Below are 57,671 nucleotides of genomic sequence, written 5' to 3'. Positions count from 1 at the left end.
GCTCCTAACCACATTATTTTTGATAATTGTTATTGATAGTCGCTACTCAATAAAAGTGTTAACACGAAAAAACTGGTACAAAAACGGTGCTAGAACCTTAACCGTTTTTGTAGCTGCTGTACGCCAATAGACGCACTCAAACTGATGATGAAGTAAATCGCACCAGCGCCTAAGATATAAGGCGTGAGTAGTCCCATTAGCTCACCGCGGACATAGGCTGCGCGGAAAAAGTCCGTCAGGCCAATGGCAAATACCAGTGTCGTGTCTTGGAATAAAATAATACACTGCTGCAAAATCAATGGCAGCATTTTTCGAAACGCTTGTGGCAAAATTACCAAACGCATGGTCTGCCCATAGGTCATGCCAAGCGCTTTGGCAGCGTTGACCTGCCCGCTACCAATCGATTGAATACCCGCTCGTACCACTTCTGAGAAGTAAGCAGCTTCAAACATCATAAAGGCCACCACACAAGACGCAAAAGCAGCATCAAGTTGCAGATATTTGCCAGCTATCCAAAAATAAATCATCGGTACGGCAAAATAAAACCAGAGCAACACCAGCAGCAGCGGCACTGAACGGAAATAGTTGACGTACAATTTTGCAGGTATCTCAAGGGCTTTGATACCAGACAAACGCATCAATGCCAGTATTGTTCCTAAACTGATACCACCAATAATGGCCAACACCAGCACTTTCAAGGTGGTCATCATGCCGCCCATCAGGCCGGGATAAGCGGTTGCCAATTCGGTCATCATATTCATTTGCGACCTCCTGCAATCAGTCCAGGTACGCGCAGTTTACGTTCAATGAAACCCATAATTGCAATCAAAGACAGATTGAATACCAAATAGATAATTGTCGCGTACGTATAGATCTCAATACTATTTTGAGTATATTCACTGATGGTTTTGGTTTGACTGATCAGCTCCATGACCCCAACCAGCGACGCAACGGACGCGTTTTTAAAGCAGTTGGTCAACTCAGAGCTAAGCGGCGGCAAAATAATACGAAAGGCTTGCGGTAATAACACTTCTTTATAAACTTGTGAGACATTAAAGCCAAGTGCATAAGCGGCATTGACCTGTCCTTTCGGCAATGATTCGATACCAGTACGCACCTGTTCGACAATACGAGCAGCAGTAAATAAACCAAGACCAATACTCGCCGACAACATAGCGGATGTATTTGGCGATAAGTCTTTATACCACCAATCTTGAATCGCAGGTGTCAGCCATCCAGGGGCAATATAAAACCAAAAAAACAGTTGAACAAGCAAGGGAATATTACGAAAAAATGTCACATAAGCCGTACCGATTGCACGAGCTGTCTTGTTGGGTAAGGTGCGCATGATGCCAAAGATGGTACCCACAACCATGGCGATAGCCCATGCGATACTGCCAATCAACAACAACCAGCCAAGACCGGTAATTATCCAGTGGATATACAGCTCATTACCGATGCCAGTTTGCTCAAAGAGCACACCCCAGTTCCAGCTATAATTCATGATTGTCTCTCCGAGCAACGATTAAAAAGCTCACGTATCAGCTTGACGATGATGTCAGGCAAATACGTAAGCAACGCTATAGTGAAAGACAAAAATTATTGCGCGGTCGCAGCTTTTGGCTGAGCACCGTCATGAGGATTGGCAATCAAAGCTTTTAAGTTGTCTGACATCTCAAAGTTTAGATTGACGTTTTTTGGTGGGACTGGGTTTAAGAACCACTTATCATAGATACTATTGATCTCGCCTGAGCTAAAGACATTGTTCAGCGCTTCATCGACCACTGCTTTAAATTCAGGATCATCTTTACGCATCATACAACCATAGATCTCAAATGATTGCGGCTCACCCACGATAACCCACTGATCTGGATTTTTTGCTTTGGCTTTTTCGCCAGCCAATAGCACATCATCCATCATAAAGGCATCGGCACGGCCATTTTCTAGCATTAAGAATGCTTCGCCATGATCTTTTGCTGAGATGATATTCATATCCATTTTGTTATCATCATTGTACTGACGGATATAACGCTCTGATGTTGTACCGGCTGTGGTGACCAAAGTTTTGCCTTTTAGATCAGCAAAATCTTTAATGCCTGAATCTTTACTGGTCAGTAGACGCGTACCAATTTCGAAGAAACCATTCGAGAATGCCACCTGTTTTTGGCGCTCTTCATTGTTGGTGGTAGAACCACACTCAAAATCTACCGTGCCATTTTGTACCAATGGAATACGGGTTTGTGATGTGATTAGGTTATAGCGGATTTTTAGATCTGGCATATCAAGCTTTTGCTTAACGGCTTCGACCACTTTCATTTCTAAGTCATGCGCGTAGCCGATAGGTTGATTAGGATCATCAGCAATATAAGAAAAAGGAATAGAAGAGTCACGGTGACCAACAACGATAGTGCCTGAATCTTTGATTTTTTGGAGCGTACCGTTGGTGTTTTCTGCAGGTTCTGTTGTTGTGGCGTCATCAGCTGGCGCTGTCTCAGTAGCAGTCTGATTGCTGTTATTACAACCCACTAGGCCTAGTGCCATAAAGGCAGCCAACGTCAACGGTTTGGAGAATAAATAGCTCATGAAACACATCCTTTTATCACATTACACAATATTGAATGAGTGCTTTGACGACACAGGTCGTAGACATCGACCCTATTGCCACGCATCCCTGTGGTTGTTGCTAGTATTTATCACAATGCAACTTAATGTTACTGTACAACAAATTCACAGGTGTAGGGAAGTTTTTTTTATTGAGACTATTATTTTGTGGCTCTTGCGCTATTTATCTGCCTATCCCAAAATAAAGTGTGTCTGATAGCCTCTTATATCCTCTGTTATTTATAAGAAAATGCGCTTATTTGTGCTGTGTAAATCACTTAAAACAGTAACTCAATCTAAAAAAGCCAATTGATAAATCAGGATGAATCCCCATAAAGCTAACAACTTCCTAATACTATAATTGACCTATGACACAAGATACTCAAGTCCCTAACACAGATAGCCAAGCCACTGGCCACCATAGCGACAATGACGTACGTCAGCGCTTTTTTATCGAGGACTCGCCAGTGCGCGGTGATGTGGTGCGCCTATCACGAAGCTACGCGAGCACCATCTCTCAAAAGCCTTATCCTGAAGCCATCAAACGCTTATTAGGCGAGATGTTGACGGCAGCAAGTTTGCTTATCAGTACGGTTAAAATAAACGGCCGCTTGTCGATTCAGCTGCAATCATCAGACAGCGACAGCTTGCTCAATTGGGCGATGGCAGAATGCGATCAAGATGGCATCATTCGCGCGCTTGCCAGCTGGAAGGGCGAGACGGACGAGCAAGGGCAGGCATGGGAAAACATGACTCATGCCAAAGAAGCATTTGCAGAGCTTGGTGCTCCCGGTCAGGGCGTATTGTTTATCAATATCCAACCTGAAGGTGGCGAGCCATACCAAGGTATCGTTGAGCGCAGTCATGACAATTTGGCAGATTGCTTGGCACATTATCAGAAGCAGTCGGCGCAGATTCCAACGCTGATTAACTTAGCTTCTGACGGCTTACAAGCGGGCGGCATATTGGTACAGATGTTACCTCGTACGGCAGAAGAAACGTATGAAGTTGAGCAAAACGAAGATGCTGGTATCGATGATGATTTGTGGATACGTCTGAGTGTGTTGACACGAACGCTGAAAGCAGAAGAGCTGACCACGCTTGATGCCAACGAAATTTTGTATCGCTTGTACCACGAGGAAAGCGTTGTCGCTCCGGACCCTGTACCGTTATCCTTTGGTTGTACTTGCTCACGCGAAAAATGCGAAATGGCAATTGAGCAAATCGGCGAAGCGGAAGCGCTTGAGATCGTTGAAGAGCAAGGCGGTACGTTTGAGATGGACTGCGGATTCTGCGGTGAAGTCTATAAGTTTGATAAAGACGATGTGGCAGCGATATTTGCTGAGTAGTTTTTCATCACTATACATCAGTCTTTGTAAAAGAACCCTCAAGTGTAATGCTTGAGGGTTTTTGCTTTTGCAATTTTAAAAGGTGTATTACTGCTTTGACGTCAAACCATCTTCAGTCTTGATGCCATTTTTTCATATAATCAATCGCCATTGCATTGATTGCTTGCCAGTCTGAGAGGTTCTTTGCGTCAAAATGAATCAGGACATTATTATTGTAAACAGGGTGCAGATATTCCATTTGGCAGAGACTGTTCTGGTCTTCGTTTTCCGCTATCCAACATTGAAAAGTAGTGGGTGAATTTGGATAAACATATCCTATATAAGACAGACTAGAATCATAACTACTGCCTACATAGGCTTCTAGATTGAATTTATCCTGAGTACTGTCTCTACGATTCGACTCTTTTACAGTTTGAACTCTCATAGACATATCATTGCCTATAATCCCTGAATCTATCGCTGTCCAGTTAAATTTTATAATGTCGTCGTCATATTTCAAAACGTTTGGATCTTTATCATTATTATTAAGGCCCCGACCACTCGGCCAAAAGAAATAACCAAGTCCTGTATCTGTCTCAAAACTTGCGTAACTACCCGTATCTGGCTTGACAATATGATTTAACGGAATAACGTAGTTGTCGCCCTCTACATCTACTTTAATTTGAGCACTAGGGTCGTGTACATTTGGCTTTGCACAGCTAGTCAGTAAGAACAAACTTACCAAACACAGTGATATTTTTTTCATTATAAGTTTCTTAGATATAATAAGATTCGTCTTTTACAACGCGAGCGCCAAACTTTTTGGATAAGAGTATATTCGCGGTCTGTCCGCATAATCACTGTGACCATTGTCCAAGAGCCACTCCACTACTTGCTCACGAACCCGTCTACTGTTAATTAAGTTCATGTGACTCACGCCATAAAATACCGCTTTGTGTCCATCTGGCACAAACAACGCATGCTCGACATCATCTTCCCCAAGCGCTGATGCCACTGAGACCAAACCATCACCCAATAAGCTCGTCATCTTAGAATCATAATGCGTTTCAATCAAAGCACTGGCAGCAAAATAGGTTTTGATACCACTTGGCAAGCGTGCAGGATGGCGAAAATCTTGTGGCAGTACGCTACGACCTTCTAGTGCATTCCAGTCAGCATCTCGAATACTGCCATGACGCAGATCAATAATGCCCGCACTACGCATATCTCCAAGCTTGGCAAGTGACCCTGCAAACGGCAGCTTGGCAATGATGTCTTGCACATGATTGCCAATACGTTCAAGCACAGCACCATGATGCGGTGAGCCTAGCGTGATCAGATTACCGACGCGCATGATCCAATCTAAATGCTCTTGCTCGGCATAAAACAGCGCACTGCGCGAAACCAAACCGCCCATGCTATGACCAACCAAATCTATCTGACTGATATTGGGATTGTCATCGACCAAGTTTTGTAATAATTGCGAAAACTGACGACCGCTACGCGAGATACGCCGCCCTGTATTATAATCAAGGTATAAGACCGTCGTTTCTGGTTGACTCTTAGCGATGGCATCACCCAAGCCAATATGGTCGTCTTGTGATTGCCAGCTCAAATGACTCATACACAAGCCATGACATAAAATAGTGACACGACCTGATAGAGTATTGCTTTGCAGCTTACCCTCTCTATCGTATAGCTTCATAGGTACAGCAAGGACATTTTTATGCGTCACAAGATGGTCGCCCATGACACCATTGAGCACATGTACCAATTTTTTTAAGGCATCAGGCAGTGGCTGTGCCGTTTTTTGGCGTACGTTATTTTTGTATAAGCGCAGCACTGAGGCCAGATTATTGCCCACCAATAGTACAATATGGCGTATCGTACCGTATATACGTCCAGTGATACCGCGCTGCCAGCTATTGAGATATTTTTCATTAAAAAGGCCCAAAGGGCGTAAAATGACTTCACGGTGGATGGCTTCCACAATATCAGTAATCTCAACCACACCCATCGTCGCAAGCTGTGCTAAGCCTTCAAAAAAATCAGCCAACGTAACATATTGGGTGGTTGTCTCATCACCTTCATCTGCCAGTAACTTAAGCAGCTCATCGACATCAATGGCTTCTAACTGGTCGATTTGCTCGTACAAATCGCTGTGTAAAGGCACGCTGGTATCTGGATTTGAATGGGTTTCAAACGCCTGACTTGCATCCGTATACGCATCGATATCGAGGTTGGCATCGCTGTTACTACTATTTCGATTAGTACGGTTATCATAGAATAAATCTGGACTGCTCGTAGCATTCATGACGTTGGCACATTCAATAAAGAGAATAGTTGCCTATACTATCCTTTAAACGCATGAAATAAAAGCGAATGATTTGATCGGTAAGTGGTTTATTATCAAAGGGATAATCACAAAAAACAAAAAATCCCAGGCCTTAACTTGGGATTTTTGGTGGTTTGAGCAAAGACTACTCTTTTCGTTCGCCACTTATTTATAAGCGCTTAGATTTTTAATCGCTTAGATATTTAAGCCACATTTTCTGCTGTATCAAAGGACTCTGCCAAGATAACATCTCCATCATCACGAGTAATCATTACCGTGGCTGAGCGCGGAATCGTACCACCTGTGATGGCTCCCCAACTATTACCTGGATGCTGGATATTGATAAAGAGGGTTTTGAAGTCTGGCGTCATGGTAATACCTGTCACTTCGCAGCCTTCGGGACCGACAAAGAAACGTTTGATATTATCATTACTAGCAGGCATTCCAACTCGTGTTTGTTGTCCTGCCGACGTCGTTATGGCGGTTCCATCACTGACTTTACCAGGCAACGCTGCCAGCAACATACAGCTGGTGGTATCGGTGTAAGCGCCATCATCTGTCTGAATCCACAACACACCGCGTGGATCGAAGTACAAACCATCGGGAGATGACAAATCATTGCTATCATTTAACTGTGACAAATTTTCTGCAGCCAGATCATAAGGTGTGGCAAACAGATAAATATCCCACTCAAAACTCATCGCTGTATGATCGCCGCCTGCTTCTGCCCAGCGAATGATGTGACCATTTTCATTACCCCTGAGTTTACCATCAACGTTATAGCTGCGTGGATTAGAAGCAGAAAGTGGTTGGTCATCTTTGACGCCGCGATTGGTGTTATTGGTCAAGGTCACATATACCTCGCCTGTCATCGGACTGACTGACACCCATTCAGGTCGATCCATCTTAGTGGCACCAACCACATCAGCTGCTGCGCGGGCAAAAATCAATACCTCATCTTGTCCACTAAAAGGCAGCTCACTATTAGACGTATCTAAGCCATTTTGACCATGAATCAAGGCTTTCCATTCACCACTACCATCTTCATTGAAAATAGCCACATATAGTGTGCCGTCATTCAGATATTTATCGCCTGCTTTTAAGCCGCCACCAATGTCATTGTTCGACCACACAGCTTTTGAGACAAACTTATAGATATATTCGCCTCGGGCATCATCACCCATATAAAAAACGACGGGCTTGCCTTGTTCCACGGGCGCATAGGCACAGTTTTCATGAGCAAAACGTCCCATCGCTGTGCGCTTTTGTGGCATAGATTTTGGGTCAAAAGGATCAATCTCTGTGATATAGCCAAAAGTATTAAAGCCATTACGGTGATCTTCAGTGGCATTTGTACCAACTGCCGTCATATCCCAGCGTGAAAACTCATCTGGTATGATGGCGTCTTTTGCGTCAGGGGTATGCCATAAATATCTAGAGCCTGGAGAGTTTTCTGATGCCCCATAACGCTCACGACCATAGTTGTGTCCAGCGCTTAATTGACTGGCATCTTGCCCACGTGCGAACACACCTAAGAAGTTTTCTTCTGTGGTGAGGTATGTGCCCCAAGGTGACAACCCTGCGCCGCAATTATTGTTGATACCGCGAGTTTGATACCCTGTTGGATCGAACTTGGTCTTTACCAAATCAGATCCAGCCACGGGGCCAGCCAACTGCGAAGTCGTACTGCTGGTAATACGGCGATTGTATTTTGACGTTGGTACCATCTCATAGCCTTTGCCGTCTGCACGGCGAATCATCTCAACCACTGCTACTCCGTGACAGTTGACCTCTCGGCGGATATCACTGGCAAGACGACGGCTTTGAAATAAAGGCGCGGCATCTTTATCTTGAGTGACGTAATAACCAAATGGGCTCAACTCTTCACTGTTCACATATTCATGATTCATTACCAGCAGACCACTTTCTGCGGCCTTGGCATCATATGCGTTGCCTTTTTTGCCAAAAAACCACATACCATCATGATTGTCGCCCATGCGCCATTCAAAGGACTCAGCTGATTGCTCACGATTGTCTTTCCAATCCTCAATCCCAGGCATCAGTGGTGTGCCAAGTGGCAATATGATTTCTGCTTTATAACCGTCTGCTACCGTCATTGTCTCGGCAGTTGAGTGAGCTACTGCTTTGAACTTTAACGTTTCAGGGCGTTTTAAGTCACCTTGAGCAGGAATGGCTGCATCATTGCCATTTTCTACAATAGGACGGCTGTTATCGTCATCATCGCTACAACCCACCAAAGGTAGCGCCCCAAAAAATGCGGCTGCAGTCAATCCTGTACCGCCTTTTAAAATACTACGGCGATTCAGACGACGATTGATAATGGTCTGAAAATCAGTGTTATTGGTAGGATTTGAATCTTCAACGATTTCGTGCGCGAGTTCTAGCTCTTTATTTAACAATGTCATTATCAGTCACCTTGCAGTTGGCTGGATTGGCGTAAAAAGATAAATGCGGCTAAAATTTTTGACCGCTAAAGTACGAATTACGTCCAAGTTTACTGCTGGTTTGTGACAGTACGTTGAAATTTTATGATGATTCTATCGAAATATGCTAGATGGCTAAAATTTTGACATAAAAAAATCCTCAAGTAATCACTTGGGACTTTTATATAGTCGATTGACTTTAAAATCGAAACAGTGCAACTGGTATAAATTTTCCTTGCTTGGTGCTAACACAGAGGCTACGAAAAATTCATACCAGTCGCACGTAACCTCAACGTATCGATTGTATGTCGAACTGACTATAGGATGTATTTATACCAAAAAGATAACGCAGTTCTGATACAACCAACTTAGCGAACATTTACCTGCCATTCGTGCGCCCCAAGCGTTAATTTTAATTTATCATTCGCTTGTAAAATACCAACGCCGCTTGGCGTTCCAGTCATAATCACATCCCCTGCCTGCAAGCTAAAAGCGTGGCTAATCTCTGCCAGTAGCTCATAAACTGAAAACAGCATCATCGCACTATCGCCATCTTGCGCCAGCTTGTCATTGATAGTGAGTTGGTAATTTACTTGACTAAAATCACCAAAAGATTCTGGCTTGAGCCAATCAGCAAGCACGCACGCCCCATCAAAACACTTAGCACGCTCCCACGGATGACCTTTTTCTTTTAGCTTACTTTGCAGGTCACGTAAGGTTAAATCAAGCCCTAACGTCACTCCACCAATCGCTTGCTTTGCTTGCTCAGCAGTTGCAGCAGACAAATCCGCTGACAGTTGAATACAAAGCTCCGCTTCATAATGCGTGTCACCATATATCTCAGGATTGGGGCGAACAATATCATGACGTACACTGACGACTGAAGAGGCAGGTTTCATAAAAAATATAGGCGATTTTGGGACTTCATTACCAAGTTCGCGAGCATGCTCGGCATAGTTGCGACCAACGCAGACTACTTTGCCAATAGAGGCACGTACGTTGTCATTGACATTGGTAGTGCTCGTATCAGCATTGACGTTATCAGTAATGGCATCGACTAAAGACATATGTGGTGATTGACTCATATTAGGCGCTCACAGCAGATTATAGATAAGTGGGTCATACATACTGCACTATCTGTCACTATTTTTCTAGAGCTTGTCTTCATTTTAAAGATAGTCCTAAAAACAAAATAAGTGGCCATCCAACGAAAAAATAGCGGGTTAATATATGAATATTAACCCGCTATTTCGTGTGTTTTTTAATACTATTTTGAGCCAAACCACTAAGGTATGGTATTGGTAATTACATCTGGCGGTACATAGCTTGCATGGCGATTCATTCTTTTTTCAAACAATCTAAAACTAAATAATATGACCCACGACAATAGAAGATAAATCACGCCAGCCGCAAAGAACAACTCCATCAAGGTATAAGTACGCGCACTAATAGTACGAGCAACCCCTGTAATATCCATCAATGCAATGGTAGATGCCAGCGCGCTGCCCTTAAGCATAAAAACCACTTCGTTACTATAGGCAGGAATCACGATACCAAAGGCGCGAGGTAACGTGATGCGCGTAAGCTTCTGCCATTTTGACATACCAATAGCATCAGCAGCTTCTAGCTCACCAACAGGAATCGTCTGAATTGCACCGCGAATGATTTCGGCTAAGTACGCACTGGTATTCATGGTGAACGCAATAATGGCACACCAATACGCTTGGCTCAGCACAGGCTCCCATAAGAACGAATTACGTACGGCTTCAAACTGACCCAAACCATAGTAAATTAAAAATATCTGTACCAGTAGCGGTGTGCCACGGAAAAAGAAGATGTAAGAAAACGGTAGTATCTGTACCAACCAGTTTTTTGACAGACGCAGCTGTGCCAAAACCAAACCGAAAAACAGTCCAATCACGCCTGAAAGCACGACCAGCTGTACGGTCAAAACCGCGCCATTCAACAGCTCAGGAATATTATCGAAAATGACCTGCCAATTCCAATCCATAGTATTTCTCCTCTATCCTATGGTCGATTGACTGTGAGTTGATTGACGGCTTATTTTTTTGGCATAGCGTGCCGCTGGATTGGCGCGCCACTCAAGCCACATCATAAAACCGGTAATCAACATGGTCAAACCCAAATAAATAATCGCGGCTGCCATATAAAACGTAAATGGCTGCTGCGTTGACTGAGCGGCACGCGATGACTGATACATAATGTCTTTTAGACCCACGACCGATACCAATGCCGTATCTTTTAACAATACCAAAAACAAGTTACCCAAACCCGGTAAGGCAATCTGCCACACTTGCGGTAAAGTAATACGATAAAACGTTTGCAAAGGACGCATACCAATCGCTTGCGCCGCCTCACTCTGCCCTATCGGAATCTCTTGAATTGACATACGAAAAATTTCGGTCGCATAAGCACCAAAAGCAATAGACAACGCCATGACGCCGCCCCAGAATGCACTGATCTCGATATATTCGTTATAGCCGAATTTTTTAAGCAGTGTCATCAGCAGTATAGAGCCGCCATAATAGATAAACAGTACCAATAACAGCTCTGGAATACCGCGCATTGTCGCCGTATAGACAGTCGCAATCTTACGCAGCAGCCAAATATTTGACAGCTTAGCTGTGGCACCGAGTAGTCCCAAAACCATACCAATGACCAAACTGGTCACGGCAAGTTTGATGGTGACGGTAGCGCCGCTTAGTAATAGCGCGCCAAATCCTTGTAAATCAAACACAATTATCCACTCAGTCTCTTTATATTAGCAATTTGCAAAATATGAGTTAAAAGAATCAGCATCAATGGCTGAGCGCTGCTGACAGTCGTATTTTAAAACCCATCACATGGTGGTCTTATGCGTCATAAATTGACGTCAAATCAATACGATGACTGCTGCGAAAATTGACACGGTAGAAATGAGCGCTGATTTTATCATAATCACTACGCGCTATGTTAATACTCACGCGTAAAAGCTATGTCTAAATAGGTACTTATGCACCTAAAAGTGAGTTGAATCCGTCATATTCACAAAAATCAAGCCGTCATTACGGCAGAATCGAAGCGTTTTGATGACCCATAAAAAAAGATACTGCCTTTGAGACAATATCTTTTTTAAAACAGATATAGGTAGCAGCGTACTCATTGTCTTGGTACAAGACGGCTATTACCTATTCAGCAGGTTTTTCTGTCGCTGTATTTTCTGCTGCACTTGTTTTTGGAATCGCAAAATACTTTTGATGGATTTTATCATAGGTGCCATCAGCCTTGATATTGGCCAATGCCTGATTGAGCTTCGCTTGTAATGCATCGTTTGGACGTACAGCAATGGCAAAATTATCATTGATATCGATCTCTTCACCTTTGAGCGCATAAGCACTGCCTGATTTGGTGCCCAGCCACTCTAACGCTGGCAACTTATCAGAAACCATCGCATCGACCCGATTTGAGCCCAAATCCAAAAACGCATTACTTAGGGTATCATAAAGCTTCATTTCCGCTTTTGGGTACGCCTTTTCAAGCCATTGTGAAGAGATGGTTGAGCGCTGAGCAGCAATAGAGTGCGAATTGATGTCTTCACTCTTGCTAGGATCAAAACTACTGTCTTTTTTGGCCAAAAAAACCAGTGTGTTACTAAAATACGGTTCTGTAAAACTCACTTGTTGCGCGCGCTCAGGTGTCACTGACATGGCAGCCACAATCGCATCGTACTTACCCGCTTTTAGACCAGGAATGATACCGTCCCAATCTTGTGACGTGATATCACAAGTCATGTTCATATCAGCACATAACGCATTGGCAATATCGACATCAAAACCGCCAAGCGTGCCATCAGAATTGGTATAGTTAAAAGGTGCATACGCGCCTTCGGTAGCGATACGCAATACGTCGCCTGATGCTGCTTTATCCTGAGTCGCTGTATCAGTCGTATCATTTCGACCATTACCGCAACCTATCAAAGCGAATACCAACATCATTGTGGCTAACGACAAAGGTAAATGTCGTGCCTTTATACCTGTAGCAACGGCTGCTTTTTTGGTTACAGATTTTTTGGTCATAGAATAGTGGTCAAAATGAACGCTCATGATCATCCTTGATATTTACCAATAAAAATAACGCTTCACATTATAAAATGGCAATGCGATGTACGCATTGCCAGATCTGCTCATCATTTAAAGTTGCTTTGATAAAAAGATACTTCGATAAAAGACACTTTGTTTAAAGGCTGCGATATTAATTGGTCGCTGCTTCTGCTTGCTCTTCATTAGCGATAACAGCATTAGCATCAACATTGGTGTCGTCCCCTTCAACCACTACTGCTTTTTCTACGCCTGCCGTTGCGGCTGCCTTTTGTGCAGCGGCAGTTGAGCTGGTGCCAAAATAGCTACCTGTGATTTGATCGTAAGTCCCTTTTTCTTTTAGCTCAGCCAAAGCTTTGTTGAACTTAGCAATCAGTGGATCACCTTTACGGAACGCAATGCCCATCGCATCTTGGTCAGTAATGATTTCTTGGCCTTTTATTTCATAATCTTTACCAGCATCAGTTTTCAACCAGTCCATACCTGTGACTTTATCAGACATCATGGCACGTACACGACCTGATGTCAGATCCAGATACGCATTATCTTGGGTATCATAAAGCTTGATATCAGCATCAGCATGCTCATCTTGCAAGTATTGTGAAGCAACAGTTGAACGCTGTGAAGCGATAGGCTGACCTTTTAAATCTGCCACACTGACGTCATCACCTTTTTTACCGATCAAAATAATGCCGGTATGAAAATACGGGTCGCTGAATTCTACGACTTCTTGACGTTCAGGAGTGATGGTCATACCAGCGATAACAGCATCAAATTTCTGTGCGTTTAGTCCTGGAATCAAGCCATCCCAATCTTGAGAAATAACATCACACTTTGCCTGCATCTGCGCACACAGAGCGTCAACCAGCTCGATTTCGTAGCCAATCAATTTGCCATCAGCATCTGTATAGCTAAATGGTTTATAGCTTGATTCGGTGGCTATTTTTATATTCAACGGCGCATCAGCTTGCGTATCAGCAGCAGCACCCTCTTCTGGAGCTGAGCTGTTGTTACAGCCTGCCAGCATTAATATCGCAGCACTGAGTGGTGCCAGCCAAAACGCCTTGCTCTTTAGAGACTTATGTTTTAGAGACGATGTCATAGAGATTGTCATGTTTGCTATTCCTTCATTTTTCAATCAGAAGATTATGGACCAATAGAGAGTTATTGACCAAAGTTTGCTTGCTCAAGACGTGCCAGTTCACCATTACTACGGATTTCACTGAGCGCTTTATTAAAGTCGTCTCTGAGGGCATCACCTTTACGAACAGCAATGGCAATATTATCGTCGTTGTCGATTTCATCGCCAACAATACCGAAGCCTTCAGGGTTGTCTGCCAACCATGATTTTGCAGATACTTTTTCTGCCAATACGGCATCACTACGACCAGACTTCAGATCTAGATAAGCATTGTCATAATTGTCATACAACTGCACGGTATTACCGTTTTTGCCTTCATAGTTGTCTTGCAGATACGCACCAGGCGTGGTTGAGCGTTGACCGCCAAGCGTCAAATTACTAATCGCCATAGGATCAAATTTGCCGTCGGTACTGGTCAACCAAACCATAGTGTTGGCGAAGTAAGGTTCGGTAAAATCCACCTTTTCTTGGCGTTCAGGCGTAATCGACATGCCAGCCACAACCGCGTCATATTTTTGTGCCAGCAGACCAGGAATAATACCATCCCAATCTTGAGCAACGATTTCACACTTGGCTTGCATCTGATCACACAAAGCGTTGGCGACGTCTATATCATAACCTGCCAAGCTGCCATCAGCATTGGTATAGTTAAAAGGAGGGTAAGCGCCCTCGGTAGCAATACGAATGGTCTTGCCAGACGTGTCTGCTGCCGCTGGATCAGCGCTGGCATCCGTAGCATCATTAGCGGGTTGACTACAAGCACTCAGCATCAACGCGGCGGTAATAGTCATCGATGACCACAATAGGCGAGAATTCGACATCATATATTCCTTAAATTCTGATGGGTTTTAATACGAGGTTCTGATATTTTGTTTTCTGACGTCCCTGCCAGACAAGCAATATAGAGCGTAGAATATACCGAAGCCTACTATGACTGGCTGTCGGTAAGCTTTCTGATAATACCTGACTCAAATATCAAAAACAAACATTTTGCATACCAACTGTCATTAAAGTGTAATAAACAGTGAGTACGACTTATGAAGTATTTATTGACGGGTTCTATAAGACGTTAGGATGATAAAATCTTTATCATCCTATGTTTTTGAATACTGGTGTTTTTGAATACTGGTTCTTTGAGTATAAGACTAGTTCTGACGATGCGACGCCATAAAGTCTTTGACACGCTCAGAGGTAGGATTATCAAACACTTGCTCAGGCGTGCCAATCTCTTCAATCACGCCTTGATGTAAGAAAACGACTTTGCTGGATACTTCTCGAGCAAAACGCATCTCATGAGTGACGATGAGCATGGTACGGCCTTCTTCTGCCAACTCTCGCATGACAGCCAGCACTTCGTTGACCAGCTCAGGGTCTAGCGCCGAGGTCGGCTCATCAAACAAGAGCACTTGGGGCTGCATGGCGAGCGCTCGAGCGATGGCCACACGCTGGCGTTGACCACCAGATAGGTTCGCTGGATAAGCGTCTTTTTTATCCAATAGACCCACTTTATCGAGCAGTTTTTCTGCGTCACTAATGGCTTGGGCTTTTTTGATTTTTAGGACTTGCGTTGGCCCTTCAATGATATTTTGCAAAATCGTTTTATGCGGCCATAAGTTAAAGTTCTGAAAGACAAACCCGACCCGAGCACGCAAGCTCTCTAACTGTTTTATGTCTGCTGCTTGCAATTCGCCTGATTTGGCAGGTTTCAAAATCAGCTCGTCATTACCGATAATAATACGACCTTGATTCGGCTTTTCGAGCAAATTGATGCAGCGCAGCAAAGTGGATTTGCCTGAGCCAGATGAGCCCAAAATAGAGATAACATCACCATCGTATGCAGTGAGTGACACCCCTTTCAGCACTGCGAGTGAGCCGTAGCTTTTATGGACGTCTTGTAAATCTAAGGCGATAGGCCGAGTCGGATTTTTTGCAGTATCAAGCATGGTTTAACAGACTTCCAATAAATATGAATGAAAACGTCAATAAAAAAGAGACAGATATGTCGTATACAGATTTGTCTTATATAGTATAACTGTCAACCATAGCATTATGGCAATACCGCTATGACTGACAAGATAAAAAGTAAAATGTCATATTGTCTCTTATTCAGCGGTAAAAAGGCAAATCTTGTGTAAGCTCGGTCAGTCAACGAAACACATACGCCTCCTTAAGCAACCAAAACAAAAAAAGCCTAAACTGTATTGACAGCTTTGAGCTTCATTTTATCATTTAAATCTACTAGACGTGACGTTATCTGAGCGATGGCTTAGTAGGTCGAAACATGCTCTGAATCTTCAGTGCCATCGAGCATTTCTTTGTCATCAGCACCTACAGTGACTTCATCGTTGGCGCTTGCCACCGCCACATCATCTGTGCTGGTCTCATTGGCACTAGCGACAGCCACATCATCACTTGCTGTCGCAACGCCAGTGGCTTCATCTTCTACTGTGGTTTGAGCATCAACAGATGAGTCTGTTTCCATTGGCGCCTCGTCTTTTTTACCACAAGCGCCTAAGGTTAAGGCTGCTGCGACCAGTCCAACCGTTAACCAGCTTTTTTTGCTACTGCTATTTTTAATAACCATTTTTATTCTCCATTCGTAATCATTGATACTTATCACTGATATTTCATTGTTAATTACTTTACGAGTAGCGATTAATAGCTTTCTCTCGTTGTATTAGTTCCTAACTATACTCATGATTATTCAAGGCTACCTTAGTAGTTACACCTCAGTTCTGTTAAGGCTCGTAACGATGCAACGGATATTGCCTATATTGTGACATCATAGGGAAGTCAAAGACAAAACGGATAAGATAAGTGTAAAAAGGAGAATAATTACCTCCTATGAGAGGCGGTTGTTCACAAAACCATCTTTACTATCGTGCCAATCTCCTCTATGTTAAATAGCATAATGTCTTATAGGCATCCGAATCTTCTTTTTGTTACATTTTTGCCTTTGGGCACTTTTTTATATTCAAAATACCAATCACTATATAAGGAAAATAATTTATGAGCCAAGCGAATACCACAGACGTGACCACTTATATGCAATCTGTTGGCAAACAGGCCCGAGCTGCTTCACATGCGCTCGCTGCTGCCAATACGGGTGACAAAAACTCAGCACTAATGGCGATTCACGATGTGTTAAAAGAGGCGAAACAAGATATCTTATCTGCCAATAAAATTGATATGGATAAGGGTCAAAGTAACGATTTAGATGCCGCGTTACTTGATCGTCTTGAACTAAACGACGCGCGTTTTGATGGAATGCTCCAAGGTTTAAAGGATGTGGCGGCGTTACCAGACCCTATTGGTGAAGTTACTGACATGACTTATCAGCCATCAGGAATTCATTTGGGAAAAATGCGCGTGCCACTTGGCGTGGTTGGTATGATCTATGAGTCGCGTCCTAATGTGACGTTAGAGGCAGCATCACTGGCACTAAAATCGGGCAACGCCATTATTTTACGAGGCGGTTCAGAAGCGTTTGAATCAAACCAAGCGATTGCCAAGTGTATCTTGGAAGGCCTACAAAAAGTCGGTCTGTCTGAGCACATTGTGCAAGTCTTGCAAACGACCGACCGCGCGGCGGTTGGTGAGTTGATTACCATGACTGATTATGTCGACGTTATCGTACCACGTGGTGGTAAAGGTCTGATTGAACGTATCAGCCGTGACGCGCGTGTGCCTGTCATTAAGCATTTAGATGGTAACTGCCATACCTTTATCGATAGTGATGCAGATGCCCAAATCGCTATCAAGGTTAGCGTCAATGCAAAAACGCACCGCTATGGTACTTGTAATACCATGGAGACGCTGTTGGTTGATGAGTCAGTTGCCGATGACCTATTGCCAAAAATTGCTGAAGCGATTATTGCGGCTGATGATGTCATGCAACTGCGCCTTGACGACAAATCCCAAGCCATTTTAAATGACAATGCCGCCCTAAAAGGTCATTTATCGGCAGCGACTGCCGAAGATTGGGACACGGAATACTTAGCGCCTATCTTGGCTGTCAAAGTCGTATCAGGTATTGATGAGGCCATTGAGCACATTAATACTCATGGCAGTCATCATACGGATGTCATTATTACTGACAACTATACCAAGTCTCAGCGCTTCATTCGTGAAGTGGACTCTGCAAGCGTGATGATCAATGCTTCTAGCCGTTTCGCGGATGGTTTTGAGTACGGATTGGGTGCAGAGATTGGCATTTCAACTGACAAAATCCATGCTCGTGGCCCTGTTGGTCTTGAGGGGCTCACATCACAAAAATGGATTGTTTACGGTCATGGTGAGACGCGGGCTTAATCTATTGCCGCTGTCATTTGGCTAGTAACCTACCATATAGCGTTTAATTTACAGTATAATCGATAAAAAAACGTCAGCCCAATCGCTGGCGTTTTTTTATTAGCGCTCGATATATTTGACAGTGCTATTATTATTTTTTGCATCGTCATAGATGATTTTATAGGAAACGGGGCCCATGCAGAGTGGCAAAATTAAGCGCTGGTATCAAGAAAAAGGCTACGGATTTATCGAGGTAGACAATCAAAATGAAGACGTGTTTTTTCACGTGAGTAAAGTGCGCTTATCGCACCCTATCTCTATTGGTCAACAGGTATACTTCAATAGTGAGCGCAATGCTAAGAACCAGTTAAGGGCCACAGAAGTCACTTCCTCTTCCCTGAGTATATTAGAGGATATGGACGTTGCTCCTCCTCAGCATGCATTCAGCCCTACTGCCCGAAATCAGTACTTTCAAGGCAAGCATTACTTTCAAGACGATCTAAGCACTCGCCGCCATGAGCAACCCAAAAAGAGCGTTGTATCTACTTTATTTATTATCATGGCGGTTATCGCGGTTGCCGTGTATGTCTTTGGGGACTTAACATCATCTCTCTTTATTGATAGTGCCAAGCCTACGGTATCACACTCATTCTCCGAAACCTCGGCCCAAGCGTCTACTCTCAATGTCACAGGTGATGCGCAAGTAGACAAAACCCTTACGCTGATTCAGCAAGGCGGCCCATTTCCGTATCCGCAAAAAGACGGCACGACCTTTTATAATCGTGAAGGCAAACTGCCCGCACAGTCGCAAGGCTATTATCGGGAATACACAGTCCCTACCCCTGGCTTGTCGCATCGCGGTGCGCGGCGTATCGTCACTGGTGGCTATCCTCCAACTGTCTACTATTTAACCGTTGATCATTACGAGAGTTTCCGCAGATTACAGGTGAAATGAAATGAGCCAAGCCATTTATTATATTAGTCAAAATTTTCTTGATCAAAACCACATTAACCAAAAAGGTACAGCACTAAGTGCTAGCATTTTGGCACAGGCTGTTAACATACCTGTAAACAAGACATTAGATAAAACCACTTTATTAACAAATTTGGCTCATGCTTGTGATTTTCCTTGCTACTTTTCGCCCAATTGGGATAGCGCATGGGACTGCCTAACAGACAGCTCTGTGTCTTACCTAATGCTGAATCTAGCAACGGTAGAAACAATCAATACTGAAGATTTTAATACTTTTAAGCGCATCATTGAAGATGCTTACAGAGATTTTGGTAAGCCGCAATTGTGGGTTATTATGCCAGCCGCGGACAACGTTTAATCTGACAAAAACGGCTTAACTGCGAATCATCATATCAACCTGAATTCGAGATAAAGCCATATTTATCCCGAATGCGGGTTAATTCATTTGTATAGAAAGGATTAACATATGGAAATTACCTTAAACGGCTATTACACGCTGATACTGGCCACCTTAGTGCTACTACTTGGGCGCGTTTTAGTAAGAAGAATTAAGTTCCTAGAAGACTTCAACATTCCAGAACCGGTCGCTGGTGGTTTGGTTGCAGCCATTGTGGTTTATGTTCTCAATATCGTTTGGGGATACAGTTTTAACTTTCATCAAGGCTTACAGACAGCGACGATGCTGATGTTCTTTGCTTCTATCGGTTTGAGTGCTGATTTCAGTCGATTAAAAGCAGGTGGAACACCGTTATTGATCTTTACGATTGTGGTGTCGGTCTTCATTGTATTGCAAGACATCGTTGGTGTCGCTATGGCAAGCGTACTGGGTCTTGATCCGTTACTTGGATTGGTAACAGGTTCTATCGCTCTGACGGGTGGTCATGGTACGGCTGGTGCATGGGGCATTACTTTAGAACAAGAATATGGCGTGGTTGGTGCAACGACGCTTGGTATCGCAGTGGCCACTTATGGTCTGGTCGCTGGTGGTATTATCGGTGGACCAGTGGCAAAGCGTTTGATTCAAAACCTTGGTCTAAAACCAACCCCTGCTAATCCAAATCCTAGCGACATCGAAAAGGTTGCGAACGCGCAATCACTTTATAGTACCAAGCACGATGAAGACTCAGCACACAGTAATAAAGAGATTTTTGAAAGACCTGATAGTATGCGCTTTATTACGGCCTCTTCTACCATTGAGACATTGGCGTTGTTTGCAGGCGCGTTGGCTTTTGCTGAAGTTATGACACTTGTGGCTGAAGGCACATGGTTTGAGCTGCCTACCTTCGTTTGGGCACTGGCAGGCGGCGTGATTATTCGCAATGTCTTAACGACTGTATTTAATTTTGATATGTTTGATCGGTCTATTGATGTGTTCGGTAATGCTTCTTTGAGTCTGTTTTTGGCCATGGCGCTATTGTCTTTAAAACTGTGGCAGTTGACTGATTTGGCAGGCCCTGTATTGGTAATCTTGCTCGTACAAACAGTTATCATGATCATTTATGTCTACTTTATTACCTTCAAAGTCATGGGCAAAGATTATGATGCGGCTGTCTTGTCAGCAGGACATTGTGGGTTTGGTATGGGCGCGACACCAACGGCGATTGCCAATATGCAGGCCGTTACTGACCGTTATTTGCCCTCACCTAAAGCGTTTCTGATTGTGCCGATGGTTGGTGCTTTCTTCGTTGATATCGTTAACGCCACGGTATTGCAGATATTTACGAAGTTGCCTTTCATGTAAAATCACCTGACTTTGTATCCGCTTTCGTGATACATAATAAGCCCCAATTGTCTTATGGATGATTGGGGTTTTGTTTTGCACAAACCTTTAATTAAACCGATTAGAGATGACCCGTTCTATCGTCATTACTCAAATTATAATGACAGAAAAACGATTAAGCGTTATCAGTATTGTAGCTAAAAAATAAGGGCCAATTATGTTGATGTTTGCAATTATTGTCGTGGTCTCAGGCGCGCTTATCGTAGGAGCGCTTTGGGGTTTGTATGGTCACCTGCCAGCTTGGTTAGAAGGCAATTTATTAGCAATCGCTGGCGGTGCGCTGATGATATCGGTCGTGATAGAGCTGGTACAGCCCTCCCTTGCTGATAGTGGTATCTGGGTCACAGCGGCTTTTACTTTACTGGGCGCTTTGGTGTTTGCGGGTGTTGATTACTTGATTGATGAAAAACTAAACTCTAAAGGTGGCGCAGGCTTACTGGCTGCTATTACGCTCGACGGTGTGCCTGAAAACTTAGCGCTAGGCGTATCACTCATTAGTGGAAACGTGATGCAAGTCGCTGCTTTGGCTGGTTCTATTTTGCTGTCCAACCTTCCAGAAGCCGCAGGTGGCGCAAAAGAGATGCGTAAAGCTGGTAACAGTCATAAGAAGATATTAATGCTTTGGATTGGAGCAGCGATCTTATTATCACTTGCTGCTATCTTAGGTAAAATGCTGCTTGCGGACGTCGATAAAATAATACTAAGTGCCATCAATTGCTTTGCAGCGGGTGCTGTCATTGCCTCACTGGCGACCGAAGTCTTTCCGACGGCGTTTAAACGCGACAATCATTGGGCGGGTATTAGTGCCGCCGTTGGCCTGATTATGGCGTTAGGCTTAAGTCAGCTTGGGGGTTAGGGTTTTAATCGTATTGATGTAAAAATATCCAAAAAAACCGCCTAGCAAACGCTAAGCGGTTTTTTTTCAATCTTAAGTCACTTACTTTTCTGTCATGCTTCCCATGCTTTTAGACTAAGAATTCTCTCTTCACAACTCATTAGCGTCATCTTGCCAAGTTGTTTAGCATTGTTGAAAGCCATGCGTTGTTATCTTTAATATACTTATCACCCAACGCTACTATATCATTACCTGATTGAACAAAGTCAGGATAATCAATTATGGCATCTTGTATATAGTCCTGTCCGTGCGCCACCATATCTACCATACTGTTTTCGGTAACTTCAAAATGACATTGCCAGCCAAGCACCCATGTCCCTAACTCTTCGTGCTTGGGTGTTTGATAAATAAAACCTTGATTTGCCCAAGCATGTGACGTTGCGATTGGCGTCGCGCCCTTAGGACAATCAAAGCCATCACCATGCCAATGAAATACAGTGAATTCATCTTTTGGTAGGTCTGTTAGTAAAGGATGCTTCAAGCCTTGTTTGGTCAATTGAATGGGTAGCCAACCCACCTCTTTTATGCCTGATGGCGCAACTTTTGCTCCCAAACTGTCTGCTATCAACTGTGCCCCTAAGCAAACACCGATCACCGTTTTACCTGCGTCAATACTTTGATGAATGAAGTGTTTCTCATCAGCAAGCCACGCAAACTCTGCGTCATCATGAATGCTCATTGGGCCACCCATAATCACCAACCAATCAAAACTGTCTTGAGCTGGTATCGGATCATTTTCATAAAATCTAGTCACAGTAATGCTATGATTTTGACTGTCTGCCCACTGTTTAATATAGCTAAGTTCTTCAAAATCAACATGGTACAAAGCATGAATACGTAAGCCCATCAAATTATCCTTGTATGAATAAACTAAAAACCGCCTAGCAAACGCTAAGCGGTTTTTTATTTGATACAGTGTGAGTTAAAGCCGATTAACGCTTACTGGTTTTTTTCGTACACTGGCAACTCTTTACAGATTGCTTCTACCTTACCGCGTACTTCAGTCGCCACAGCTTCATCACCACGGCTATCTAGCACGTCACAGATCCAGCCTGCCAAATCACCCGCTTGCGCTTCGTTGAAGCCACGAGTGGTAATCGCTGGCGTACCAATACGAATACCAGAGGTCACAAATGGAGATTTTGGATCGTTTGGTACGGCGTTTTTATTGACCGTGATGTGTGCATCGCCAAGCCATTTGTCCGCTTCTTTACCCGTCATTTCTTGCTTCACTAGGCTGATCAGCATCAGATGGTTTTCAGTACCACCAGAAATGATCTCATAGCCACGATCTTGGATGACTTTTGCCATAGCTTGCGCGTTTTTAACCACTTGCTGCTGATACGTTTTGAAGTTATCTTCTAGCGCTTCTTTGAAGCAAACCGCTTTTGCAGCGATAACATGCATCAATGGGCCACCTTGGTTGCCTGGGAATACCGCTGAATTTAGCTTCTTAGCCAACACTTCATCACGAGCCAAGATCAGACCTGAACGCGGACCACGTAGGGTTTTATGCGTTGTAGTAGTCACGACATCAGCGAAAGGGACTGGGCTTGGGTATACGCCACCAGCGACCAGACCAGCAACGTGCGCCATATCTACTAGTAGGTAAGCACCGACTTCGTCAGCGATGTCACGGAAACGCTGCCAATCAACCACTTGTGAATACGCTGAAAAACCAGCAATGATCATTTTTGGCTTGTGTTCACGTGCTAGCGCATCTACTTGATCATAGTCGATAAGACCTGTGCCTTCTACCAATCCGTACTGTACTGCATTGTAGTTCAGACCTGAGAAGTTGATGTGCGCGCCATGCGTCAAGTGACCGCCTGCGTCTAGGCTCATGCCAAGTACTGTATCGTTGGCTTCAAGCAATGCTAAGAATACTGCAGAGTTTGCTTGACTACCTGAATGTGGCTGGACGTTCACGTATTCGGCACCGAACAACTCTTTTGCACGATCAATGGCCAATTGCTCAATCACGTCGACATGCTCACAACCACCGTAGTAACGCTTACCAGGATAGCCTTCAGCGTATTTGTTGGTTAGATCAGTGCCTTGTGCTTCCATCACTGCTTGTGAGCAGTAGTTTTCAGAGGCAATCAATTCGATATGATTTTCTTGACGAACGCTTTCTGCAGCCATCGCTTCAGCAAGTACGGGATCAAACGCTTTGATAGAAATATCTTTAAACATAGTAATGTCCTAAGTAGTGACTGTCGTTGGAAGTATCATTAAAAAAAGCTTATAGCCTGCCCACAATAAGACAACTACTGCGTTAACGTCGTCCGAAGTATGCTTGATACTTCTGCACACTCTGTTTTTGCATGCTGTTTATGGTATGACCATAATTGTGAATAAGTCTATCAGCAATGATTAAAATAAGAATAAACGCAGGCAATTGACCTGCCATTAACTTGACCGATCCGTCAATAAAATCGATATACATTTGCATCGACATCATCGCGAAAGCGTAAGTGTAACATGAAAATTTGTGTGAAGAGCGCAAAAAAGCTCACCTTAAGATGAGCAAATTAAATGGCGATATAATACAGATAAATAGCCAATAGAATAAAGGATTTACTCACTATACATCCCTTACCCTACAGTTTTTTATGTTTATATAGCCATAAAATTTTTTTACGTTTCACTAGATGTAAACGCAGGCAAAAATATTTCGCTAATCATTAATTTTCGACCATACCAATCATATCGCGTCTGCCGCTGCCAGCCCTCACTTGTCTGTTGGATAAAGCGTTGGTTTGGCAAAGTACGACTGCGCTTAAATAATACGTAGCCGATAGGTGTACCTTTAAGTTGTTGTAGGCGACGTGCCCGACCTGTCAGACTAGGAATGGGGAAAATACTTTGCGCTTTTACCCATGGCTGCTCATCATTGCCATACAGCTCTACTTCACGCACCCAAGCCAGCATAGGGCGACCCAGCATCGCGCCTTGTACACCTAGCTGTCGTTTTTGTATCAACGACATTGACCGATACCCTTCAAAAGTGCGCTCTACACGCAGCGGCTGCCCTGCTTTGATTTCTAGCACGGCAGTCAACGAGCCATCGACCGTTAACCATGACAATAGCTCGGTAGGTGGAGAAAGAAGATTGGAACAAGAAAAAGGCTTACTGGGCATAGTCGTTAGCTAGTTAAAAAATAGTAGAATAGAGGCAAATATAGTTCTGAGCATCAAAAACGACTGGTATCAAAGTCAGGCATATTATCAGCGTTAAATGGCAAGGCTTCAAACGCTTGTTGACGATACTGTGCCATGTGCTGTCGATCCTGCGTACAAAAATTACTAATCGCTGGGACAAAACGCGCATCATAAATGCGATGTAAGGAGTGCGTCATCGTTGGAATAAAACCACGAATCAGTTTATGCTCGCCTTGAGTACCTGGATCAAAATACGTCAGGTTTTTTTCGATGGCAAACTCAATACCTTGATAGTAGCACAACTCAAAGTGCAAGCTATCGTACTCACCAAGTGCCCCCCAATAACGGCCATATAAGGTGGGCCTATGACCAGTACTGTCACTGTTAGGATCATCATATAAGAACAAACTGCTGGCAATAATTTCGCCGTGGTCGTTTAGCGCTTGTGCTAGCATCAAATGCTCAGACATATTTTGCGCCAATGCCATAAAAAAATCTATGGTCAAATACGGCTGTTGACCGCGCACGGCATATGTCATGACATAACAATGATAAAAGGCTTTCCAATCCTCATCGCTAATCTCATCGCCGCATTTACGTTGACAGACAATACCTTGCTCAGACACCTTACGGCGCTCAGCGCGGATAGTCTTGCGCTTTTTGGCTTTTAAGGTCATCAAAAACGCATCAAAATCTGCAAAAGGCTGACTGTTTCTGAGTAAGTCTTTATTTTGCCACAAAAACTGACACCCTTGCCGCTCTAGTATCGGCATCTCGATAGGCACAGGTTCTATACCGTTTTCTTGTGCTGCGATAGCAAGCTCTATATCAAGGCCTGTCGGCATGGAAGCAGTTGCGACATCCGCCATCTCTGATGTGACAAACAAGCCATGCCAGCTTGACGCGCCCACTTGCTGCGCAATATCATCGACGCCTGCGATAGCAGTCTTAAAAATATCATGATCTAAGGTTTCCCCTTTTACCAACCAAAAACGCTGACCTGTAATCGGGGTATAAGGCACGCTTGTCACCAGCCGAGGATAATAATCCACCCCGTAGCGCGCATAGGCCTCCGCCCATGAATGATCAAACACAAACTCGCCACGGTGATGACCTTTTATGAATACGGGCAATACAGCAATCGGTGTAGTAGGACTTTGATCAACATCATGACGGTCACTCTCTACAGACTCATCTATTGCCATATCTACCAAGCTGTCTGTATCGCGATAAACCAAAATAAATATGGGCAACCAGCCAGCCTGCTCACCTATCGCCCCCGTATCGCTGAGTGCTTGCCAAAAAGCAAAAGACATAAAAGGCGTGTCTGGTGTCTGCCAATCTGCTTGGTCTTGCCAACTGGTATCGCTTATCAATGCGTATTTTAAATTCATACTTTTGCTTACTCTATGTTTGCCGATATTCTATCGATCAGTCATCTAGCCTAGCAAATTTTTGCCTATTTGCTGTCACAATTTGCAAAATTGATGACCGCTTCAACAAAAAACCACCTACAGCTATATAGGTGGTTTTTTATTATGATCATTTATTATAATGATGTGGATGCTGAATAATACTTTGTTTAGCGGTCAATAAAAAGACAATCAAGCTGCAATAAAATAGAAGGGACGCCATTAAAATCACGTTGTGCTGGGCTAACTACCCTTGCCTTTTATAAGCGTTATCGCTCAAAGACTTCAAAAAATCCTCTTAGCCATCCCGCCTTTTTCTTCAGACAAAAAGGCAGGAGTTGTATGGAAAAGATGATATTGAAGCGGATGGCTGGTAGAATAAGGTTGTTATTAGCTTAATATAATTCAAACACATAGGATATGAGCGAAAACAGTATACTTAGTTCACTATATGAGATTGACAGCAAAGATGATTTATAGTGGATTAACGGCCCAGTAGTAGCATGCAGTCTCAAAGCACAAGTTTAGTGAAAATTAAAAAGAGACGTGTTCAGCAGTTTCAAAAAATTTTGAGAAGCCAGATATGATGAACTTAATCGCGTCGTTCACCATGCATAATATTTGTTGAAATATAGTATTTGTTAAAACATATTCAACATCATATTTGCGCTTTATTTTATTTTTAACTCTAGCCTAAAGGAAGACACTACTAAAATGTCAAAAATTATTTATACAAAAACTGACGAAGCCCCAGCGCTTGCAACCTTATCATTTTTACCTATTGTTAAAGCATTCACACAAACGGCAGGCGTTTCTGTCGAAACCAGTGATATCTCTGTTGCCGCACGTGTATTGGCTGAATTCCCTGATTACTTAACGGAAGATCAACGTGTTCCGGACAACTTGGCTGAGCTTGGTCGTCTGACGCAAGATCCAAACACCAACATCATCAAGCTACCTAACATCAGTGCCTCTGTACAACAGCTACGCGCTGCTATCAAAGAACTACAAAGCAAAGGCTATGCCATTCCTGACTTCCCAGATGATCCTAAAACGGAAGAAGAACAAGAGATTCGTAAGCGTTATGGCAAAAGTTTGGGCAGTTCAGTCAACCCTGTTTTACGTGAAGGCAACTCAGACCGCCGTGCGCCAAAAGCCGTAAAGAACTACGCTCGCAAGCATCCGCATTCTATGGGTGAGTGGAAACAGTGGTCAAGCACGCACGTATCGCACATGCACAGTGGCGATTTTTATGACGGTGAGCAATCTATAACCTTAGACAAGGCACGCACTGTACGTATGGAGTTGGTGACTGACGCTGGCGAGACCAAAGTATTAAAGCCAAAAATCGCTTTGCTTGACAAAGAAGTTATCGATCTTATGTTCATGAGCAAAAAAGCGTTGCTTGATTTTTATGAGCAAGAAATGGAAGACTGCCGCGAAGCGGGTATCTTGTTTTCATTGCATGTAAAAGCCACCATGATGAAAGTATCGCATCCTATCGTGTTTGGTCATGCGGTTAGAATCTACTATAAAGACGCTTTCAAAAAGCACGCTGCATTGTTTGAAGAGTTGGGTATCAACGTCAACAACGGTATGGCCAGCTTGTACGAAAAAATCGCTGAGCTACCAGCCAGCAAACGTGAAGAAATCGAAAACGATTTACATGCTTGCCAAGAGCATCGTCCACGTCTTGCGATGGTTGATTCAGCCAAAGGCATCACCAACTTCCATTCGCCAAGTGACGTCATTGTCGACGCATCTATGCCAGCCATGATCCGTGCAGGCGGTAAAATGTGGGGCGCTGATGGCAAAATGTATGATTGTAAAGCGGTCATGCCAGAATCTACCTTTGCCCGCATTTATCAAGAAATGATCAATTTCTGTAAATGGCATGGTAACTTTGATCCAACCACCATGGGTACTGTACCGAACGTTGGTTTGATGGCTCAAAAAGCAGAAGAGTACGGCTCACATGATAAGACGTTTGAGTCTAGCGATAATGGCATCGCACGTATCGTTGATATTGATACCGACGAAGTATTGCTTGAGCAACGTGTTGAAGAGGGCGATATCTGGCGTATGTGTCAGACCAAAGACGATCCTATTCAAGATTGGGTAAAACTTGCTGTCAGCCGTGCACGCGAATCTAACACCCCGGTTATTTTTTGGTTAGACCCATACCGTCCACATGAAAACGAGCTGATCAAAAAGGTAAAAACCTACCTAAAAGAGTATGATACCGAAGGTCTACATATCGAAATCATGTCTCAGGTTCGCGCCATGCGTTATACCTTAGAGCGTGTTGCTCGTGGTCTTGACACGATTTCTGCGACCGGTAACATTTTACGCGATTACCTTACTGACTTATTCCCAATCCTAGAGCTAGGAACAAGTGCCAAAATGCTGTCTGTCGTTCCACTCATGATGGGTGGTGGTTTGTTTGAAACAGGCGCTGGTGGTTCTGCACCAAAGCATGTTCAGCAGCTTATCGAGGAAAACCACTTACGTTGGGATTCATTGGGCGAGTTTTTAGCATTGGCAGTCTCTTTGGAGCATTTGGCCAAAAATGACAACAATGCAAAAGCGCAAATCTTGGCAGACACGCTTGATAGAGCCACTGAAAAACTGTTGTTAAATGACAAGTCACCATCACGCAAAACAGGTGAGCTTGACAACCGCGGCAGTCATTTCTATTTGGCAATGTACTGGGCAGAAGAGCTGGCCGCACAAGATCAAGATGCTGAGCTAAAAGCACAATTCTCAGAGTTGGCTCAAAAGCTTGAAGCTAATGAAGCAGCGATTGTTAAAGAGTTGAATAATGCTCAAAACAAATCTGTAGATATCAAAGGCTACTACATGGCGGATGAAAAACTGGCTGAACAAATCATGCGTCCAAGCACGTTATTTAATGAAGCATTGGCTTCTTTGTAAGCATTTCTTTGTAAGCGCTTCATGATAAGAACGTTTTGATCATGTGCTGAGCTTAGGTTAAGTGATAGGTACTTAAAAGCTTTTATCCAAGCATCAGTCAGAATCAATAAAAGGCACCCCAAAGATTCTAAATCTGAGGGGTGTTTTTTTGTGCACTCTATTTTTAAACCAACCTGTCTACATAACTCCTGTCGTAAAAAAGCCATCTACCTAAGGGAAGATGGCTTTTTTAGTGGTTTGCTTAGACTGTCTAGCATTTGGTAACCGCTTGTTCAGCTCGCTGATGGATTAAGCGTCCATATGCTTAATCACCGCGTCACCAAATTCAGACGTACTGAGTAAGGTCGCCTTTGGCATTAAGCGCTCAAAATCATAAGTCACTGTCTTTTGTGCAATCGCGCCTTGGATACCACTAATAATAAGATCAGCCGCTTCCGTCCATCCCATATCGCGTAGCATCATTTCAGCAGACAGAATCAACGAGCCGGGATTGACTTTATCTTGCCCAGCATATTTAGGCGCTGTACCATGAGTCGCTTCGTAGACAGAGACAGCGTTGCCCTTATTGGCACCTGGCGCGATACCAATACCGCCCACTTGCGCCGCTAGCGCATCAGAAATATAATCGCCGTTTAAATTTAAGGTTGCCACCACAGAGTAGTCAGCAGGGCGCATCAAGATTTGCTGTAAGAACGCATCAGCGATGACATCTTTGATAACGATGTCATTACCCGTTTTCGGATTAGTTAGGGTCATCCAAGGGCCACCATCCAACAGCGCTGCACCAAAGCTCTCTGCCGCTACCTCATAACCCCACTCTTTAAATGCGCCTTCGGTGAATTTCATAATATTACCTTTGTGCACTAAGGTCACACTTGGTAGGTCATTATCGATAGCATGCTGAATGGCTTTGTGTACGAGACGCTGTGAGCCTTCTTTTGATACAGGCTTTATGCCAATACCGCAATCCTCTGAAAAACGGATTTTGGTCACACCCATCTCTTTTTCTAAGAAATTAATGACCTTTTTGGCCTCATCGCTGCCGGCTTCCCACTCAATACCTGCATAGATATCTTCTGCGTTTTCGCGGAAAATCACCATATCAGTCAGTTCGGGTTGACGAACGGGACTTGGCACTCCTTCAAACCAGCGCACCGGGCGCTGACACACATACAAGTCAAGCTCCTGACGTACTGCCACGTTTAATGAACGAAAGCCACCGCCAACTGGGGTGGTCAATGGACCTTTGATACTGATGATATAGTCTTTTAAAACCTCTAGCGTCTCACTTGGTAAATATTCACCATCATAAACCTTAGCCGCTTTTTCACCCAAATATACTTCCATCCAAATGATAGATCTTTTACCGTGATAAGCTTTGTCTACCGCCCCATTCACTACTTTTATCATGACAGGTGTGATGTCAACCCCAATGCCATCCCCTTCGATAAATGGAATGATAGGATTGTTGGGCACATTTAACGACAAATCAGCGTTTACAGTAATTTTTTCTCCGTCTCTTGGTACGATAACCTTATCATAGGCCATGGATAAATCTCCTTAGTTGTATATCAGGTATCACAAGCATATTTGGTACTTTTTTGCCAGTGCGGGCAATTGTATTGTGATGAGAACGCTCGTTCGCTAAAAATATCGATGAGTAAAACCATTGCAATATGGTATTGCCCATTATAGTCACCACGAGTTTTTCATAATTTAACTGTTTATCAAATCGATCAACTCTGGCATAAGCAATATAGAAAAAGGCACAAACTGTCTTGAATATTGTACTAAAATAGAAGGCTTAACCATCAGTTTTCTAGCGTAGCGCTTGTAGGCGGGAATGGATCATATAGATACCACTGCCATAATGATGATGCCTTATTTTTATAGGCCAATATGTAAACTATAGTAATTCAGAGCCGATCTTTTCGGCTTCATTTTTAATATCAAATACCATTTGGTCAGATGTACTCTACGCTGATTCACCCATGATTTATCTTTAGGACACACCATTTTATGTCGACTTCTAGTCTCATTTTATTCAATAAGCCTTATGGAGTACAAAGTCAGTTTCGTAATGATAGCAACAACGACCACACCACTTTGTCTCACTATTTTACGGATAAGTCTTTACGGGTCGCAGGTAGGCTGGATGCTACTTCAGAAGGCTTATTGATTTTGACCGATGATGGCCGAGTGAACAAAGCGATTACTCATCCACCAAAAGCCAATGCCGGACGTAAACAAGGTAAAACCTATTTGGTACAAGTTGAAGGCATTCCTACTACTGAGCAACTTGATATGCTTAGACGGGGCGTCATTCTTAAAGATGGCAAAACCTTGCCGGCCGACGTTAAACACGTCAGTGAAGAGACATTACCAATGCCACTTTGGCAGCGTAATCCACCGATACGTGAACGCAAAAGTGTGCCAGATTCTTGGCTGATGCTGACTATTTATGAAGGTAAAAACCGTCAAGTAAGGCGCATGACCGCACATGTTGGGCTGCCTTGCTTACGCTTGATTCGCTGGTCGGTCGCTGGATTTGAATTGGGTGATTTGGCAGTTGGTGAGTTTGTGCGTATTCATCTCAATAATGAGCGCTGTCAGCAGTTAGGGCTTATCGATTGATTCATCTTGCTCAATGACTCATGTTTAGCGACTTTTTTAACTGCTCATGCCAATCAATACGATTTATCTATCAATAAATCACTCTAATACAGTTAATTTACTTTAAAAATGAGACCGCACGACTGGGATAAATTTTTCGCAGCCTCTGTATTAACAGCACGTAAGGAAAATTTATTCCAGTCGCGCATGGCCTTCGATATTCTCAACATATCGATGTTATGTCGAAATGGCGATACTAAGTAAATATATTACGACCTGTTAAACATAGAGTCTCGAACTAGTAAGGTTCATCTGCTAGAATTTATACCCTTATGGATTGTGTGTAATCAATCTCACCCATTTGCATTGAAATTTTTATAATAGGGATATGTCATGATTGCTTCTCGTCGTTTTGTCTTGTTGGCTACCAGCTTTTCTGTTGGGCTCATACTGAGTGCCTGCCAGCCGACAACGAAAGACAATGAAGCTGCTTCTGAAGAGATCACCGCACCGCCAGTCCCTGAGGTTACAGAAACCAGTAACGAAGATGAAACGTCGATAGAAAATCAAGATGACATCAATGACACGCAAATGACCGACGTGCTGAGAGATTACACAAGAGCCATGACCAGAATGCACGATGAGATGATGATTGGCATGGGGTATAACGATCCTGATACGGCTTTTGCCAAATCAATGCTCGGCCACCATCATGGCGCGATTGACATGGCGAAAATTCAGCTGAAATATGGCAATGATGATGCCATGCGTCAACTGGCTCAAAACATTATTGACACTGAGCAAGCTGAAGTTGATATTTTAAACAAATGGCTTGCCAGCCACCCTGATGTCTCCAAACCCAAACCCAATACCGCAGCCATGCAGCAAGAGTATGCAAGAAGTATGGATATATTGAACGGCAAAATGGTATTGGGCATTGCTGACCCCGTGCCTGACGTGGCATTTGTACGCGGTATGCTGCCCCATCACATTGGTGCAGTAGAAATGGCAGAAATTCAGTTGAAATATGGTACTGATGAAGAAATGCGTCAGTTGGCACAAGATGTTATCACTGCTCAGCAACCAGAGATTGAGTTGATGCAAAAGTGGATTGCAGACGTTGAGGCGAATGAAAGTAATAACGACGAGCTTAGTGAAAATGATGACATGAGTGAAAGCATTAAGTCTAACGAAAACGGAACGCTTAGTAAAAACGAAGACGGCGCACAATCGAGCATTTCTTAAAACCTTAATGCTCAGACGCTTGTTGTTCACGCATTTATTTTTGACTCAACTATGAATTATCAAAAAACTGGATAAGTACAACAGCAAACCCCTGCTAACTGTTACTGGTTAGCAGGGGTTTTTGTTTTTGGGCTTCATTGTAGACAATCATTAAAAAAGTACTTTAACTTTGATAACGCTCCATGACATTTAACCATGTCTGCCAGCTCCCTACATTCTGTAACGGCTCATCGCCCTCTTCACTTAGATGTAGACTGACCTTATAAGGTGTTAAAGCCTGTTCATCGGTGACTTGCGCCGATTTAGGTCGTACATTAACCGCTATCAGCTCATCGCGACGAAACAGATGACATTCGACATCGCGATCTGCCTGATTGAGTGATCCCAATTGCTTACTGGTGGCTTTGATGCCATCAATGGCAACGATAACGTCATGTGCTGAAAGGCCAGCCTTGGCAGCCGCACTATCACGCTGTACGCGATTGATCTTAAGACCTGCTGGTGTTTCAGTACATCGTATGCCCCAAGGCACGTGTTTATCAGAGGTCTCTTTGGTATTGGTACGAAGTTTGACCCCACTTTCTCTCAGCATGGCTTCAATGGGTAGCTCTTCAACGCCATTGACATAGCGCCGCTCAAAATCTTCCCAATCTGCAAGTGGTATAAATTGACCGATCACCACGCCCATATCAGCACTACTGATACCAATGCGTTTATTGTCATTTTGCTTAGCTTGATTATAGAAAGCTTTGACCACGTCAAATAAACGGTAGCGACCAGCGCTCTTTTGTAGCAGCATCAAATCCAGACACAACGCAACCAGCGCCCCTTTATTATAATAACTGATACCTGCATTGCCTGTGTTCTCATCGCTGCGGTACAGTTTAATCCACGCATCAAAACTCGACTCTGCAACGCTTTGATAAGCGCGACCTGGGGTTTGATAATAGCGATTGATTTGCTCAGCCAGTAGCTTAAGATAACTTGCTTGATCAATCACCCCTGATGCTTGCAACATAAAGTCATCAATATAAGATGTGAACCCTTCAAAGACCCATAGTAGTGGCGTAAAAGCCTCACGGCGCAAATCGACTTCTAGCATGACATCAGGGCGTACGGTCTTGACCCACCATGCATGAAAATACTCATGGCTGCATAGTCCTAAAAACCGTTGATAGTCACTACTGGGTATCGCGGGTTCATCGATACTTGGTAAGTCACGGCGCGGTGTAATCAGGCTAGTAGAATTAATATGCTCTAGGCCGCCATAATCCTGACCGCTGGCAAACGTCATAAAAGTATAATTATCAAAGGGCGCATCACCGAGCCAGTTTAGATACGTCTGACAAATCTGAGTCACATCTTGCTGCAACCTGCCCATATTGGCATGGTGCTTACCTGAGAGAAAAAACCGATGTGGTAGCGTCTGATGGGTATCATCATGAACAATGAAGTCGAACGTATCTTGCTCTGCAATCTCAAACGGATAATCAATAAACTCATGATAATTATCTACTTGTAACCCATAGCTATGTTGACCGTCATGTTGTGATTCCTCAAAGCTCAAATGGGTCGAGGTTAAACCACACGCTAAGCGTACACGACTGGTTTCTTTGTCCGCCAAAAATGTGGCAGGCACAAGTAAGCTTGCCTTTATTGGCGATAGCTCCTGCCCCTCAACTGCGAGTGCCAACGAGGTGAAGTTACCGTAGAGACGTTGTTGATCGACGTAAGCAGTTCGCACCGATAAATCGTAGCAGTAGACTTCATAGTCCACGACTACCGTCTGCCCTACTTTGACTTGTGGTAGCTGCCATGTGTTTTTATCTGTTTTTTGCGCTCGGTAGGCGTCAGAGGCATTGTCTCCCTCAAGAATACGATACTGAACTGCGGTGATATTTCGAGCGAACTCGCGCATCAAATAACTGCCCGGTATCCATGCTGGTAGCCAAAGCTTAGGGGATGCTGTCAGGGCGGTAAAGCTAAGCGATACATCAACCAGATGCTCCAAAAAGCGCTCAAAGTTGAATTGATAACGAATATCAGCTTTTGTATTGTTTTTTGCGCTAGCCACATCAGTAGCCGTGTCCACTGACAGATGCTTAGCCTTAGAATTAAATGAAGTCATATTTTTTATCCTTATTTTTATCTTCATGGTAGAAGCACTGACCAAAAAACGCAACTGACAAACCGTGAACAGCGGTTTCACGCAGTCAAACAAGGAAAAACTGTCTCTATTTTGAGAAAATAAACCATTTATTCAGATTAAATAGCATTTTTTCTTGTTTTTGCCTTGAAAGTTATGGGACCCATCGCAATTAAAGATGCTAACTGCTAAAGTTACTTAAATAAACTGATGATAATTGACTAATGACGTGCCTACTGGGCTTGCTGATTGGATTTTTTAGGTTTATTGCAACCGTATTTAATTTTTTACATAGATATATTTAGGATAATTTATGACTACTATCGCAAAAGACACCGCCGTCACATTCAATTACACTCTAAAAGACGACGAAGGCAACATCCTTGACCAGTCACCAGAAGGTCAGCCACTTGCTTATTTACATGGCCATAGCAACATCATTCCAGGTCTTGAGCAACAACTAGAAGGCAAATCTGCTGGCGAAAAAGTAAACGCCGTTGTTGAGCCTGCTGATGGTTACGGCGAGTATCAAGAACAAGCGGTACAACATGTACCACGTGACAACTTCCAAGGCGTTGATGATATCCAGCCTGGTATGCAATTCCAGTCAGAAGCTGGTGGTCAAGTCATGCTAGTGACAGTTACTGATGTAAACGATCAAGAAGTAACGGTTGATGCAAACCATCCATTAGCTGGTAAGCGTTTGACTTTTGATGTTGAAATCCAAGAAGTACGTGCAGCAACTGAAGACGAACTAAACCATGGCCATGTACATGGCGCAGGTGGCGTTGAGCACTAATCTCTTCTAGGGCATTAATCTCGTTTAGAGTATTGATGTTTTTTAGAGCACTTTTTTCTTTTGGAATGATTCGTTCTCTTAGAATATCGTGTAGAGGTATTAAATGACTTTTTCTTATTGAGCAGGTTATTTAATCTAAAAAGGTCGGTAGCTAAGTCTACTGGCCTTTTTTATGGACTAAAGATAAGCGAAACATTATTAAACCGATGCCATTAACATAATGTCAGCTTGATACAAATTATGCTTTTTCAGACATAACAAAGCCGCATAATGACGAGCATCATGCGGCTTTTATCATCAACCATCCATGTTAACGTTATACAATACCTAATCCCGAGATATCTTATAACTAACAGGCATCCAGCCTTATCATCCTTAATTACTAAACCATCTATCCCTGATACGACCTTTAAGATACCAATCCCTAGTACCAATGAACCGTTCCGTTCAATCATGCCGTACGTTTATAATCGCAGATTGGCTCATGGTTAGTAAGAGGTTGAAGCGTCAATTCATGTAAGCATATGCTTACATGAATTGGATAATGCTATCTATAGCTTCTCTTTGGGACTCACTGTTGCTTCAGGGTCGGCGCTTAACATAAGATAAGCCGCTTCATTAATAAAGGCTTCATCTTCAGGCAACTCTGGACGCTCAATAGCTTTCATTCGGCTACGCTCTTCGAATTTTGCATCCATTGCCGCTTGATAGGTGTTCCAATTGGTATATGGACGTTCGCCAGTTGCGATAAGGCGTTTGTTTTCAGCTTCTAACGAACGCTTTTCAATCAATTTCATCTTAGCGCGGCGACTATTGATATCAAGGAGGATGGGTTTTTTCTCGTCTTCCATATCGCGAATATCATTCAATGAGGACAGATACACAAACTGTGGGTTTTGCTCTTGACGAATTTTAGACTGCTGATTGAGTGTCGCAAGCGTCGTATCGGTAAACTTACCTTCAGGTTTGTAGGGCGCTGTCTTAATAGTATCCCAAGGTAGGGCATTTTTTTGCGCGCGCTCACCAAAGGTTGCGTCATCATAGATATTGACCAATTCAACATCAGGCACAACTCCTTTATTTTGCGTACTACCACCAGTGACACGGTAGAATTTACGCTGAGTCAATGTCGCTGAACCCAGCGCTAGATTGTCGAGCTGAATCTGAGCTGAGCCTTTACCAGTGGTCGTGCTACCGACAACCAATCCACGGCCATAGTCTTGAATAGCAGCAGCAAATATCTCACTGGCAGAGGCAGAAGCCAAATTGGTAATCACGGTCATCTTACCGTCATAGAGTTGCTCGCCACCATCATCATCACGATAGACTTGCACATTGCCGCGATTGTCGCGGATTTGTACCATCGGCCCACTCTTAATAAAGAAGCCCAGCATCTTGGCAACTTCATCCAAGGAGCCACCTGGGTTATTGCGCAAATCGACAACCAAACCATCGATATTTTCTTCGTTCAATGCCTTTAATGCTTTTTCGGTATCGATACTCACGCTGCGATAATCTTCTCCATTGCGACGAGCACGATAATTTAAATAGAAACTTGGTATCTCAAGAACGCCTATACGTTTTGGCGTTTTATCAATATTGGGGCGCTGCACTTCTACCACGCGATGAGTGACACCAGATTCTTCTTGTTGAATAATGTCACGAACCACGGTCACGTTACGAGCACTAGCGTCAGGTGCATTAGGCTGACGCACCTTGATCGTCACTGATGTACCGCGTTTGCCGCGAATCAAACCGACAATCTCACGCGTTGACCAGCCGACCACATCAGTCATGTTTTCACCATCTTTGGCGATACCAATGATCAAATCATTGGGCTTAATCTGACCCGATTTGGCTGCTGGACCGCCATCGACTAATGTGACAATACGGGTATAATCTGGGTTTTTACGGTCAGGGCGAATGGAGACACCAATACCTTCTAATTGTAAGCTAGACTGAATCTGCAATTCATTTGCTTGTACTGGTGCGTAATAGTTGCTGTGTGGATCATAGGTCAGCATTGCCGTATTTAAGATGGTTTCCATAATCTCATCATTGGTGAGACGTTTGAACTGCTCTTGCTGACGTGATAAACGATTTTGTAAAATCTCACTAGGCGTACGCTGATCGTTACGTACTAGATCCTGTCCGCGCGTGATATCTGGATTACTCAAAAATACTTTTTCTTTGGCCTTTTCATCTTCTTGGCCCAATGTGATACTCATCAACTGAAATTTCAGCTGACGCGTCCAATAGTCGCGCTGCTCCTTTTTGGTTTTAAAATGATTCAGTTTTTCACGATCGAGCACGATGGTTTCATTACCAGTCAAATCGATATCCGTCTTTAGCATTTTACTTGCCATGGTAAAATATTCGTTTGAACGTTTGCGATAACGCTCAAAAACGTCTACCCCTGCAGACAAATCACCGCGCTTGAGACGATCGCCAAAATCATCACCGTATTTTTTCTTAAACTCATCCACATCAGATTGTAAAAATAACGTGTGGTTGGTATCGAGGCTATCAATATACATAGACAAAATCTCGCTACCAGTCTTACTATCTAATGGCTGATTGAGATAATGACTTCGATCCAGCAAAGCTGCAACCTGACGAGTGGTGATTTTCTGTTCTGGTGTCTGTACAAAACCCTCAGTATTGGTTTCTGCTACTGCGGTGCCATAGCTTTGAGCAAGTATAATACCGGCCACACCCACTGACGCTGCACTGAGTAACCACTGCGCTGGTTGTTTTTTCATATATGTACCTAGTTATTTTAAGTTAATATTGTCTGTTGTATCAGGAACAAAAATTATTGGGTCAATCTCTGCCTATCAACCCTATTTTTTACATTGCACGCCATTGCTTGTTTGCCATTAACTATCGGTTTTTTATCTCATTATAGTTTCTATACTGTAGAAACACTTCATCGCTATCATTAGCAGCTGACCATGTGACGCTACAAATCACTCAATCTTATCATGAGCCTAGGGAGCGAATTGTCTCAAACTGTATAAGCAATCTTACACCCTACGTCTACACATACCAAACTTTCTATCATATTTATTCTAGCGATTTTTCTCATAATTTTTGCGTAAAATTACCTCGACTTAATATCACGCTTTTAGTAGATGATGTTATCGGATTATACGACGGTCACAATAACTGTCATAATAATGTCATCATGACATGGCGACAGCCTTTGATTAGCATTCGCTTTTGTCCATTAAACCTATAATACGACACGATATAACACAATAAGGATTAGGCTATGTATGGCGTTTTAATGATTGATATCGATAGTACCGCCTTGACTGCTGAGGACGTAAGCTTGATTAAACAAGCTCAAGTTGGGGGCGTAATATTGTTTGCCCGCAATGTTGCTGATGCGGCACAGGTGCGCGCATTGTGCGATGACATACGCTATCACAATCCTGATATATTAATCGGGGTTGATCAAGAAGGCGGCCGCGTCGCACGATTACGTGAAGGCTTTACCCCACTACCAGCGATGGGTAGACTTGGAGACTTATTTGACCAAGACCCAAACCGTGCCCTTAACTGTGCTTATGACTGTGGCTATCTCATGGCAACCGAAGTCATGGCAGTGGGAATTGACCTAAGTTTTGCGCCAGTACTTGACAGAGGTGGTATCAGCCAAGTGATTGGAGATCGCAGCTTTCATCATGGGACGTCCGCTATCGCCGCACTAGCAGCTCAGTTTATGCGAGGTATGAAAGCCGCCGGCATGGCAACCACAGGCAAACACTTTCCTGGTCATGGTGCTATTGCGCCTGATTCACATGTGTCAGAAGCGATTGACACACGTAGTTTAGCGGATATTATCGATAGTGATATGCAGCCATTTGCGCAAACATTGCCATGGCTAGATGCCGTTATGCCCGCACACGTAATTTTTTCGCAAGTCGATAATAAGCCAGCTGGCTTCTCAAAAATTTGGCTAAAAGACATTCTTCGCGATCAGCTTAAGTTTGAAGGGGTCATTTTTTCGGATGACTTATCTATGGCTGGCGCAAAAGCAGTCGGTGATATCAGCGCTCGTGTCAAAGCGGCTATTGAGGCAGGGTGCGACATTGCCCTGGTTTGTAATGATCGTGTCGCAGCCCATGAAGCGGCAGCAGCTGCTCAAGAACTGTCTTACCCTCATCAAAATCGTATCAAAACCATGTGTGGCAAAATACCCATGTGGCAAGGTGATCTTATCTCGACTTGCCAGCAGTTCGATTATTGGGAACAAGCAAAACAGAATGTTACGCAAACTTTCTTTGATACACAATCTTCGACAAAGGCAGCAACTGATAACACGGCTGAATCGATAGACCCTACCAATTATAATTAGCGCTTTAATAAATCTTATTAAAAATAATCGTTTTGTCTATCAAGTATGTTCCATTCATTACTTATTTTTTGCCAAAATAAAAACCGCTCCTGAATAAGGAGCGGTTTTTTAGTGATTGATAAAGGTTTTATACAAGAGCTTAAATAATGCAGGCTTAGTTGGTTGGATCTAACGCTGTACCTTGGGTGGCGTCATCACCATCTGGTAGCAGATCATCATTATTGTTATCAAGCGGGTTCATGTCAGGGTCCATTGAATTATTTGTACCCAGCGCAGCGCTGCCAGTAGCCATGGCTTCATTGGCATTCACATCTTGATCATTTACCATAAACTCAATACGGCGATTGCGGAAACGCCCTTGTTCAGTCGAGTTGTCAGCGATAGGATCGGTCTCACCCATACCTTTCGTAGACAATTTACTTTCATCAATGCCTTGAGAGACTAAGTATGCTTTGACTGAATCAGCACGCTCACGTGATAATTCCATGTTATAAGCATCTGACGCTTGACTGTCTGTATGACCAATAATCACCAAGTTCATATCTGGCACTTCTGCCATGATTTTGGCAGCACGGTCAAGAAACGCTTTATTCACATCAGGGATAACGGCTTCATCTACTTCAAAATTAATGACCTGTATGCTCAATGCACGAGCCACATCACGAGGATCTGGGTTTTCGCCCAAATTCATCATCGCTGCATCAGCCGCAGCCAAGCTATCATCAATCTCACCTTGCAAATCTAACGGACCTTCAGCTTGTACGGTCATTGCTGGCGCGGCTGCTTGTAGATCAGATACTAGTTTTTCTAGAGCGGTGGCATCTGGCGCATTGACGGTGATGTTATCGCCTTTGATAATCATGCTAGCGTTTGGTACGTTTTTGACGATAGGCAAAATAGTAGCAAGCTGTGCTGCTGCTGGCATATCCGCTGCAAAGTTATCGTCTACATCAGCACGGCATTTATTGGCTTCATCACCAAATGCACTGGTCAACGCATTCATAACGTTGGTCTGCAATGTCTCGTTGCCCACATTCATGCGGCAAGCGTACAATTCATTGTTTTCACCTGTGGCAATGCTTAATGAAGCAGGTTCAATATCTGCTGCCACCGCTACTTGCTCATCACCGTCAGCTGCTTGCTGCTCGGTCACAGCAGGCGTTGCCACAGGCTCAGGGTTCTCTTGACAACCACGAAGGAGTGCCCACGCTAGCGCCCCTAAAATAATCAAACCAATAATTGGTAATAAAGCCTTTAAGAAGCTGCCCTTTTGCTCTTCTTCGCGCTGCAAAGGCGCTGTGCTCACGGTATCAGAAATATGCTCGCCAGCAACTGCTGGTGTGGCGGCTAACATACCCGCTGGCAGAACCGTGCTCGCCCAAGCCGGTATATGATGCTGATAACTGTCAAGATTGTCATTTAAAAATTGCGGTACTGGCGTATTGCCTGCTAAGCTTTTGATTTCATGAAAAGCAAGTGGTGCTGCCATTGCCACTAAACCACGAGCGGCCGTCTGATCGACATCGTGTTTGGTCGCTAATTCGCGATCAATCTGGTCACGGTGAGCATCCTCTGTCCAAACGCGATCGTAAAATTGTTGGTCATCACGCCCGATGTTTTCATTAGCAAAGCGATTATACGTGTTTGCGTCAGCAAGACGGGCTGCAAAAATCGCATAAAATTGTTCAAGCAGATTTTGCTTAGCGGGACTATGATCGTCTCCTAATACGGCTGGGCTTACCGTTCTTGTCAGATGATTGATAATATCCATAATGTGTTTTCTCCATTAATTATTAATATAATTTGAGTGTCAGTTAGAAGCTTTTAATATCAAAAAAATCGGTAATAAAAAATAATTCAAACTATAAACGGCTCATAAAAAATTCTGATACAAAATGACAAGTCATAACAGGTCATACCGTTAACGACTGCATTTAACCAGTGTTATTATAAAAATTTTAAGCATACATTCACAATCAACACGTTGTTGTACAAATGATACGTTAAGTAATGTTTCAGTTATGACTCGTAACCAAAAGAAGTACCAAGTACAAGTCATTATCTTATTGTTACTCAATACATTGGAGGCTTATTTCTGATTATGATGATCTCAGTCTAATATCGCTAACATAGATAGAACTATAGAGAAGACAGGAAAGAAAAACGAACGGTATGAGAGAACGCTCACACCGCCCGCTTAATTTGATAAGCGCTTTGGTTTACTGATATTCATTAGAGATGATGCTTTTTATTTAAACTGTGGTCCCCTCACTTGCGCTGGCTCTACCACGATAACACTATTTGCCATGTCATCTGCTTCCTCTGGGGAAATAGGACCTGACGATCTATTTGGTGTCGTATTGTTCGGTGTGTTGCGAGGAATATTACTAGGAATATCAGCAGGCACACTATTATTGTTAAAACCTCCATTGTTCGGTGCAGGAAGAACAGGTGTCACCCTATCACCTGTATTATCATCTGATGCTTGATACTCTCCAGATCCACTGCCATTGTAGTTATTATTGAATTGACTATTGGGCGCTATATCGCCGTTTTCAAATTGCATATTGGCCCCGTTCATACCTGCCATATTATTGATAGCGGCACCGTCACTGCTGTTATTTGGTAGGGGTAGAGGAGCTGTGCTATCAATCAGCATCGTCGGCGCTAAAGCCTGTATATCTGCGACCATCTTTTGCAGTAGCATACTGTCTGGAGCCTCTAATGTAAGACGATCATTTTGCAGCTGTAGACGAGCAAATGGCGTTGACCTGAGTGTCGTAAAGATATTCGGCAATACTTGTGGCGGAATAGTGGCAATGTCAGTTGCTACCCCTGCTTTGATGGTCAACTCACAAGTACTCGCTTGCTCACCAAAGCTTGTATTCAGAGCCTGCTGCAATGTCGCTTGCAATGCTTCGTTGCCAACCGTTGCGCTACAAGTATATAAACTCCCACTGTTATCCACGCCAACGATCAACTCAACGGGTGTCATTACTTGGGCTGGCACTTCTACAGGTGGGGCGGCCACCGGCTCTGCGGCGACTGGTTCTACAGGTGGCGTATTATTGGGTTTAATCAGTAATGCCCATGCGGCAAGTCCGATACCAGCAATGGCTATGATCAATAAAAACACCCGTACCAGTAAGTCATTGCGTTGATTGCGAGTGCGTACTTTTTCTCGCTTCATGCTGCTGTTGTCGCCCCAATGATGCGCTGATGGATTGACATGAATGCCATCCGTATTGGCTACCAAGTTTTCGGTGGTACGTTCTTTATCCGCATCTTCTAAGTAGCTTGCGCTTTCTACATAAGATGCTGTGGAAGTGGCGACTGCTTCTTGGTCTATATTGGACGCCTTTATCGCAGCCAAAGAAGCCTCGCTCACTGGTACAGTAGCCACATCAACGCCACGTTTTTGATATGAGTCGCTATTAGAGATTTGAGGTGCTGCAATCGCGGATGCCGACCATATTGGCAAATACTGACGCAACGCTGTCTGTTCTGTCTGTAAAAAAGCTGGCAAGAACTGTCCATCAGCCAATATTTTTAGCTCGCGATAAGCCAAGGGAGCTGCGTTAATCAGTAGCTGCGAGGTCGTCAGTAAGTCAATATGATGCGTGTCAGCCAACTCTTGAATGATCAGTCGCTGTACTGCTTGATCTTGCCACAGCTGTTCAAACAGTGGGCTTTCTACCGAAATATCAGACGTTACTCCCTCATCGGCACGCATAATGTGCGAGTAAACCTGTGGTAATGCCAAACGTGCCGCCAAAAGAGCATAAAACTGCTCAAGCAAACCGACATAAGCCACCGTATTTTTATCGTCACTATTACCTAATATAGCAGGTGTAACGGTTTTTTCTAATTGATTGATAATACTCATAAACAATTGCCTCTGTCGGCCTTTTTTAACTTTATAAAAAATTAAGTATTTATTTTATTTATTACTGCCATACTTTGGGACACTTTTATTATTCGTGCACCACTATCTCTAAGATACGAGGTATTTTTCACGTTACTTAACATCTTGCTCTATTATTCACTATAAAAGCATAAAAATGCATCGTTTTGTCACACAATATATTTTTTCGAGATTCTAACTACTGTTAGTATGAACGTACTATTAAGACTTAACGTTTAATAATTTGTCATTGGTTATGTTTATTTTTCACTCAGCCGTAACGCTTAGGCGTTGAACATTGTCATTTATAACCTTTATATAACATTGTCACCCATCAGGCGAGGCCTAAGGATTATCCTTTGTTTAACCATACGACCCTTATCATTATTATTACCGTTATTGTTAGCTTACTGGCATGGCAAAACAAGACGCTATTCAATCGACTTATTTTTTATCCACCAGCGGTAAATAATGGTCAATGGGATCGTTTTGTGACGCATGGTTTTATTCATGCTGACAGTATGCATTTGCTGTTCAATATGTTTACTTTATACTTTTTTGGTCGTGCTATTGAAGGCTTATATCAGTCCTTCTTGTTTGGCTATGGTTTTGTGGTATTTTATGTCTTAGCGATTATTGTTGCGATGATTCCAAGCTATATCAAAAATAAAAACAATGCCAGTTACTTAAGCCTTGGCGCATCAGGTGGTGTATCAGCAGTCTTGTTTGCTTTTATTTTGTTGGCACCTTGGGAAAAAATCTATCTATTTGCGGTTATTCCTATCCCTGCGATATTGTTTGCGGTAGCTTACGTCGCTTATAGTATTTACGCCGATAAACGCGGTGGTTCAAACATTAACCACATGGCACATATGTGGGGCGGTGCGTTCGGTATCATCGCGACGATTATTTTAGAGCCAAGAGTGTTGCCTCACTTTTTGAGCGCGCTGTTGTCACCTGGTTTTTAAGGTAATTTTTATCAGTTATTTTTTGAATGTCTTGATGACCGTAAAAACGATGTTAGACAGGACATCAATGATGATACCTTGTTAGCATTTATTTGGCTGGCAAACCGTTCCAAATTGCTATATGAAGATTTTTTGACCTTTAATATATTACATTGAGATTTGCTGATTTATTATGATTATAGACATTATTGGTGACATTCACGGTTATGCAGATAAATTAGTGGGCTTACTAACACAGTTGGGCTATCGCCATAATGGGCAATATTTTGTCCCACCAATCGGTCATCGCGCCCTATTCATTGGCGATTTAATCGATCGAGGTCCACAGCAGGTGGCCACTTTAGAGATTGTTTTTGCCATGCTGGATGCCGATGTGGCTGATGCGGTCATGGGTAATCATGAATACAATGCTTTGGCTTTTGCAACGCTTGACCCTAATGATTCTACTCAATATTTACGCTCACATAGCGACGTGCATAAACGCCAGCATGAAGCGTTTTTAGCTGAAGTACCATTTGGTTCAGACAAACATCAGTATTGGTTACAGCGTTTTTATGAGATTCCATTATGGCTTGAGAGCGATGACGCTTGCTTTGTACATGCTTGCTGGGATGTCGATAGTATGGCTATATTACAGCCTTTTTTGACAGAAGATAATTGTCTGACACCGCAAGGCCTGATAGCCACTGCAAGCGAGCCTAGTGTGCCGTTCGACGCCCTTGAGCGTGTGCTAAAAGGGGTGGAAACGCCATTGCCCGAAGGTATCGTAATGGTAGATAAAGAAGGTACTAGGCGCACGCGAGTGCGAGTGCGTTGGTGGCTTGATGAGCTGAACACACGCACGCTTTATGAAGTTGCTCGCGCGCCTACGTCTGCCTTGGCACAAATTCCAAGCGATGCATTGGCCGAAAACATCGACTTTGCCATCAAAACTCATAAACCTGTGTTCGTGGGTCACTATTGGCTGACTGGTACGCCTGAACCACTCAGCCATCAAGTGGTCTGCACCGATTATTCAGCAGCCATAGATAGTGGTTATCTGACGTGTTATCAGTTTGATACTGAACAGCCGCTGCCCTTAAAACCCAGTAATTTTTTACAGCATCGTCATGATAACCCCACTGATGAAAACCCATAAATCCGCACGATTCTTTTTGCTTTTTGATTAAACTTGAAACTTGGCTTTACGAGAGCGGCAAAATTTTTGTATGATGGTCTTTTTGAGGATATTAACGCATGAGCACAACATCGGCTACCACCCATGCTGCTGAGACAAACGGGCCTATCACCTCTCCTAATGGTCAGCCAAAAGTTGGCATTATCATGGGATCACAATCTGATTGGGCTACGATGAGCGCTGCAGCACAGTTGCTAGCAGACTTTGATATTGCTTTTGAGTGTGAAGTGGTGTCAGCACACCGTACGCCTGATCGATTATTTGACTATGCCAAAAACGCAAAGTCTCATGGTTTGCAAGTGATCATCGCTGGTGCAGGTGGCGCCGCTCATCTGCCGGGTATGTGTGCCAGCCAAACGCCACTTCCTGTATTTGGCGTGCCGGTAAAATCCTCTATGCTCAGCGGTTGGGACAGCTTGCTGTCTATCGTACAGATGCCTAAAGGCGTTGCTGTTGGAACGTTAGCAATTGGCACAGCTGGCGCTTATAATGCGGCTCTCCTTGCCATTCAAGTGCTCGCCTTGCACGATGAATCGCTAGCGACTAAGCTTGATACGTTGCGCACGACGCAAACCGATACCATTCTTGCTAGCCCAACACCGGGTATTATCAATCATTGATCATCGCTATAAAATGCTTGATGGTTGTCAGACCTTATTGATATATGTCCCATCACCTTGAATAATTTTGATAGTAAATGATATTGATAGTATACGTATGGTTAGATAAGTCTGAATTGAGCGTTACTGAATATAAGGTGCATCGTATGCACCTTTTCCTATTTTACTAGATTGATTTCTAAATTGTGCCACACCAAAAATATCTTTCATTTTTAATTTAAAGAGCCTGCCATGACTACAGCGAACGCTTACCCTACTACCCAAATCATTCGTACCATCGGTATTTTAGGCGGTGGTCAGCTTGGTATGATGCTTGCCGAAGCCGCCATTCCATTAGGGTATCAGTGCGTGTTTTTAGAAGACAATGCCGACTGCCCTGCCAGTTTATATGGACGCGTTTTTCATAGCGACGAGTTAGACGCGTTTATTGAAGCGGCAGACGTCTTCACACTAGAGTTTGAAAACACACCCACCTCTACTGTTGAGCATCTGACCAACTTATCAACGGCTGGTAGCAAGCAGGGCATGTTTCCCCCATTGATTGCGCTTGATATCGCCCAAGATCGCTTAAAAGAAAAGCAGATGTTTCAGAAGCTCGATATCGCGACCGTCCCGTTTATGGCCGTCAACTCTGAAGCTGAGCTACAACAAGCTTGTCAAACGTTAGGATTGCCAATTGTGCTCAAAACGAGCCGTGGTGGTTATGACGGTAAAGGTCAGTTTGTCATCAAAGAAGACAGCGACATCAAAGCTGCTTGGCAAGACCTCAAAGATGCCGTCAGCGGCAAAGGCGCATTAACACCAACACCTGCACCATTAATAGCGGAAGGTTTTATTAACTTTAGCCGTGAGGTTTCTATCATTGCGGCACGAGGACAAAACGGTCAGGTACGTGGTTATGATTTGGTCGAAAACCATCATCATCAGGGTATTTTAGCCAAAACTCAAGCGCCTGCCGTTGGCACCAGTCATTTGCTTAAGCAGGCCACTGATGCGATCACGACCGTCATGAATCATTTGGATTATGTTGGCGTGATGGCACTTGAGCTGTTCGTTGTCAAAGATGCGCGCGGCAACGATACGGTACTCGCCAATGAGATTGCTCCGCGTGTGCACAATTCTGGACATTGGAGTATCGAAGGAGCTATCACCAGTCAATTTGAAAATCACATTCGCGCAGTGGTCAACCTACCACTGGGCGATACAGACAATGTGCACCCAGCAATCATGCTCAATGTATTGGGACAGTACCCTGATATCAGCGCAGTTCTTAAGATTGATGGCGCTCACTATCACAGTTATCATAAGGCAGAGCGTGACGATCGAAAAATTGCGCATATCACCTTGATGCCCAACGATGTCGCAAACTTAGAACCTGCTTTAGCCCAACTTGTCGCCATCTTGCCAAATAAAGTGGGGCTTGATAAAAAAATCGTTGCTGTTGACGATCAAGCAAAGATGGCAGATGATCTGACTGTTGCTGACACTGATGACACTGATGACACTGATGACACTTTAGACAAAATAAGCACCCAGAGCGAAGACTCTCAAGCAGATGAGGCTCAAAAATAATGCAGATTTGGGTAGATGCAGATTCTGTACCTCTGATTGCCAAAGACTTGATCATCAAGACCGCTGAGCGTACCAAGACGATGGCGATATTTGTTGCCAATCAGCCAATCAAACTACGTAAGTCACCACTGCTTATTATGACTGTGGTGCCATCAGGGTTTGATAAAGCAGATGACTATATCGTCGAACAAATTCAACCAGGCGATCTTGCGATTACCAGCGATATTCCTTTGGCTAATGATATATTGGATAAAGGCGGTATGGTGTTGACGACACGCGGTGTGGTCTACGACAAAAATAATATCAAGCAAAAGCTTAATATGCGCGATTTTATGGATACCATGCGTGGTACTGGTGTCTTAGAGCTACAAGAGATGAGTGGGCAAAAACCTTATGGTGACCGTGACAAAAAAGCCTTTGCAGATGGCTTAAATCGCTTGGTTCGCTGATATTTTTTCTTCTCATTCATTTTTGTTCTACTCTTATCAATACTTTCTTTTCTTGCAAACCGTATACATTCCCTAACCAAACGCTATCCAATTGGCACGCATCATAACGAAGCGCGCCAATTTTTTTGCTATGCTGGTTTTAGTTTTTAAACAACGCATATATAAGAATAGGAATGATTATGAAAATTTTAGTGATTGGTGCAAGTGGGCGTGTAGGTACTGAGCTGGTAAAACAATTATTAGCTGATGAACATCAAGTGATTGGCACCACACGTCAAAAAGAAGTTCTATTTGATGATGCCAATTATAGCCAGCTTGATTTGGATATCACGGCTGAAAAAGATGCCATTCAAGACCAAATGGATAAAGACATTGATGCAGTGTATTTTGTGGCAGGATCTGGTGGTAAGGATGTGTTAGAAGTCGACTTGCATGGCGCTGTCAAAACCATTCAGGCAACACAAGATAAAGGTATCAAACGTTACATTATGCTTAGCGCAGCGTTTTCTTTAGATACCAGCAAATGGAATAGCCCCGGTATTGCAAACTTAAAAGAATACTATATCTGCAAACATTATGCAGATCAGTGGTTGGTAAATAATAGCACGCTTGACTACACCATTGTGCAGCCAGGAGCGTTAAAAGAATGCGCAGGCACAGGTAAAATTGCCATTGATGAAAGCGCTGGCGAAAATTCGATTGAAGATGTCGCTACAACGTTGGCTGCTGTATTAACCGCAGATAATACCATCAAGCAAGCGTTTAACATGCATAACGGCGACATTGATATCAACGAAGCCGTCGCGACGGTATAAATCCGATATGAATAGAGTGCTTGAAAACAGATGAGCGCAAATGGCTCATAAAAATGGTCGTTTGTTATTCAGCAATAGTTATACTGAATGGTAAGTGACCATTTTTTTGTGCGAAGTTTTATATAGTATTGATTGATAGGGTGAGACTCAGCTATAAGATTAGGCCAATCTGCTAGGAAAAGGAATCACCTCTTCCAAACTGCTGGCCCCTACAATGACCATAAACAATCTGTCTATACCAACCGCAATACCGCTACAAGGTATAAGGTTGTCAGAGGCTGCAATCAAATGTTCGTCGATTGGCATGACGGGCAAGTCGTGCCGCTCTCGCAGTTGATTGTCTTTTTCGAAACGTGCTCTTAGTGCTTGACCATCTGCCAGCTCGTCATACGCGTTGGCGATCTCAATCCCATTGATGTATAACTCAAAACGCTTGGCAACCTCATTGCCCTCTTTATCCAGTGCTGTCTTGGCCAATGCCGCTGTCGCAGGTGGATACTCTATAATCAACGTGGGTAAGTCATGGCCCAAATGTGGTTCGACCGCATGGCTAAATAGTAAATCCAGCCAGCTTTGACGACGATCTGCCTCACTGTCACTACTGTGCTCACTATTGAAATCAAACCCCATTAGTCCTTTGTCTTCAGCGACTGCTTGCAACGCAGCCAGACTTGCCGTTAATGGATGTATGCCAACAAAATCCATAAACGCATCAACATAACGATAGTGATTCATCACAACAGGATAGCCGTACAACATCTCTAATAGCTCGCCAACCTCAGCCGCCATGTCTGCCAAGCTATAATTTGGCTGATACCATTCGAGCATGGTGAATTCTATATTATGCCTTGTGCCAATTTCATTGTCTCGAAATACAGGACAAATCTGATAGATGGGTACTTGCCAACTCGCCAGCAAACGTTTCATGGCAAATTCAGGTGACGTGTGCAGATAGTACGTGCTGGGCTTGTCTTGATACGTCACTTGCGCCGCCACTGATTGTAAAAACGTATCCGTATTACCTGCTTGAGAAAGCAGCGGCGTCTGTACTTCTAGCACTTGCTGCTTAAGAAAAAACTGACGAATATTACTCATAAACTGCGCGCGCTGCTGTGCCATCGCAAGTGACATCGTAGGTGCGTAGCTGGATCTGTGCGAAGAATGGCTGGCTTGATTCATTATTATCTACTACAACTGACGAATAATTATTTTTGGTTGATAGTTTTCAGACTGAGCGCATACATTGTGATTGAATGTTTAAGACTGCCACTCACGGCGCAGATGATAATCACGTCTCAGCTGATCAAAGTCAGCACCGTTTACTTGACCATCGACTACCTTTTCTCTTAGAGCCGAATCATCTTGCTTGATATCGTAAAACTTACTCAATCTATCTGGATGTGCCTTTAGCTCCGACCACAAGAACATATTCAGCGGTAATAACGTCTGCATAGATTGAGTCGGTGTGACCGATAATTGCTCACATAGCGCATCATAAATAATTTGTGTACCACGCAGCTTACCTTCTACGGTATAACCAGCAATATGCGGCGTAGCAATGGCAAGCTTAGAGAGTAATCGCTCTGAAATTTGTGGCTCATGCTCAAACACATCTAACACCACTTGTCTGTTAGTACGTTCGATATCTGCTTCAAGGTCACTTGCCTGAATGACAGGACCACGTGCGCTATTAATTAACATGGTATGGGCAGGCATCATCGCTAATGTCTCTGCATTGATTAGATGGTGCGTTGGATAGTCGCTGCCGTTGCTAGTATGCTGAGTATCTGTATTTTTGTGACTGGTCAATGGCACATGCAGACTGACGACATCACCCTGACTCAGAACTTGCTCTAGGCTGGCATTGTTTATATCGGAAGGTGGTAGCAGTGGATCATAACCGAGCACCTGCCAGCCTAAGTCGCTGGCATAATCAGCCAAGCTACTGCCAATATTACCCAGTCCAATAATGCCAAGCGTTATTGACTGTTGCCAATACTGCGGTCGTAAAGTCAAGATAGCCGTCAACACATATTGCGCAACAGAATGCTTGCTACAGCCAGCCGCATTGGCAAACGTTATCTGGCGCGTCATCAAATACTCTTGATCGACATGATCGGTACCGATGGTGGCAGAGCCCACAAATCGCACACTTTTATTAGCAGCCAATAATGCCTCACCCACTGGTGTCACCGAGCGTATCAATAAGATCTCAGGCTGCAACTCTGCTAGAAGGTCTGCATTGATATCCCGTCCAGCCACTGTGATGATATTGACAGTTTGGCCAGTTACTTGTCCGAGCGTTGAAGCATTAAAAAACTCATCTAAGCTTGCGATATTGCTATCGGCAATGATCGTAATAGGTGTGGTCGTATCCATATTACCCTTCATAATAGTTGCAGCATTATTGTGGCTATTTTGATTTACAGTTTTTATCTAAAATCACGCTGCCAGAAATTGCCTCAGAATTGCTAAGTTACTTTTTTGCAGTCAATTATTAACGACTGCGATACTCATTCTATTTTCTCTTCTGGAGGCAAAGTCTGGCTATCAATCAGAACCTTTTCTTGAGCCGCAAATAGCTCATTCTTGTGGTTCGAGATCCATTCACGCCATACCGCAAGTCCAATGGCTAAGACCACAGGGCCGATAAATAAACCAACGAAGCCAAAGGCCGTTAGACCACCCAATACACCAATGAAAATAATGATAAAAGGAATTTTGGTCGCACCACTGATCACAATAGGACGGATCAAGTTATCAACCCAACTAATCACCAAAGTGCCCCATAGCGCCAAACCAATGCCTTCTACGGTGTAACCTTTACTCAGCAGCCAAATAGACACCCCGCCCCACACAAATGGTGTGCCAAAAGGAATCAAGGCAATAATAAAAGTAACAATAGTCAATAAAATAGGACTTGGCGCACCAGCGAAGTAATAACCAACACCCGCCAATAGTGCCTGTGCTAAAGCAGTCAAACCGATACCATATACCACAGCGCGTGTGGTCGTACCCACCGAATCAATATAACCATCGATGCGATTGCCAATGATATTGCGTAACGCTTGACGAATTTGACGGATCAAACTGGTACCATCGCGGTAGAAAAAGAACAGGGTCATCAATGCCATACCAAGCTTTGCAAGACTACTGAACGCCACATCTAAAGCGACTTTGCCATAATACAAATGCGACTGCACCCACATCCGAAAAGCTTCAAGGGTTCCTTCAGGGTTTTTGTTGATTCGCCACAGCACATCTTTGACTTGCTGACCGATAACTGGCAAATCTTTAATAGAATTTGGTACATCCAAATAGCCGACTTTGACACGATACACGAGATTACTAATCAAGCTCAGGGCTTCTTGCTGAAGAATAAACACTCCAATCACAAGTGGTACACCTATTATCAAAGATATACTCACCGTCATAATGGCAGCGCTAAAATTGGGGCTGAGCTTCACTTTTTCATAAAAAAAGTTATAAACCGGAAAAGTCACGTATGCCAGAATGGCTGCCCAAAGTGCCGGTACAATAAAAAATTGTATGACCTGAAAACACAATACGAATAATACAACCAATAAAGTAATAGCCAGCAAGCGCTGAATAATAAACTCTTTTGTCCAATTTTCAATCATAGCGTATAAGCCAAGAGCAGGTAGCAAGGCGTATCATCGCCTTGCTGGCAAGTTTATAAATATATGATGAACGCCAATTTACAGAGCTTATCTATAAACTGTGTCCATTAACGAGGGTTACGGGTTGTAATATAGCGGCAAACCGCTGTTTGATCAGCATTCAATAACAGCATACCCTACGCTATCACTGTCTACAAATGCTATTAAAATAAAGTCAAAATATTGCTATTAAGCTATTTTATTATGCAGCAAAAAAAGACCATTTTATAACGCTATGTTGTAATTTTTACTTACAACTTTCTCTATCTTAACTTACTAGACCATGACAACAGTATTCAAAACGTCATACATACTTTTAGTCTATAAAAACAAAGCATACCAAACCGCTTTTATCTTTATGCATGAAACATATATCTTGAAAGGTAATTCACTGGCGCGTTCTATTTGTCACGACAATTGATGTTATACTAAGAGTATTATCTTGAGCTTTTCAACATAGTTACGTTCATTTGAGCGCATTTATTTTGATGGTTATAAAGACATAGCATTTTTCAAACCAAAAACCTATTCAATACCTTTCTCTAGACTATCGTATCTGATTTTTAGAGTCATGCCATAATTTTAGATATTATGCATCGGTATCGTATAGCGGGTTAAGTAAGATTGAGACTCATCATACGGGTTCTATATTAGAACTAAATATAAAAGAGTGTTATTTTGAGTGAGTTTCGGGGCGACTTTGATTTTATTGTAGATCAACACTGACCGACCAAATTTTAAATACTGTTTTTAAATACTATATCGATAGGAAAAATAACGATGTCAAAAGACACTGATAATCCCAATACCACTACTTCAAACGAGACCAGCAGGCCACAAGAGACTGTTACCTTTGCCTTGGCGCAATCGCACTTCTTAGTCGGTGATATCGCGACTAATACCGAAAAAATGCGTACCCTTGCTTTGCAAGCACGCGAACAAGGCGCAGATGTTATCGTTTTCCCAGAGCTTGCACTGTTGGGTTACCCTCCTCAAGATTTATTGTTACGCCCAAGCTTGTCAGGCCGTGTCAAAAACGCCTTATCAAACTTAAGTGATATCGACGATATCGTCATGATTGTTGGTTATCCACATGTGGACCATCATGGCACTTTTAACTCTGCCGCCATCTTACATAATGGTCATCAAAAGGGTTTTTATCACAAGCAAGTTTTGCCAAATTACGGCGTATTTGATGAGCGTCGCTACTTTGATAAAGGTCGCAATCAAGTTTTATTCGACTATAAGGGCATCACCATTGGTCTTCTTATTTGTGAAGACTTGTGGGAAAAAGGCCCGATCTCTGATCTGAAGAAACAAGGCGCTGATCTGATTGTCAGCTTAAACGCTTCCCCTTTTGAGATTGAAAAACAAGAAAACCGCAAAACCATGCTGGCCAAACGTAGCCGCGAAAACAACTTACCTATTTTGTATGTCAACGCCGTTGGTGGCCAAGATGACTTGGTGTTCGATGGTGGCTCTATGGCCGTACAAGCTGATGGCAGCGTTGCTCATGAAGCGCCGCGCTTTATGAATCAGCTATTATTGGCGACTTTGGATGTCAAAACAGCCAAGTTCAACAATCAACCTAAAGCACCTTTGACTTTGAGTCGTGAGTCGGAGATGTATCAGGCATTGGTGGTTGGTCTACGCGACTATGTCAATCACTCAGGATTCTCTGGCATTATCGTTGGGTTATCAGGCGGTATTGATTCGGCCTTGACGCTATGTATCGCCGTTGACGCCTTAGGCGCTGACAAAGTATATGCGGTCATGATGCCGTACGAGTATACCTCTCAAATCAGCTTAGAAGATGCGCAGGCGCAAGCCCGCCGTTTAAATGTGTCTTATACGGTTTGTCCTATCTTTGATGCGGTTGAAGGCATTCGTCATACCCTAGCACCTTTATTTAATAAGTCGCCTGCCGATACCACTGAAGAAAACATCCAAGCCCGTGCGCGCGGTGTTGTGCTAATGGCATTGTCCAATAAATTCGGTCATCTGGTCATCACAACTGGTAACAAGTCAGAATTGGCGGTTGGATATTCGACGCTATATGGTGATATGGCAGGCGGTTTTGATGTCTTAAAAGACGTGTACAAAACCCAAGTCTATAAGTTGGCCAGCTATCGCAACCGTTTAGAAGACACGCCTGTTATCCCTGAGCGTGTCATCACGCGTCCACCATCAGCCGAACTACGCCCAGATCAAAAAGATCAAGACAGCTTGCCTGACTATGATGTATTGGATGGTATTTTGATGTCTTATATCGACGAGGACATGGGTTATCAAGACATCGTCGATAAAGGTTTTGATGCAGAATTGGTCGCAAAAGTCATTAAAATGGTCGATCATAACGAATACAAACGTTTGCAATCACCTATTGGCACCAAGATTAGCCACAAAGCCTTTGGCCGTGAGCGCCGTTATCCTCTGGTCAATAAATGGTCCATAAAAGGCTAACCGCTTCTTCACACGCAACTTTTGACTCTTAAAAGTTGCGCTGTGCTGATGGCCTAACCATTTTATAGAGAATTGGATTTTTACCATTGGCTGGGAGCTCTCCCAGCTTTTTTGGTTTCTATATACTTATCTTTTCCGTTTTTATACTTTCAAATTTGTTATAAACCATGCTTTACGTCTCCTTCTAATGAATTCTCTCACTATTATTTTTAATCCCCACATTTTTTACCGAGTATGTCATGAGTCTGCTAACTGCCAGTATTTTTCTTATTTTACTGCTAGCCTTAAGTGCTTTTGTTTCTGCTGCTGAGATTGCCATTGCGGCGGCTCGTAAGATTAAACTACAAATCATGGCAAAAGAAGGCGATGTTCGTGCCTTCGATGTGCTTAAAATGCAAGAGCATCCTGGCAGTTTTATTACTGTTGTACAAGTGGTGCTCAATGCAGTCGCGATTTCAGCAGGGGCAGTCGGAGAATCTGCTATCAGCCCTTATCTAGAGCAATTATTGGATAATGAAGCCGTCGCGTCTGTCATATCATTTATTCTGATTACCAGTCTATTCTCTTTACTTGCTGACTTGATGCCCAGACGTTTTGCGATGTCCAATGCCGAAATAATCGCTGTGCGTCTTGTACGTCCCATGATGCTATTGATTTTTTTCTTTAAGCCTGTGATTTGGGTATTTGACGGCGCGGCAAATATCGTCTTTAAGCTTTTGGGTATCTCAACCATACGTCAAGATGATATGACACCAGAAGACATCTACGCCGTAATGGATGCAGGTGCAGAAGCAGGCGTCATCAAGAAACAGGAACATCATCTCATCGAAAACATCTTTGATATGCAAGAGCGCACCGTCACCTCCGTCATGAATCCGCGCGAAAACATCGTATATTTTGATACCAAGACCACTACCGAAGACGTTGTTGAAGTGATGATTGAGCAGCCACACAATAAATTTTTGGTGTGCTATGAAGATGACTTAGAACAAATCTTGGGTTATGTAGAGTCACGCAGTTTTTTGGCGTTGGTTTTAAACCAACAACAGGTCAGCTTGACCGATAAAGCGCTCCTCAAGCCCGCGCTATTTGTTCCTGATACCTTATCTTTGTTCGAAGTTCTAGAGATGTTTAAATCTACTGGGGCGGACTTTGCGGTTATCGTCAATGAATATGGATTGGTGGTGGGCGTCATTACCCTCAAAGATGTCATGAGCATCGTTATGGGCGAGCTTGTGACTACCGAGGAGCAGCCAATCGTCCAACGTACAGATAACTCTTGGTTGATCGACGGTATGACCCCGATTGAAGATGTGGTTCGTGCTTTGGATATTGTCAGCTTACCGCGTAGTCAGAACTATGAAACCATTAGCGGGTTTATGATGTACATGCTACGTAAAATTCCAAAGAAAACGGACACGATTGAGTATGCCAATTATCGATTTGAGATTATCGCCACTGA

The 57,671-nt window shown here is 43.4% G+C and carries 45 protein-coding genes (1 of these 45 cut by a window edge); 19 read left to right on the top strand and 26 right to left on the bottom strand.

Going from position 1 to position 57,671, the window contains the following annotated elements:
- Window positions 1-89: 89 nt before the first annotated feature.
- The 3 genes from A3K91_RS01955 to A3K91_RS01945 form a co-directional block, all read right to left on the bottom strand.
- Window positions 90-761, bottom strand: a complete 672-nt coding sequence (locus A3K91_RS01955; protein ID WP_062843779.1) for an ABC transporter permease subunit — start codon at window positions 759-761, stop codon at window positions 90-92.
- Entirely contained in the window at window positions 758-1,504 is a 747-nt protein-coding gene (locus A3K91_RS01950; protein WP_062843778.1) for an amino acid ABC transporter permease, read from the bottom strand. Before A3K91_RS01950 ends, A3K91_RS01955 begins: the two co-directional genes overlap by 4 nt.
- A 95-nt stretch (window positions 1,505-1,599) precedes the next feature.
- A complete protein-coding gene (locus A3K91_RS01945) occupies window positions 1,600-2,583 on the bottom strand; it encodes a glutamate/aspartate ABC transporter substrate-binding protein (protein WP_062843777.1) in 984 nt (327 codons plus the stop codon).
- A gap of 386 nt (window positions 2,584-2,969) precedes the next feature.
- Here A3K91_RS01945 and hslO point away from each other — a divergent pair, with 386 nt between their 5' ends.
- A complete protein-coding gene (gene hslO / locus A3K91_RS01940) occupies window positions 2,970-3,950 on the top strand; it encodes an Hsp33 family molecular chaperone HslO (protein ID WP_062843776.1) in 981 nt (326 codons plus the stop codon).
- A gap of 112 nt (window positions 3,951-4,062) precedes the next feature.
- On the opposite strand, the gene A3K91_RS01935 is transcribed toward hslO, so the two are convergent.
- The 11 genes from A3K91_RS01935 to A3K91_RS01885 form a co-directional block, all read right to left on the bottom strand.
- Entirely contained in the window at window positions 4,063-4,695 is a 633-nt protein-coding gene (locus A3K91_RS01935; protein ID WP_062843775.1) for a hypothetical protein, read from the bottom strand.
- A 33-nt stretch (window positions 4,696-4,728) separates the two neighbouring features.
- On the bottom strand, window positions 4,729-6,243 hold the full coding sequence (locus A3K91_RS01930; RefSeq protein ID WP_062843774.1) for a PGAP1-like alpha/beta domain-containing protein: 1,515 nt from the start codon (window positions 6,241-6,243) through the stop codon (window positions 4,729-4,731).
- 224 nt (window positions 6,244-6,467) lie between these two features.
- On the bottom strand, window positions 6,468-8,690 hold the full coding sequence (locus A3K91_RS01925) for a PhoX family protein (protein WP_062843773.1): 2,223 nt from the start codon (window positions 8,688-8,690) through the stop codon (window positions 6,468-6,470).
- Between the two features lie 386 nt (window positions 8,691-9,076).
- On the bottom strand, window positions 9,077-9,793 hold the full coding sequence (locus A3K91_RS01920; protein WP_084387223.1) for a fumarylacetoacetate hydrolase family protein: 717 nt from the start codon (window positions 9,791-9,793) through the stop codon (window positions 9,077-9,079).
- A gap of 200 nt (window positions 9,794-9,993) precedes the next feature.
- On the bottom strand, window positions 9,994-10,719 hold the full coding sequence (locus tag A3K91_RS01915) for an ABC transporter permease (RefSeq protein ID WP_062843772.1): 726 nt from the start codon (window positions 10,717-10,719) through the stop codon (window positions 9,994-9,996).
- Between the two features lie 12 nt (window positions 10,720-10,731).
- Entirely contained in the window at window positions 10,732-11,466 is a 735-nt protein-coding gene (locus A3K91_RS01910) for an ABC transporter permease (protein ID WP_062843771.1), read from the bottom strand.
- Between the two features lie 430 nt (window positions 11,467-11,896).
- On the bottom strand, window positions 11,897-12,703 hold the full coding sequence (locus A3K91_RS01905) for an ABC transporter substrate-binding protein (protein WP_167541804.1): 807 nt from the start codon (window positions 12,701-12,703) through the stop codon (window positions 11,897-11,899).
- Between the two features lie 256 nt (window positions 12,704-12,959).
- A complete protein-coding gene (locus tag A3K91_RS01900; protein ID WP_062843770.1) occupies window positions 12,960-13,919 on the bottom strand; it encodes a transporter substrate-binding domain-containing protein in 960 nt (319 codons plus the stop codon).
- 50 nt (window positions 13,920-13,969) lie between these two features.
- On the bottom strand, window positions 13,970-14,770 hold the full coding sequence (locus A3K91_RS01895; RefSeq protein WP_179288327.1) for a transporter substrate-binding domain-containing protein: 801 nt from the start codon (window positions 14,768-14,770) through the stop codon (window positions 13,970-13,972).
- Between the two features lie 321 nt (window positions 14,771-15,091).
- Window positions 15,092-15,889 carry an ABC transporter ATP-binding protein gene (locus A3K91_RS01890; protein WP_062843768.1) on the bottom strand — a complete coding sequence of 266 codons (798 nt, stop codon included), beginning with the start codon at window positions 15,887-15,889 and terminating at the stop codon, window positions 15,092-15,094.
- Window positions 15,890-16,212: 323 nt separating this feature from the next.
- A complete protein-coding gene (locus A3K91_RS01885; RefSeq protein WP_062843767.1) occupies window positions 16,213-16,530 on the bottom strand; it encodes a hypothetical protein in 318 nt (105 codons plus the stop codon).
- A 425-nt stretch (window positions 16,531-16,955) separates the two neighbouring features.
- Between A3K91_RS01885 and A3K91_RS01880 the strand changes: the two genes are divergently transcribed.
- From A3K91_RS01880 to A3K91_RS01860, 5 genes are all read left to right on the top strand, one after another.
- Entirely contained in the window at window positions 16,956-18,257 is a 1,302-nt protein-coding gene (locus A3K91_RS01880; protein WP_062843766.1) for a glutamate-5-semialdehyde dehydrogenase, read from the top strand.
- Between the two features lie 175 nt (window positions 18,258-18,432).
- On the top strand, window positions 18,433-19,191 hold the full coding sequence (locus A3K91_RS01875; protein ID WP_062843765.1) for a ribonuclease domain-containing protein: 759 nt from the start codon (window positions 18,433-18,435) through the stop codon (window positions 19,189-19,191).
- A gap of 1 nt (window position 19,192) precedes the next feature.
- A complete protein-coding gene (locus A3K91_RS01870; protein ID WP_062843764.1) occupies window positions 19,193-19,567 on the top strand; it encodes a barstar family protein in 375 nt (124 codons plus the stop codon).
- A 108-nt stretch (window positions 19,568-19,675) separates the two neighbouring features.
- Window positions 19,676-20,950: a sodium/glutamate symporter gene (gene gltS / locus A3K91_RS01865; protein WP_062843763.1), complete on the top strand. Its 1,275-nt coding sequence runs from the start codon at window positions 19,676-19,678 to the stop codon at window positions 20,948-20,950.
- Between the two features lie 196 nt (window positions 20,951-21,146).
- The gene (locus A3K91_RS01860) at window positions 21,147-21,845 is read left to right on the top strand and encodes a ZIP family metal transporter (RefSeq protein WP_062843762.1); all 699 of its coding nucleotides are present in this window, start codon (window positions 21,147-21,149) and stop codon (window positions 21,843-21,845) included.
- A gap of 145 nt (window positions 21,846-21,990) precedes the next feature.
- Here the strand turns inward: A3K91_RS01860 and A3K91_RS01855 are convergent, their stop codons facing one another.
- The 4 genes from A3K91_RS01855 to A3K91_RS01835 all read right to left on the bottom strand — a co-directional run bounded on the left by A3K91_RS01855 (window position 21,991) and on the right by A3K91_RS01835 (window position 26,443).
- Window positions 21,991-22,731: a type 1 glutamine amidotransferase gene (locus A3K91_RS01855; RefSeq protein ID WP_062843761.1), complete on the bottom strand. Its 741-nt coding sequence runs from the start codon at window positions 22,729-22,731 to the stop codon at window positions 21,991-21,993.
- 92 nt (window positions 22,732-22,823) lie between these two features.
- Window positions 22,824-24,080, bottom strand: a complete 1,257-nt coding sequence (gene glyA / locus A3K91_RS01850; protein ID WP_062843760.1) for a serine hydroxymethyltransferase — start codon at window positions 24,078-24,080, stop codon at window positions 22,824-22,826.
- Window positions 24,081-24,524: 444 nt separating this feature from the next.
- The gene (locus A3K91_RS01840) at window positions 24,525-25,028 is read right to left on the bottom strand and encodes a chorismate--pyruvate lyase family protein (protein WP_062843758.1); all 504 of its coding nucleotides are present in this window, start codon (window positions 25,026-25,028) and stop codon (window positions 24,525-24,527) included.
- Between the two features lie 53 nt (window positions 25,029-25,081).
- Window positions 25,082-26,443, bottom strand: coding sequence for a GNAT family N-acetyltransferase (locus tag A3K91_RS01835; RefSeq protein WP_062843757.1), 1,362 nt, complete (start codon window positions 26,441-26,443; stop codon window positions 25,082-25,084).
- Between the two features lie 732 nt (window positions 26,444-27,175).
- Here A3K91_RS01835 and A3K91_RS01830 point away from each other — a divergent pair.
- Complete coding sequence (locus tag A3K91_RS01830) at window positions 27,176-29,395, top strand: NADP-dependent isocitrate dehydrogenase (protein WP_062843756.1); 2,220 nt, start codon at window positions 27,176-27,178, stop codon at window positions 29,393-29,395.
- A gap of 288 nt (window positions 29,396-29,683) precedes the next feature.
- Here A3K91_RS01830 and icd read toward each other — a convergent pair whose 3' ends face one another.
- Entirely contained in the window at window positions 29,684-30,943 is a 1,260-nt protein-coding gene (gene icd, locus A3K91_RS01825) for an NADP-dependent isocitrate dehydrogenase (protein WP_062843755.1), read from the bottom strand.
- 471 nt (window positions 30,944-31,414) lie between these two features.
- On the opposite strand from icd, the gene A3K91_RS01820 reads away from it, so the two are divergent.
- Both A3K91_RS01820 and copM read left to right on the top strand, forming a co-directional pair.
- Window positions 31,415-32,029 (top strand): pseudouridine synthase, encoded by a 615-nt coding sequence (locus tag A3K91_RS01820; protein ID WP_062843754.1) that lies wholly within the window; start codon window positions 31,415-31,417, stop codon window positions 32,027-32,029.
- A 372-nt stretch (window positions 32,030-32,401) separates the two neighbouring features.
- Window positions 32,402-33,253 carry a CopM family metallochaperone gene (gene copM, locus A3K91_RS01815; protein ID WP_062843753.1) on the top strand — a complete coding sequence of 284 codons (852 nt, stop codon included), beginning with the start codon at window positions 32,402-32,404 and terminating at the stop codon, window positions 33,251-33,253.
- A gap of 163 nt (window positions 33,254-33,416) precedes the next feature.
- On the opposite strand, the gene A3K91_RS01810 is transcribed toward copM, so the two are convergent.
- On the bottom strand, window positions 33,417-35,381 hold the full coding sequence (locus A3K91_RS01810) for a M61 family metallopeptidase (RefSeq protein WP_062843752.1): 1,965 nt from the start codon (window positions 35,379-35,381) through the stop codon (window positions 33,417-33,419).
- A 331-nt stretch (window positions 35,382-35,712) separates the two neighbouring features.
- Between A3K91_RS01810 and A3K91_RS01805 the strand changes: the two genes are divergently transcribed.
- Window positions 35,713-36,198, top strand: coding sequence for an FKBP-type peptidyl-prolyl cis-trans isomerase (locus tag A3K91_RS01805; RefSeq protein WP_062843751.1), 486 nt, complete (start codon window positions 35,713-35,715; stop codon window positions 36,196-36,198).
- Between the two features lie 551 nt (window positions 36,199-36,749).
- Here the strand turns inward: A3K91_RS01805 and A3K91_RS01795 are convergent.
- Entirely contained in the window at window positions 36,750-38,960 is a 2,211-nt protein-coding gene (locus A3K91_RS01795) for a carboxy terminal-processing peptidase (protein ID WP_062843749.1), read from the bottom strand.
- A 512-nt stretch (window positions 38,961-39,472) separates the two neighbouring features.
- On the opposite strand from A3K91_RS01795, the gene nagZ reads away from it, so the two are divergent.
- A complete protein-coding gene (nagZ, locus tag A3K91_RS01790; RefSeq protein WP_062843748.1) occupies window positions 39,473-40,561 on the top strand; it encodes a beta-N-acetylhexosaminidase in 1,089 nt (362 codons plus the stop codon).
- Window positions 40,562-40,715: 154 nt separating this feature from the next.
- Here the strand turns inward: nagZ and A3K91_RS01785 are convergent, their stop codons facing one another.
- Together A3K91_RS01785 and A3K91_RS01780 are read right to left on the bottom strand one after the other, a co-directional pair.
- Window positions 40,716-42,332 carry an OmpA family protein gene (locus A3K91_RS01785; protein ID WP_062843747.1) on the bottom strand — a complete coding sequence of 539 codons (1,617 nt, stop codon included), beginning with the start codon at window positions 42,330-42,332 and terminating at the stop codon, window positions 40,716-40,718.
- A gap of 477 nt (window positions 42,333-42,809) precedes the next feature.
- Window positions 42,810-44,447 (bottom strand): hypothetical protein, encoded by a 1,638-nt coding sequence (locus A3K91_RS01780; protein WP_062843746.1) that lies wholly within the window; start codon window positions 44,445-44,447, stop codon window positions 42,810-42,812.
- Window positions 44,448-44,824: 377 nt separating this feature from the next.
- On the opposite strand from A3K91_RS01780, the gene A3K91_RS01775 reads away from it, so the two are divergent.
- From A3K91_RS01775 to A3K91_RS01750, 6 genes are all read left to right on the top strand, one after another.
- On the top strand, window positions 44,825-45,433 hold the full coding sequence (locus A3K91_RS01775) for a rhomboid family intramembrane serine protease (protein WP_062843745.1): 609 nt from the start codon (window positions 44,825-44,827) through the stop codon (window positions 45,431-45,433).
- Between the two features lie 172 nt (window positions 45,434-45,605).
- Window positions 45,606-46,571, top strand: coding sequence for a metallophosphoesterase (locus tag A3K91_RS01770; RefSeq protein ID WP_062843744.1), 966 nt, complete (start codon window positions 45,606-45,608; stop codon window positions 46,569-46,571).
- A gap of 98 nt (window positions 46,572-46,669) precedes the next feature.
- Window positions 46,670-47,230, top strand: coding sequence for a 5-(carboxyamino)imidazole ribonucleotide mutase (gene purE, locus A3K91_RS01765; RefSeq protein ID WP_084387222.1), 561 nt, complete (start codon window positions 46,670-46,672; stop codon window positions 47,228-47,230).
- 231 nt (window positions 47,231-47,461) lie between these two features.
- Window positions 47,462-48,802, top strand: a complete 1,341-nt coding sequence (locus A3K91_RS01760; protein WP_062843743.1) for a 5-(carboxyamino)imidazole ribonucleotide synthase — start codon at window positions 47,462-47,464, stop codon at window positions 48,800-48,802.
- Window positions 48,802-49,251, top strand: coding sequence for a YaiI/YqxD family protein (locus A3K91_RS01755; RefSeq protein ID WP_062843742.1), 450 nt, complete (start codon window positions 48,802-48,804; stop codon window positions 49,249-49,251). The genes A3K91_RS01760 and A3K91_RS01755 overlap by 1 nt, the downstream gene beginning before the upstream one ends.
- Window positions 49,252-49,430: 179 nt before the next feature.
- On the top strand, window positions 49,431-50,066 hold the full coding sequence (locus A3K91_RS01750) for an NAD(P)H-binding protein (RefSeq protein ID WP_062843741.1): 636 nt from the start codon (window positions 49,431-49,433) through the stop codon (window positions 50,064-50,066).
- Window positions 50,067-50,225: 159 nt separating this feature from the next.
- Here the strand turns inward: A3K91_RS01750 and epmA are convergent, their stop codons facing one another.
- The 3 genes from epmA to A3K91_RS01735 form a co-directional block, all read right to left on the bottom strand.
- A complete protein-coding gene (gene epmA / locus A3K91_RS01745) occupies window positions 50,226-51,245 on the bottom strand; it encodes an EF-P lysine aminoacylase EpmA (protein ID WP_062843740.1) in 1,020 nt (339 codons plus the stop codon).
- Window positions 51,246-51,323: 78 nt separating this feature from the next.
- The gene (locus tag A3K91_RS01740; protein WP_062843739.1) at window positions 51,324-52,445 is read right to left on the bottom strand and encodes a 4-phosphoerythronate dehydrogenase; all 1,122 of its coding nucleotides are present in this window, start codon (window positions 52,443-52,445) and stop codon (window positions 51,324-51,326) included.
- A gap of 134 nt (window positions 52,446-52,579) precedes the next feature.
- Complete coding sequence (locus A3K91_RS01735) at window positions 52,580-53,707, bottom strand: AI-2E family transporter (protein WP_062843738.1); 1,128 nt, start codon at window positions 53,705-53,707, stop codon at window positions 52,580-52,582.
- A gap of 819 nt (window positions 53,708-54,526) precedes the next feature.
- On the opposite strand from A3K91_RS01735, the gene A3K91_RS01730 reads away from it, so the two are divergent.
- Together A3K91_RS01730 and paeA are read left to right on the top strand one after the other, a co-directional pair.
- Window positions 54,527-56,209: an NAD+ synthase gene (locus A3K91_RS01730; protein WP_179288328.1), complete on the top strand. Its 1,683-nt coding sequence runs from the start codon at window positions 54,527-54,529 to the stop codon at window positions 56,207-56,209.
- Window positions 56,210-56,448: 239 nt separating this feature from the next.
- On the top strand, window positions 56,449-57,671 hold the 5' portion of the coding sequence (gene paeA / locus A3K91_RS01725) for a polyamine export protein PaeA (protein ID WP_062843736.1). It continues 52 nt past the right edge of the window; the window shows 1,223 of its 1,275 coding nt (coding positions 1-1,223); the start codon lies at window positions 56,449-56,451; its stop codon lies beyond the right edge, outside the window.

Source organism: Psychrobacter alimentarius, assembly GCF_001606025.1.
GTDB lineage: Bacteria > Pseudomonadota > Gammaproteobacteria > Pseudomonadales > Moraxellaceae > Psychrobacter > Psychrobacter alimentarius.
The sequence above is the reverse complement of the archived record's forward strand: the minus strand, read 5'-3'. Positions and strand labels throughout refer to the sequence as shown.

What these genes read in the sequence shown, in the direction of transcription:
- A3K91_RS01855 (WP_062843761.1), bottom strand. Translation starts at nt 22,731, where the DNA reads ATGGGCTTACGTATTCATGCTTTGTACCATGTTGATTTTGAAGAACTT.
- epmA (WP_062843740.1), bottom strand. Translation starts at nt 51,245, where the DNA reads ATGAATCAAGCCAGCCATTCTTCGCACAGATCCAGCTACGCACCTACG.
- A3K91_RS01895 (WP_179288327.1), bottom strand. Translation starts at nt 14,770, where the DNA reads ATGATGTCGAATTCTCGCCTATTGTGGTCATCGATGACTATTACCGCC.
- A3K91_RS01785 (WP_062843747.1), bottom strand. Translation starts at nt 42,332, where the DNA reads ATGGATATTATCAATCATCTGACAAGAACGGTAAGCCCAGCCGTATTA.
- A3K91_RS01905 (WP_167541804.1), bottom strand. Translation starts at nt 12,703, where the DNA reads ATGATGTTGGTATTCGCTTTGATAGGTTGCGGTAATGGTCGAAATGAT.
- glyA (WP_062843760.1), bottom strand. Translation starts at nt 24,080, where the DNA reads ATGTTTAAAGATATTTCTATCAAAGCGTTTGATCCCGTACTTGCTGAA.
- A3K91_RS01805 (WP_062843751.1), top strand. Translation starts at nt 35,713, where the DNA reads ATGACTACTATCGCAAAAGACACCGCCGTCACATTCAATTACACTCTA.
- A3K91_RS01730 (WP_179288328.1), top strand. Translation starts at nt 54,527, where the DNA reads ATGTCAAAAGACACTGATAATCCCAATACCACTACTTCAAACGAGACC.
- purE (WP_084387222.1), top strand. Translation starts at nt 46,670, where the DNA reads ATGAGCACAACATCGGCTACCACCCATGCTGCTGAGACAAACGGGCCT.
- A3K91_RS01740 (WP_062843739.1), bottom strand. Translation starts at nt 52,445, where the DNA reads ATGGATACGACCACACCTATTACGATCATTGCCGATAGCAATATCGCA.
- A3K91_RS01810 (WP_062843752.1), bottom strand. Translation starts at nt 35,381, where the DNA reads ATGACTTCATTTAATTCTAAGGCTAAGCATCTGTCAGTGGACACGGCT.
- A3K91_RS01930 (WP_062843774.1), bottom strand. Translation starts at nt 6,243, where the DNA reads ATGAATGCTACGAGCAGTCCAGATTTATTCTATGATAACCGTACTAAT.
- A3K91_RS01885 (WP_062843767.1), bottom strand. Translation starts at nt 16,530, where the DNA reads ATGGTTATTAAAAATAGCAGTAGCAAAAAAAGCTGGTTAACGGTTGGA.
- A3K91_RS01875 (WP_062843765.1), top strand. Translation starts at nt 18,433, where the DNA reads ATGCAGAGTGGCAAAATTAAGCGCTGGTATCAAGAAAAAGGCTACGGA.
- A3K91_RS01820 (WP_062843754.1), top strand. Translation starts at nt 31,415, where the DNA reads ATGTCGACTTCTAGTCTCATTTTATTCAATAAGCCTTATGGAGTACAA.
- A3K91_RS01945 (WP_062843777.1), bottom strand. Translation starts at nt 2,583, where the DNA reads ATGAGCTATTTATTCTCCAAACCGTTGACGTTGGCTGCCTTTATGGCA.
- A3K91_RS01955 (WP_062843779.1), bottom strand. Translation starts at nt 761, where the DNA reads ATGAATATGATGACCGAATTGGCAACCGCTTATCCCGGCCTGATGGGC.
- A3K91_RS01735 (WP_062843738.1), bottom strand. Translation starts at nt 53,707, where the DNA reads ATGATTGAAAATTGGACAAAAGAGTTTATTATTCAGCGCTTGCTGGCT.
- A3K91_RS01915 (WP_062843772.1), bottom strand. Translation starts at nt 10,719, where the DNA reads ATGGATTGGAATTGGCAGGTCATTTTCGATAATATTCCTGAGCTGTTG.
- hslO (WP_062843776.1), top strand. Translation starts at nt 2,970, where the DNA reads ATGACACAAGATACTCAAGTCCCTAACACAGATAGCCAAGCCACTGGC.
- A3K91_RS01750 (WP_062843741.1), top strand. Translation starts at nt 49,431, where the DNA reads ATGAAAATTTTAGTGATTGGTGCAAGTGGGCGTGTAGGTACTGAGCTG.
- A3K91_RS01920 (WP_084387223.1), bottom strand. Translation starts at nt 9,793, where the DNA reads ATGAGTCAATCACCACATATGTCTTTAGTCGATGCCATTACTGATAAC.
- A3K91_RS01925 (WP_062843773.1), bottom strand. Translation starts at nt 8,690, where the DNA reads ATGACATTGTTAAATAAAGAGCTAGAACTCGCGCACGAAATCGTTGAA.
- A3K91_RS01770 (WP_062843744.1), top strand. Translation starts at nt 45,606, where the DNA reads ATGATTATAGACATTATTGGTGACATTCACGGTTATGCAGATAAATTA.
- A3K91_RS01935 (WP_062843775.1), bottom strand. Translation starts at nt 4,695, where the DNA reads ATGAAAAAAATATCACTGTGTTTGGTAAGTTTGTTCTTACTGACTAGC.
- A3K91_RS01830 (WP_062843756.1), top strand. Translation starts at nt 27,176, where the DNA reads ATGTCAAAAATTATTTATACAAAAACTGACGAAGCCCCAGCGCTTGCA.
- copM (WP_062843753.1), top strand. Translation starts at nt 32,402, where the DNA reads ATGATTGCTTCTCGTCGTTTTGTCTTGTTGGCTACCAGCTTTTCTGTT.
- A3K91_RS01950 (WP_062843778.1), bottom strand. Translation starts at nt 1,504, where the DNA reads ATGAATTATAGCTGGAACTGGGGTGTGCTCTTTGAGCAAACTGGCATC.
- A3K91_RS01755 (WP_062843742.1), top strand. Translation starts at nt 48,802, where the DNA reads ATGCAGATTTGGGTAGATGCAGATTCTGTACCTCTGATTGCCAAAGAC.
- A3K91_RS01870 (WP_062843764.1), top strand. Translation starts at nt 19,193, where the DNA reads ATGAGCCAAGCCATTTATTATATTAGTCAAAATTTTCTTGATCAAAAC.
- icd (WP_062843755.1), bottom strand. Translation starts at nt 30,943, where the DNA reads ATGGCCTATGATAAGGTTATCGTACCAAGAGACGGAGAAAAAATTACT.
- A3K91_RS01860 (WP_062843762.1), top strand. Translation starts at nt 21,147, where the DNA reads ATGTTGATGTTTGCAATTATTGTCGTGGTCTCAGGCGCGCTTATCGTA.
- A3K91_RS01900 (WP_062843770.1), bottom strand. Translation starts at nt 13,919, where the DNA reads ATGACAATCTCTATGACATCGTCTCTAAAACATAAGTCTCTAAAGAGC.
- A3K91_RS01780 (WP_062843746.1), bottom strand. Translation starts at nt 44,447, where the DNA reads ATGAGTATTATCAATCAATTAGAAAAAACCGTTACACCTGCTATATTA.
- A3K91_RS01840 (WP_062843758.1), bottom strand. Translation starts at nt 25,028, where the DNA reads ATGCCCAGTAAGCCTTTTTCTTGTTCCAATCTTCTTTCTCCACCTACC.
- gltS (WP_062843763.1), top strand. Translation starts at nt 19,676, where the DNA reads ATGGAAATTACCTTAAACGGCTATTACACGCTGATACTGGCCACCTTA.
- A3K91_RS01890 (WP_062843768.1), bottom strand. Translation starts at nt 15,889, where the DNA reads ATGCTTGATACTGCAAAAAATCCGACTCGGCCTATCGCCTTAGATTTA.
- A3K91_RS01880 (WP_062843766.1), top strand. Translation starts at nt 16,956, where the DNA reads ATGAGCCAAGCGAATACCACAGACGTGACCACTTATATGCAATCTGTT.
- A3K91_RS01795 (WP_062843749.1), bottom strand. Translation starts at nt 38,960, where the DNA reads ATGAAAAAACAACCAGCGCAGTGGTTACTCAGTGCAGCGTCAGTGGGT.
- nagZ (WP_062843748.1), top strand. Translation starts at nt 39,473, where the DNA reads ATGTATGGCGTTTTAATGATTGATATCGATAGTACCGCCTTGACTGCT.
- A3K91_RS01835 (WP_062843757.1), bottom strand. Translation starts at nt 26,443, where the DNA reads ATGAATTTAAAATACGCATTGATAAGCGATACCAGTTGGCAAGACCAA.
- A3K91_RS01760 (WP_062843743.1), top strand. Translation starts at nt 47,462, where the DNA reads ATGACTACAGCGAACGCTTACCCTACTACCCAAATCATTCGTACCATC.